Raw genomic sequence first — 56955 nt, 5'->3', positions numbered from 1 at the left:
GATGTTCTCGTTTTCCATGGTTACTCATCCTCTCCGATGAAGGCGTCTGCGGAAGCGTGGGCGGCGAGCTCGGTGTCCCTCTCGGCACGCTGGTAGAACGCAATCGCGAGGGCAACGCCGACGATGGCGGCGCCGATGATGGGCACGTTCAGGAAGGCCGAGAGGAAGAAGCCGGCGAGCAGGTACTGGAAGTACTTGGCGGTTGGCATGTAGCGGAGCAGCATGGCGATACCGACGGCCGGGAGCATCTTGCCGGCGAGGGTGAGGCCGGAGAGGAACCACTGGGGCATGACCTCGAGGAGCCAGTTGACGGCGGGCTGGCCGAGCGTCACGGAGACAAAGACGGGCAGGGCGGCGCACAGGCCGAAGAGCGCGGGGCAGACCCACAGGATGGCGTTCATCTGATTGAACTTACCCTCGTTGCAGAACTTCTGGGACTTCTCGACGACAAAGCCGTTGAGGATCTTGGCGACGACGTCGAGCTGGATGCCGAGCATGCCGACCGGCAGGCCGATGGCGAGGCCCGTGTCGGAGCCCAGGGTCACGCCGTAGGCGGTGGCTATGATGGCCATCGTGCCGTAGTCGGGAATGGAGGAGCCGCCGAAGCCCGCGACGCCGAGCTGCATGAGCTGAATGGTGCCGCCGATGACAAGGCCGGTCTTCCAGTCGCCCATGACGACTCCGGTGATGAGGCCCCAGAAAACGGCGTAATTGACGAAGATCATCGGGATGCCGTAGTAGTCCACGTGCTTGATGAAGGCCAGCAGGGTCAAAAGGACGACCTGCAGGATAGTGAAGTTGACCATATTTCCCCCTTAGATGAGGTCTGCGACGGAGACGGGCTTGTCGGCGGGCACGAACTGGGCCGTCACCTTGACGCCACGGGCGATGAGCGCCTTGTAGCTCTGGACGTTCTCGGCGGAGGCGTAGGCGCGCTGGGTGAGCTGGATGCCGTCCTCCTTGACGAGCGAGCCGCCGACGACCAGCGACGGGAGCTCGACGCCCGACTCGACCAGGCGAAGCATCGTCTCGGGCTCCTTGGCGATGACGAAGACCTTCTCGCGGTCGTACTTGCCCGCGGCGAAGTTCTTGAGCGCGGTCTGCTCGGAGATGATCGAAACGGCCATGCCCGCGGGGCGCGCCATCCTCATGGTGGACTTCAGGACCTCGTCGCCGGCGACCTTGTCGTCGATGACCATGACTCGGGTCGCGCCCGACACCGGGGCCCACTGCGTCACGATGATGCCGTGAAGCAGGCGATTGTCGATTCGTGCCATAACAACACTCATGTTTGCTCCTATCAAATGAAGTTTTGCGTTCGGTACTGCCTCGGCGCTATCCGGATTCGCGCCGGGCAAGGGGTTATCGGATTATTGAGGACGCGCGGTCAGCTTGCGGCGGCGCGGGGAAGGTCACTCGTCGAGCAGGAGGTCCGAGGAGCCGAGGCGCTCTTCTCGCGCCGGGGCGGCGCTCACGCTTATGTAGTCGAAGACATATGCGATCTCGCTTACGGGAACCTCTACGCGATAGCGCGTCGAGATGCTCGAGAAGCTCTGCCTGAAGGACTCGATGAAATCGGCGCGTTCCTCCTCGAAGCGGTCCTGGCCAACGTAGGTCTCAATGGGGTTTCTGGTAACAAGGCGCTCGACGAGACAGCAGAGGTGAACGTAGAGCCCAATGATGGCGTTGCTGCCGATCTTCTCGCCTGTCCTGCGCTGAAGCTCGTGCACGGCGCTCTCGATCTCATGGAATAGCCGCTCCGGGTCGAGGATGGTGATGGAGCGGATGACGTTCTGCAGCGTCATGTTCGAGAGCAGCTTCTCGTGGAAAGAAGAGAGCTCGGAAGCGTCAAGCCACCTGCCGAACACGGCATCAACCTTAGAGGCGGACGCCGTCGACATGATGTCCTCGAGGGCGACGAAGGGGACGGAGGCGACCCCGGGGTCTCCCGTGCCGATGACGGCGCAGACGCGGTGCTCGGAGAAAACGGCGTCGTTCGACCCGTTCGCGACGAGCTGCTTGAAGGGCCTCGTGAGCAGGCGCGCGCCTATGGTGCGCGGGAGGCTCTGCGAGACGAGCTGGCGTATCCTCTCCGCGGCGTCGACCCCGGACTCGGAGCAGAAGACGATGGCGTCCTCACGGTTGACGCGCTCGATCACCTTGCAGTGCGTCACGCACGCGGCGGTCGCATCGCCAAGAACCTCGGCGATGGACTTGCCGCCGAGCAGCCCGACCCCGATCTCGAGCGCAAGACCGGTAGAGACGTTGTTCACCACGCCGATAGTGGAGTCGGTAACGTTCTCGAGGGCCTTATAGGCCTCCTCCAAGGAGCCCATGTCGACGAGGAACACGACCCCGGTGCAGTAGGAATGGCGGTCGACGAGGCGCTGGAGCGGACCGACGATGTCCTTCAGCTGCTGGTCGTAGGGCATGTCGACAGCCTCGTACACATGCATGCCGAGCATACGGTTCGCCGCGTCGGCGATGCTCGTCGCCGTTGAGTAGCCGTGGGACAAGATGACGCAGAGCGTCCGAAGGGCCTTCGCATCGCGAGACTCCGATGCGACGCACAGCGTCAGAAGCGTCTTCGTGAAGTGATCGAGCGAGATTCCCAGCGCCCCTTCCACGTCTGCGGCGACCTGATCGGAGACACTCGAGGCAAACGGCAATTCGGAGGTCACGGCACCGAGGAGATGGGAGATTTGCTCCGCACAGGCAGACTTTCGCTTAGCCAGGCCGATACCCGGCCACAACTGCAGGCAAATCTCCTGGGCCAGTAGAAAAGCGACCTTCCTCGAAAGCTCGATGCCATAAGAAGAGCCTGCGTCGGCAAGGACCGCGCCCACGACGCGCTCGAAGGCGCGCGACCTCGAGGAGGCGACGCCGTGGTCGAAGATCAAGTGATCCTCAACGCCGCGCACAGCGGAGACAGCTTGCGAGACAAGCTCGGAGACAGAGAGCTCCCCGGCGCAGAATCGCTCATCGAGGGAGCACAGGGCATCGAGCGCCTGCTCGACCGGCCCTGTGCTCTCGGCGGCATCCAGAGACGCGTCGATCAGAACGCCATCGTCGGGCTGTTGATCGATCTGCGCGGAGGAGAGGAGCCCGCTGGGAAGAAGATACGGGCGAACGACGACGTAGTCGCCCTCGCGATTGAGGAACGCTTTGGCGCAGCAGTTCGTCACGCAGGCGCGCAAGCCGGCGATGTTATCGGAAAAGTCCGCGTTCACGAGGCAACGGTATGCGCCGCGGCTGATCTTCACATCAGAACCGATTCGGCACCCCTCGCTGCGCAGGAAGCTCAAGATGAGATCCTCGCGCTCCTCGGGGGTCCGCTCCTTGAGTGAGGGGACGCGGGCACAGATGGGCATTTTGCTGTAGGCCGAGGAAACCTTCAGGTCATCGGCGGAAAGCGTCGTCGAAAGAACGAGGCGAGCGCGCGGCGCATCCTGGGAGGCATCGAGCCCGAGGGCCGTCGCAAGGCAGTGCTCCATCGCAGAGGGAGAGAGTGCCTCGATGCCGTTGACAAAGACCACACCCCCGCGCGCTTTCGCGATCGACTCGTCAAGAAGCCCGTTGAACGAGGCGGCGTCCGGGACCCCGGCGCAGTCGATGCGCACATAGGAGGAGTCGCGGGACAGCAAGCCCTGGTTCTTGCCGTACTCGTACACAAGGCGAGAAAGGAAAGACTTACCGACACCCACGCCGCCGCTCAAGAGGATGGGCAGGCCAAACGGAGGGTACTGAACCGCAGCCTTGCACTGCTCGACAACGGAGCTGAGGCTCATGTCGAAGCCCACGGCACGCGCGAAGTCGCGGTGATCGGCGATTCCCGTCGCCTGGATGAGGTCGGCGAGCGAGGCGTACTCGCTTGCAGAGAGCTTTACCTGAAAACGCTTCTGGAACGCGCGGCGATGAAAATAACGGACAGGCCTGCCCGCCACCTTAACCACAAGACCGGCGCGAACAAGGTCGTTGAGGTACTGGCTCGCCAGGCTCCTGGAGATGATGAGTGTCTCGGCGATGTCGGAGGTGGACAGACGGGCAAGGTCGTCGAGCGAGACGGCAGAGGTGAGGGCCTCGAGATGCTCGAGAATCCTGTCCCTCATGTCGACGGGTTTCTTTGCCAAGCTGTCCTGTGTGGTCTTGTCCATGACTTCTTACCTCCTCGTACAAGGAGTATAAGGGGAGAACAGAGAACGGAAGGGGGCGCGTGGGGGAATCAACAGCTCCGAGGAAAAGTCCACCACTTGAGGGGCAGAAAACAACGGCCATTGAACATTCAGGGCCGACGCTCAACACTTCGGCTCGACACTTCGCTTTGGAAAGGGCCCCGGCGCGCCGGGGTCCCAACATAAAGAAGGGCCCCGGCGCGCAGGGCCTAAAGCTTAACCATGCGCGCGGCGATGCGGGCGCAGTCGCAGGCGGCCTTCTTCTCGAAAGAGTTGTAGTCACGACCCGGCCCTCGGCGCAGGGCTTGTCGCTGATGGCGCGCACGACGACGAGGGGCACGCCGTTGAGATAAGCGGCCTGCGCGATGGTGCAGCCCTCCATCTCGCAGCACAGGTCGCCGAAGGTCGCGAGGATTCGCTCCTTCTGTTCCGCGGGCGAGACGAACTGGTCGCCGGAGACGACGCGGCCCTTGAGGACCTTAATGTCGGGGGCGACGGCGGCCGCGGCGGCGCACGCCGCCAGCAAGGGCCGGAACGGATCGCGCAAGATCAAGGCGTCGCCCGGGAGGTCGGGCGTTACCGTCAGCCGGCGCCGCGTCTGCCGCATCATGAGGGAGAACGGCCTGGCCGGCGCATACGGCAGGAAGAGGTTCAAGGTGCACCCCGGGGCGGTCAACGAGGCCGACGTGTCGAACGTCGTCGCGCGCGGCTTCGGCGGCAGGGCGCCGTGCACCCATATATGCAGCGACTTGGTCTGCGTGCGCGTCGGGGCGTCGTGGAACTACGTCTGCCTGCTCGTCGACCTCTGCAACGGGGAGATCGTCGGCCACTCCGAAGGACCGAGGAGGGACGCGCGAGCTCCGAGCCAAGCTCTTGGATTACGTGCACTGGTACAACAACTTCAGGATCCACTCGACGCTGGGCTACATGTCGCCGGTCGAGTTCAGGGAGGCGGGGCCGTCCCTCCCGGAATCGTCCAAATAAGTGTTGCCAATCCATAGCCAATCCAGCCATCATCTTCGCGAAGGCGGACGTCAGGAAAAGCTCGGCTTGAGCTCGGTCGGACGCGGTCTGTGGGGCATCATTCAGGCTCAGGGGGTCTCCTTGTCTTCTTCGGTCGCAACCTGAATGATAGGGACGGCCCCTTCTCTCTTTCCCCTTCGTTTTCGACGCGTCACCCTCTCGGCGGGCTTAAGGCCCGCGCTCGCGGGTGCAGGGGCTACGCCCAAACCCCAAAAACGTAACGCCGTGCTCGAAGCGTTTCCGGACGTCAGCGTAATCTCAAATCCCGTTCGTCAACTCATGGGCAAGCCACCTGAGACTACTCATTTCTCCTACTGGCAATGAAGACCTGCGACCTGCAGTTTTGCAAACTGCTTGAAAGCCACCTGCGTTGATTCACTTCCTATTGCAGCTGGCGGCTTGCACGCGAAAAGGCATTTAAGTTTCAAAACGGGCGTTTTCGGCGCTATCGAGCCTCCAAAGGCATCCCGCCGCGCCCTTTGGGACAAAAACAAAAACTCAAAGCCCTGAGTTCGAAAATAGTTTTTGGAGTTGTCCCGACTTTTGTCCCCGAAGCCGACGAAACGCGACAGGGTGTCACCTGGCGGCACTCGATTCGAGACGGCACCGAAAACTGGATGCAACCGGAATGACAGGACGGCAGAACCGAAGCCATCGAGTAGGGATAGAAAAAGGCCCGGGTGCCATGGCATCCGGGCCTTTGCTAGCAACTTGATGTTGCGGGCAGCTTAGAACTTGTGGCCGCACTTCTTGCAGACGCGCAGCTTGTTCTTGCCGTCCTTCTCGTGACCGACGCGGGTAACCTTACCGCACTCGGGGCAAACGAGATTGACGTTGGAGGCGTCGATGGGAGCCTCCTGCGAAACGATGCCGCCCTGCTGGTTGGCAGCGTTGGGCTTGACGGCCTTCTTGACGACCGAAACGCCCTCGACAACGACCTTGTTCTCGGCGGGGAGAGCACGCAGGACAACGCCCTGCTTGCCGCGATCCTTACCAGAGAGAACCTGGACCTTATCGCCCTTCTTGATATACATATATCTCCCCTAACTACAGGGTCTCGGGAGCGAGCGAGACGATCTTCATGTACTTCTTGTCACGAAGCTCGCGAGCGACGGGCCCGAAGATACGGGTGCCGACGGGCGAACCATCGTTGTTGATGACAACGCAGGCGTTCTCATCAAAGCGAATGTAGGAGCCATCCTTGCGGCGGATCTCCTTAACGGTGCGAACGACGACGCAACGGACAACGTCCTTCTTCTTGACGTTGGCGCCAGGGGTAGCCTCCTGGACAGCACCGATGAACACATCGCCGATGCCTGCATAACGACGCTTGGAACCGCCAAGCACCTTGATGCAGCGAATCTTGCGAGCGCCGGAGTTGTCGGCGACGTTCAGCATGGTTTGCATCTGAATCATGGTAGATGTTCCTCCGAACTAAGAACCGAAGAGAGGTGCGCAGCCTTTATACGGCCCGTGGTATGCAAGCCAGACATACGCACATCTTCGGAAACGTACAAGTCGTAAGAGCGACTGCTTATTTAGCGCGCTCGACGACCTCGATGAGGCGCCAACGCTTCATCTTGGACATAGGACGGGTCTCCATAACGCGGACGGTGTCGCCCACGCCAGCCGTGCACTCCTCGTCGTGAGCGTGCAGCTTCTTGGAGCTGGTCATCATCTTGCCGTACTTAGGGTGACGCTTGCGCTCGGTGATGGTGACAACGATGGTCTTGGCACCGGAGACGGAGGTAACGACACCCGTACGGACCTTACGCGAGTTACGCGAATCAGTCATGTTCTCTCCTTAGGTCCTACTCGGCGACAGCGGACTTCTCCGCTGCGATCTCGCGGGCGCGCTGCTCCGTGAGGACGCGAGCGATGTCCTTCTTCACGGTGTTGACGCGAGCGGTGTTGTCCAGCTGGCTGGTGGCCATCTGGAAACGAAGGTTAAAGAGCTCGGCGCGCATTTCCTTCAGCTTCTCAACGAGCTGAGCGTCCGAGAGCTCACGAATCTCTGCGGGCTTCATTAGTTCTCCTCCTTGGCGGCGGCGGCGTCCTCAGCAGCCCACTTGGCCTCGAGAGCGGCCTCCTCAGCCATCTCCTTCTCGATGCGCTGCTCAGCGTTCTTGGCAGCAACAATCTTGGTCTTGATGGGAAGCTTGTGCTGTGCAAGACGCAGAGCCTCGCGAGCGACCTCCTCGGGCACGCCCTTGACCTCGAACATGATGCGGCCGGGCTTGACGACGGCCACCCACTCCTCGGGGTTACCCTTACCAGAACCCATGCGAGTCTCGGCAGGCTTCTTGGTGATGGGCTTATCGGGGAAGATCGTGATGTAGACACGACCGCCACGCTTCATGTAGCGGGTCATGGCAATACGAGCGGCCTCGATCTGACGGTTGGTGATCCAATGGGCCTCGAGAGCCTGGATACCAAACTCGCCGAAATGCAGCTCGGTATTACCCTTGGCCTGGCCCTTCATGGAGCCACGCTGCACCTTGCGGTGAAGAATACGCTTAGGGGCAAGCACTACTGACCCCTCCTCTCGGAGTTACGACGACGAGGACGGGAAGAGCCCTCGAGTGCAGGGTTGGGAACAGGCTGGCCCGGGAGCTTCTCGCCCAGGTAGATCCAGACCTTCACGCCGCAAGCGCCCATGGTGGTGCTGGCGACAGCCGTGCCGTAGTCGATCTTGGCACGGAGGGTGTGCAGAGGCACGCGACCCTCACGGTACCACTCACGACGGCCCATCTCGGCACCGCCGAGACGACCGGAGCACTGGATACGGATGCCCTTAGCGCCGGCCTTGCGGGCGGACTGGACAGCCTTGCGCATAGCGCGACGGAAGGCAACGCGGCCCTCGAGCTGCTCGGCGATAGACTGAGCAACGAGGTTGGCGTCGAGCTCGGGGCGCTTGATCTCGACAACGTCGACGGAGAGCTGGCCCTTGGAGACGCCAGCGACCTTCTCGAGCTCGGTGCGGAGGGTATCGATCTCGGCACCCTTCTTACCGATGACAACGCCGGGGCGAGCGGTGAGGATGATGACCTTCACCTTGTCGCCAGCGCGCTCGATCTCGACGCGGGAGACAGCTGCGCGGGAAAGACGCTTCTCGAGGTACTTGCGGATCTCGAGATCGTTACCGAGGGTCTTAGCGTAATCCTTCTCTGCGAACCAGCGGGAGCGCCAGTTCTCGGTGATGCCAAGACGGAAGCCGGTGGGGTAGACTTTCTGACCCATACAGCTTTACGCCTCCTTTCGAGGAGCAACGACGACGGTGATGTGGGAAGTACGCTTCAGAATGCGAGAAGCGGAACCCTTGGCGCGGGGACGGATGCGCTTAAGCGTCGGACCCTCGTCAACATAGGCAGCGGCGACAACCAGGTTGTCGGCACGCAGACCGTTGTTGTTCTCGGCGTTCGCAACGGCGGAACGGAGAACCTTCTCGACATCCACGGCGACGGCGCGGTCGCAGAAGTGGAGGATGTCGAAGGCCTGAGCGACAGGCTTGCGGCGGATCAGATCGACCACCAGGCGGGCCTTGCTGGGGGAAACACGCACGTACTTAGCGACGGCGCGAACCTCGGTGGCCTCAGTTTCAATAGACTTAGTTGCCATTTACGGTTAACCCCCTATTTGGCCTTGTGGCCACGGAACGTACGAGTCGGCGCGAACTCGCCGAGCTTGTGACCAACCATGGACTCGGTAACATACACGGGCACATGCTTGCGGCCGTCGTGGACGGCGATGGTGTGACCAACCATCTCGGGGAAGATGGTGGACGCGCGGGACCAGGTCTTCACGACGTCCTTCTTGCCAGCCTCGTTCATCGCGGTGATACGCGAGAGAAGGCGAGTCTCCACGAACGGGCCCTTTTTGAGACTTCTGCTCATAAGTGCTTTCTCCTAAAACTCGGTATCCGAAATTACTTCTTACGGCGACGAATGATGTGCTGGTTCGAGACCTTCTTCTTCTTGCGCGTACGAAGGCCCTTCGTCGGCTTACCCCAGGGGGTAACAGAGGGACGACCAGAGGTGTGGTTCTTGCCCTCGCCACCGCCGTGCGGGTGGTCGACAGGGTTCATGACGGTACCGCGGACGGTCGGGCGCACGTTCATGTGACGCTTACGGCCGGCCTTGCCGATGACGATGTTGGCGTGATCGGCGTTGCCGACCTCACCGACGGTGGCGCGGCAGGTAACGAGGATGCGGCGCATCTCGGAGGAAGGCATACGGACGATAGCGTACTTGCCTTCCTTACCCATCAGCTGGCAGGAGTTACCGGCGGAACGGGCGATAGCAGCGCCCTTGCCCGGCTGGAACTCGACGGCGTGGATGAGCGTACCGACGGGGATGTCGGCGAGGGGCAGAGCGTTGCCCGGCTTGATGTCGGCGTCAGAACCGGACATGATGGTCTGACCGACCTCGAGGCCCTTGGGGGCCAGGATGTAGCGCTTCTCACCGTCAGCGTAGTGCAGCAGAGCGATGCGAGCGGAACGGTTCGGATCGTACTCGATCGTGGCAACCTTGGCGGGCACGCCGTCCTTGTTGCGCTTGAAGTCGATCACGCGGTAACGACGCTTCACGCCGCCGCCCTGGTGGCGGGTGGTGATGCGGCCGTTGTTGTTACGACCGGCCTTCTTGGGCAGGGGCTCGAGAAGGGACTTCTCGGGCTTGGTGCAGGTGATCTCGGAGAAGTCGGAGATCGTCTGCCAACGCCTACCAGCGGAGGTCGGCTTAAGGTGCTTTACAGCCATTACAATCCCTTTCAATAGGAATCCGTTAGCCATCGCAGACAGGGATTCGAGGTTCTGCCTCGGGTGCGATGACACCGGACGTATACACGGTTCCGGGCGTGTCCATTTTATACGCCCGAAACCTTGAGCTCTCGCCTCCCCTATTTGGGAGGCATGAGCTCACTCAACAGCAGCGAGTCTTAGGCCTGGTTGCCAAAGACCTCGATGGTGTCGCCCTCGGCCAGCGTGACGATGGCCTTCTTCCAAGAACGGGTCTTGCCGGCGACATAGCGCACGCGCTTGATCTTGGGCTTGACCGTCAAGGTGTTCACGCGAACGACCTTGACGCCGAAGATCTCCTCGACAGCGTCCTTGATCTGATACTTGTTAGCATCCTTGGCGACCTCGAACGTGTACTTGTTCAGCTCCATGCCGGAGAAGGAACGCTCGGACACGATCGGACGGATGATGATCTCGTGGGCGGTCATTTATGCAAGCACCTCCCCGAAGTGAGCGGCGATGTCGGCGGGCATCAGCACAGCGTTGTTGTTGACGAGATCGTAGGTGTTGGCCTCGTCGGCAGTGATGATGAACGTCTTGGGAATGTTGCGGAACGACAGGTAGGCGTTGACGTCCTCATCGCGAACGATGATGGTCAGACGCTTGCCCTCAAGGCCGAGAGCCTTGAGCATGGCGACGGCAGCCTTGGTGGAAGGCTTCTCGAAGCCGTAGTCGTCGACGAGCACGAGCTCGCCATCGGCCAGCTTGGCGGACAGCGCGGAGCGCATAGCCAGCTTGACCTCCTTGTTGTTCATACGCTTAGCGTAGGAACGGGGCTTGGGGGCGAAGACAACGCCACCGTGACGCCACTGGGCAGCACGGATGGAACCCTGGCGGGCACGGCCGGTGCCCTTCTGACGCCAAGGCTTCTTGCCGCCACCGGAAACCTCAGAGCGACCCTTAGCAGACTGGGTGCCCTGACGCCAAGAGGCCATCTGGCACTTGACGATGTGGTGCATAACGTGGATGTTCGGCTCGATGCCGTACACCTCAGCGGCGAGCTCGGCCTCGGCGACCTTCTTGCCCTCGCTGTTCTTTACTTCAAACTTTGCCATTTAAGTGTTCTCCTTGGTATGACGCTGGGCTAAATGGGCTGGGCCCTTAGGCCATACGGATGGCGACGAGACCATTCTTGGCACCCGGGACAGCGCCCTTGACCAAGATGAGGTTCTGCTCGGCATCGATGCGGACAACGGAAAGGTTCTTGACGGTAACGCGCTCGTTACCCATGTGACCGGCCATCTTGACGCCCTTGAGGACGCGCGCAGGATAGGCGCACTGACCGATAGAACCGGGGTGACGCTGGAAGTGAGAACCATGCGTCATAGGACCGCGGCGCTGACCCCAGCGCTTGATGCGACCCTGGAAGCCCTTACCCTTGGAGGTACCGATGACGTCGACCTTCTCGACATCAGCGAAATCAGCGACGGTGACGACCTCGCCGACCTTGTGCTCCTCGCCGTTCTCGACGCGGACCTCACGAAGGAAGCGGACAGGCTCGACGCCAGCCTTGGCGAAGTGACCAGCCATGGGCTTGTTCACGTTCTTGGCCTTGATGTCGCCGAAACCGATCTGGACGGCGTCATAGCCGTCGGTTGCCTGAGTTTTAACCTGCGAGACAGCGCAGGGGCCAGCCTGGATGACCGTGACGGGAACGACGTTGTCGTCCTCGTCCCAAACCTGGGTCATGCCAATCTTGCGGCCGAGAATCATGCTGATCAAGATATGATCCCAACTCTCGCGTGGTCTTGGGACAATGCGTACACCACCGAGCGTACGCCCCTAGAGGACCACTACTTACACGACGTGCTCCCCAGCCTTGTATTTCGCCCGGACTACCTGACAACCCTATTAAGCAGGCATTTTGTCCAGCCAGAATACTCCCCTGGTTTCACACAGCTGTTTAGTATACACGGCTGCGGGCGTATCCATCGAGATTCATATTTCACTCACATTGTTTACGCAGGTAAAGTGCGTGGCACGTTCCCAGTGTGCGGCGGAGGGGGCGGGCCTGAGACATATTAAGGTTGCTGCTCTACAGTCCTGCTCACGACGGAGAGCACATTAAGTGCTCTCCTTTGCGTGCGGAACTCGCGATGACCTTAATATATTTCTCCGGCCCTCCGCCGTGCTCGGGAGACGACACGTTGATGTCTGCTTAACTCTGCTCGCTCAGGCTAATGACTTTGTTGGGGGTCCACTATTTGCTGGAGGGTGAACTTGCATTGCATTGGCTCGCCCTCTACTTGTGGCTCCGCCTCATCAAAATCGAAAATCATAATGGCGCAGTTGGGGAGTTTTGTTGGGAGCTCGAAGCCCTCTGGGGCTGCAGCCTTGATGAATTGGCGGCTGGCGCTGCCGTGGCTTACTGCTAGGAGGGTTTCGATGCCCTCGGCGCCCATGAGATTGGTGAGGGTGCCCACCATGCGCTCCTGCAGGGCATGGCTTCCTTCTCCGCCAAATGGGATCAGGTCCTCGCCGGGGTCCCAGACGTCGGTGGGTAGGGCGTCGTGGGGGCCTTCTTCGAAGGTGCCGTAGCTGCGCTCGATGATGCCTTCGCAGGGCTCGACTGCTGTGTCCGGGCCGAGGAGCTCGCATGCGACGAGCTGAGCCGTGTCCATGGCTCGGCCTAAGGGCGAAGAGACCACTTTGTCGGGGACGACGCCGTGGGCTTTGAGCCATGCGGCTGCCATTCCCGCTTGCTTGCGGCCCAGATCGGTCAACGGAGAATCGCAGCGGCCCTGGACGAGCTTTTTAACGTTGAATTCTGTCTGACCGTGGCGGAGTAGATATAGACGCTTCATGCTCTCCCCTTCTGTATAACTTGCTTTGCTGGCACAGCCCTACTCGTGGGTATGGCCTACGTAGTCTTCGTCGATCGTGATCTTGGCGACCGACTTGGGATATTCCGATTCGACCCGTTTCGCCAGCGCGCGCTTCAGGTCCTCGGCGCTCATCGCCAAATCCGAGGGACGTACGCAGTCAAAGATCACGTTGGTATGCGTGGGGCCCGGAACACAGCGTAGGTCGTGGATCGAGAGGCGGCTATCAATCTCTTGAGCCATAGCGTTGATGCGCAGACGCATGCTCGCCACCTTTGGATCGTCGGTCACGATGGGATCGTAATGGAGCGTGACGATCATGCCGTCTTCGACCCTAAACGACTGCTCGATGTTATCGAGCGTGTCGTGACTTTCCAGCGGGCTGGCCTCGGCTGCCATCTCGGCGTGAGCGCTTGCGAACTTCCTGCCCGGGCCGTAGTCGTGAACCATCAAATCGTGAACGCCCAAAACGCCGGGGTAGCTCATGATCTTGTCTCGAATGTGCTTGACCAGCTTTGGATCGGGTGCCTGGCCCAAAAGCGGGCTCACCGTATCCTGGATGAGCTCAAAGCCGCTCCAGCCGATATAGGCGCCAACGGCAAGGCCGACCCATGCGTCAAGATTGATGTGCGTCACCTGCGAAACAATTGCGCACGCCAGCACGGCACCCGTAGCTAGGACATCGTTCTTTGAGTCCTGAGCGGTCGCATGCAACGTCTCGGACTCAATGCGATCGCCGAGCTTTTGGTTGAGGGCCGCCATCCAGAGCTTAACAATCATCGAAAGCACCAAGACTGCCACCAGGGCAAGCGAGAACTCGACAGGTTCGGGGTGGATGATGCGCTCAACCGAGGACTTCACCAGCTCAACGCCAATCAGCAGCACGAGCGCCGCCACGACCAGACCCGAGAGATACTCGTAGCGGCCATGTCCGTAAGGATGCTCGGGGTCGGCCGGCTTGCCCGCCAGCTTAAAGCCAAGCACGCTCACGATGTTCGAGCTGGCATCGGACAGGTTGTTCATGGCGTCCGCCACAATCGAAACCGATCCCGACAGCACGCCAATTGCACCCTTCGCAGCGCAAAGCGCAACATTGGCGAGAATACACACTATGCCCGTCAACGTTCCCACGCGCGCACGGTCGCCCTGCGCACGACGAACAATCCACTCGACCATCCTCATCAGTCCCCACGGTACTACCTATATATCTATTGCTCAAACGGATTGTAGTGTAGCCACTTTGTCCTCCAGATACAAAAAGGCCGCAGCCCACACGGGCCGCAGCCTTGGAATATGACAAAGGAATCGTCCTTTTGTCGCACAGATTTATGCGCTTGCTTCAGCAGCGCTCGCCACTGTTTCGAGCGAATCAGCTGCGTCTTCTGCCGCCTGCATCTTTGTCGGCACCACGCCAAAACAGCAGCTCAGCGCCGCAGACACCGCAAATGCTGCGCCGCCGGCAGCGCAGCACCACAGCAGATTCGAGATGCCGCCCGTGGCAAAGCCAATGACCATGAGGACATTCGTCATACCGATGGTATAAGCCGTAACGTGGCCCACGGCCGCAACAAGGCCTCCGACGGCGCCGCCAACGGCCATGCACGTCAGACACCTGCCATATTTAAAGCCGCATCCGTACAGCGCTGGCTCGCTTACGCCGCCAAGAATCCCCGAGATTGAATAGCCCAGCATGAGCGCCTTCTCGTCCTTATCCGCAACGCGGAGCGACGCGCCAAAGGGCATACCCCAAACGGCGAACGTTGCCATCGTCGCGGCGATCAGGATGCACGAATCCGTTCCCACACTCATAAACTGCGCATAGGCGAGCGATAGGACAACGTTGCTGACACCCGCGATCTTAAGAAACTCCCAGCCCGCGGCAAGCCCCATGAGCGTGAGCAGCGACACGATGCCACCGGAATTGCCAAGCATAAACATAAGCTGTCCCAACAGCATGCCCAGATAGCTGCCTGCCGGCGCCGTAACACACAGCGACACCGGAACCATGACAAGCATGGTTGCAAACGGTACAAAAGAAAACGCCACAGCCTGAGGGATAGTGCGCTTAAAGAAACGCTCCACCTGCCATAGCACGGGCACCGAGATGAGAACCGGAATAACAGTCGTCGTGTAATCGTTGACCGGCGCGGGAAGTAGATCATACACGAAAGTCATCGATGTCCCCGTCGTCGATGCGGCATCAACGAGCTTAAGCAGATCGGGCACAATCAATACGCCGCCCAGCATCATGCCCAGCTGCTCCGAGCAACCGAGCTGGCGGGCAGCGGCCCAACCAAGATAGATGGGCAAAAAGTAATAGCCAGCGTTATACAGCCAGCTGTAAAACAGGCGATAGATTTCGGAATCGGCAGGCCATAGACCAAGCATGCCTTCGCCCATAATGACGGCAACGGTGCGGAACAGCGCCGCGCAGACAATAAACGGCAACGCCGACATCATGCTTTTGGACAGATAGTCCACCACGGCCATGGCGTTTGATGAAACCGTCGTTGTAAACGAGGTGTTAGAAACTTGTGACATGGAACGCCTTTCCCAATGTGACATGCGGACTGTCCCTTTGTCACATCGTGCGGTACTGACCGATTGCGCGGTACTTTTCGTAGCGGAGGTTTGTGAGGGTCGCGTCGTCGAGCTGCCCAAGCGTATCGAAGGCATCAAATGCCGAGGACATGACGACACCGGCGATCTCCTCATGCGACAGGCCCCTATCGTCAACAATGCCGTCGATGATGCCGAGCGCCAACAGATCGGGGGCCGTGAGCTTAAGCGCCTCAGCGGCCTCATTCGCGCGCTCGGTATCCTTCCACAGGATCGACGCACAGGCCTCGGGGCTCACGACCGAATAGGCCGAGCTCGAGAGCATCAGGATGCGGTCGGCCACGGACAGCGCCAGCGCGCCACCAGAGCCGCCCTCGCCTGTCACCACCGAGACAATCGGCGTCTTAAGGCCGCTCATCTCCATGAGATTCTGGGCAATCGCCTCGCCCTGGCCGCGCTCCTCGGCACCGATGCCGCAAAACGCGCCCGAAGTATCAACCAGGCACAGAACCGGCCGACCAAATTTCTCGGCTTGGTGCATCAGGCGACGTGCCTTGCGGTAGCCCTCGGGATGTGCCATACCAAAGTTGCGACGCATGCGCTCTTTGGTCGTGGTACCGCGCTCGATGGCGATAACCGTCACGGGTCGCCCGTCTTTCCAGCCGATGCCGCCCACCACGGCAGCATCGTCGCCAAAGTAGCGGTCGCCGTGCAGCTCTACGAATCCGTCGAGACCCAACGAGATCATCTCGCCTGCCGTGGCGCGGTTCGCCGAGCGAGTCTGTTTGACGATTTCGAGCGCGCTTTTTGGTGCGGCCGAGCGCTTAAACAAGTGTCCCAGCTTTTTGTCGCGACGACCCGTATGCACGATCTCATGCGGAGCCCCCAGACCAGGCGCGTGCCCTTCGTGCAGCGCCAGCAGCTCGCCTACCGTGAGCGCAATCTCACCACGCGGAACAACGGCATCGCAAAAGCCGTGCTCCAGCAAAAACTCGGAACGCTGGAATCCCTTGGGCAGACGCTTGTGCATGTTCTGCTCGATCACGCGCGGGCCGGCAAATGCCGTCAGGGCATCGGGCTCGGCCAGGATAATGTCGCCCTCCATGGCAAAGCTCGCGGTTACACCTCCGGTCGTGGGATCGGTGAGCACCGTGATATACAGGCCGCCCGCCTCGCTGTGGCGCCTAACCGCCGCAGAAATCTTGGCCATCTGCATGAGCGAGGTCACGCCCTCCTGCATGCGGGCGCCGCCCGATACGGTAAAGCCAACGACCGGCAGCCCCAACTCGGCCGCGCGCTCAAAGACATGACAGATCTTCTCGCCCACCACGGAGCCCATTGAGCCCATCATAAAGTTGGCATCCATAAAGAAGAGCGCGGTATCGCAGCCGCAGATTTTGCCCCTGCCGCACACAACGGCATCGCGCTCGCCCGAACGCTCGCTCACGCTCTTAAGCTTGTTGGCATAACCGGGAAACGAGAGGAAGTCCTTCGACGCCAGATTGGCATCCCATTCCTCAAAGGTACCCGCGTCGACCGTCATGCGCATGCGCGCGCGACCGCTCACGCGAAAGTGTTTGCCGCAACGAGGGCAGACCTCGAGGTTGTCGTGCAGGCGCGCCTCATCGATCACACGGCGGCACTCCGGGCATTTGACAAACACGTGGCGCGCGGGGAACTCGGCGCACGACTCGGTTATCGGCCCCTCAAGGACATTGACCGTCTTCGCTTTTCTATTCATCAGCATAGAGATGCCCCATCAGATCGGTGTGATACATGCCCGACAAAAACTCGTCGTTTGCCAGCACGTCGAGCTGAAGCTCGCTATTTTCGCTCACGCCCTCAATCACGAGCTCGCCCAGGGCCGAGCGCATCTTGCGAATGGCACCGTCACGCGTGGGCGCGCACACGATGAGCTTGCCGAGCATGGAGTCGTAGTACGGCGGAACTTTCGCTCCGGTAAACATGGCGGAATCCCAGCGCACGCGCGGACCACCCGGCACACGCAACGCGGTGACCGTTCCACATGACGGTAGAAAGTCCGGCGTTTCGGCATTGATGCGGCACTCCATGGCGTGGTTGCGGACCGGTACGTCCTCCTGCTCAAAGGGCAGAGGCTGGCCGGCAGCCACGCGCAGCTGCCACTTAACCAGGTCGGTATCGGTCACAAACTCCGTAACCGGATGCTCCACCTGCAAGCGCGTGTTCATTTCCATAAAGTAGAAATTGCCGTCATCTGAGTACAAAAACTCGATGGTGCCAGCGCCCTCATAGCCAACGGCACGAGCCAGGTCGCGCGCGGCCTTGTGCATACGGGCACGAATATCATCGCGTCCGTCGAGGCACGGCGCGGGGCTCTCCTCGATCAGCTTTTGGTTGCGGCGCTGCACCGAGCACTCGCGCTCGCCGAGCGAAAACACATGGCCCTGCTTATCGGCCATAATCTGTACCTCAACGTGATGCGCCGGCGCAACGAACTTCTCCATGTAGCACTCGCCGTCGCCAAAAACGGCCTCACCCTCGGCACGCGCCTCGATGAACGCCTTTGCCGCATCTTCCACGCGCTCGACCTTGCGAATACCGCGACCGCCGCCGCCCGCGCGCGCCTTAATAAGCACGGGGCAGCCGATGCGCTCGGCCTCGGCCGTTGCTTCCTCGGGGCTTTTGAGCAAATCGCAGCCCGGCACGATGGGCACGCCCGCAGCAGCGGCCGTTCGGCGTGCGGCGTCCTTGTCGCCCATGCTGTCGATCACCTCGGCCGAAGGACCGACAAACGCCAGACCGAACTTGTCGCAGTCGCGCACGAAGCTCGCCTTCTCGGAAAAGAAGCCATAGCCGGGATGAATTGCCTTAGCTCCCGACTTTACGGCACAGGTGAGCACGGCATCGTCGTTGAGGTAGCTCTCGGCAAGACGCGGGCCGCCGATGCAATACGCCTCGTCGGCAAGTTGCACGTGTAGCGCGTCCGCATCGGCCGTGGAATAAACGGCGACGGTCTTGATGCCCATATCGCGGCACGCGCGGATAACACGGACCGCGACTTCGCCGCGGTTGGCGATGAGCACTTTGTCGAACATGGAGCCTTCCTTAACTTTCGTGCATGAGTGCAAAAGACATATCGGCGCGGCAGCAAACCTCACCGTTGACGCTCGCAGTACCCGTCGCAAAGCGGAACGGCCCGCGCGCACGCGTGATGGAGCACACTAGATCCACCGTGTCGCCCGGGCGCACCGGACGCTTAAAGCGCACCTTGTCCAGACTCGTGTAGAACGGCGTCGCGCCGCGCGCCTCCTCATCGCCCATCAGCAGCACGCAGCAGTTCTGGGCGAGCATCTCGCACTGAATCACGCCGGGAACGACCGGGTTTCCCGGAAAATGTCCCTGCAAAAAGTACTCGTCGCCTGTAATCGTGATCTTGCCGTGGGCCTCGTCGCCCACCAGCTCGGCTTCGTCGAGCAAAAGCATCGGCTCGCGATGCGGCAACAGCTTCTTGAGCTCTTCTTTGTTCATGGATATCACCTATCCGATCCTCATGAGGCAGCTGCCAAACTCCACGAGGTCGCCGTCGGCCACGCAGATCTCGAGCACCTCACCGTCTGCCTCGGCCGTCACCTCGTTGAGAACCTTCATGGCCTCGATGATGCAGAGGGTCTCGCCGGCCTTGACCTTGGAGCCCACGCGCACAAACGGCTCGTCGCCCGGCGCAGGGGCAGCATAGAAGACGCCCACCATGGGAGCAGTCACCTCGGTGCCCTTGGGCTCCGGCGCGGCGGCAGGTGTCTGCGTGGCGGGCTCCGGTGCGGCAGGCGCGACTGTGGGAGCTGCAACTTGAGCGGCCATGGCGCTCGGCATAGGCATGGGCACGGCAACCGGCTGCGCGGCACTCGCGCGCTCGAGTTCGACCGCGGTGCCATCGGGCTCCTCAACACGTACGCGCGTAAGGCCGCGGTCCTCCATCACATCGGCTATCTCGGCAAGTCTTTTGGAATCCATGCTCTAGCTCCTCGTATATCTACGCAGCGCGATGGCGGCGTTGTGCCCGCCAAAGCCCAGGTTGGTCGAAAGCGCCCAGGTAAGGTCGGCGCGAACCGCGCGATTGGGCGTGTAATCAAGATCGCAGGCGGAATCGGGCGTGTGGTAGTTAATGGTCGGCGGCACCACGCCCTGCTCGAGTGCCATGGCGCAGGCCATGACCTCAATGGCCCCCGTGGCACCGATCATGTGCCCCGTCATCGACTTGGTCGACGAGACATGTGCGGCGCGCGCCGCGTCCTCGCCGAGCGCTCGCTTAATGCCCGCCGTCTCGGACGAATCATTAAGCTTGGTCGAGGTGCCGTGGGCATTGATGTAGAGGCCCTCGGAAGGCTTGACGTCGCCCTCGGCCACCGCCAGCGATATCGCGCGGGCAATGCCGGCAGCCTCGGGATCGGGACTCGTGATGTGATAAGCATCATCGGTGTTACCGTAGCCCACGACCTCGGCATAAATGTGCGCACCGCGCGCCTGCGCATGTTCCATGCTCTCGAGTACCAGCACGCAAGCGCCCTCGCCCATCACAAAGCCGTCGCGGTCTGCATCGAACGGGCGGCAAGCCGTCGCAGGATCGGGGTTGGTGGTCAATGCGCGGCAGGACGTAAAGCCTGCAACGGCATCGGGGATAATGGCCGCCTCGGCGCCGCCCGCGAGGATCGCGTCGGCATAGCCGTGCTTGATGGCGCGGAACGCCTCGCCCACCGCATGGGCCGAGGTCGCGCAAGCAGTCACGACTGGCAGGGTCGGTCCCTTTGCCTTGTGGCGGATCGCGATATTGCCCGAAGCCATGTTGGGAATCATCATCGCAATCATATAGGGCGATGCGCGGCGAGGTCCACGATCGGCGATCATGTGGACGTTGTCGACGAGCGTCGTCATGCCGCCCACGCCCGAGCCCACGTAGACGCCCAGACGCTCACGATCGATGGCGCCTTCGACATCAAAGCCCGCATCGTGCATTGCCTCGTCCGAAGCCGCCATCGCAAACTGAACGCAGGGGTCGAGATGCTTGGCGTCACGCTTGCCAAAGTACTCGTTGCCGTCAAAGCCCTTGACTTCGGCCGCCACCTTGACGGTAAACGCATCGGTATCGAAGTGCGTGATCGGGCCGATGCCACAGGTCCCGGCGCACATGGCCGCCCAGGTGGCAAGCGCGGTGTTGCCGAGCGGCGATACGGCACCGATGCCGGTGATTGCAACTCTCTGTTCCATCATGGTCTCCTCATCCAAGCCGTTCTTCGGCCCTGGTTTCTACATCGCCATTCCGCCGTCGACGCGCACGACCTCGCCCGTAATGTAAGCAGCCGCATCGCTCGCTAAAAAGCGCACCACGCCGGCCACTTCCTCGGGACGCGCCATGCGCTTAAGGGGAATCTGTTCCTCGGTTGCCGTACGCACCTTCTCCGAGAGCTTTGCCGTCATATCTGTCTCGACAAACCCGGGGGCGACCGCGTTCGCTCGTACGCCACGAGGCGCAAGCTCGCGCGCCACCGCCTTGGTAAGCCCTATCACGCCCGCCTTGGAAGCAGCGTAGTTGGCTTGCCCGGCATTGCCCATCAGGCCCACGACCGAGCTCATGTTGACGACGCAACCGCCGCGCTGGCGCATAAAGGTCTTGGTGAGCGCGCGCGTCATATTGAATGTTCCCTTGAGATTGACATCGAGCACGCGATCGAATGCGTCATCGCCCATGCGCATGAGCAGGCCATCGCGGGTGATGCCGGCGTTGTTGACGAGCGCCCAAATGGAACCAAAGTCGTTGAGGACCGCTTCCACGCACGCGTTGACGGCAGCGGGATCGGCCACGTCGCATTGATATGCGCGTGCCGTGGCGCCAACCGCCTCACAGGCTTCGCACGTCTTGCGCGCCGCATCGACGCTGCCGGCATAGACGACGGCGATATCAAAGCCGTCCTCCGCCAGACCGACAGCGCAGGCGCGGCCGATACCCCGCGAGCCGCCCGTGACCAGTGCCACGCGACGTGAGTCGTTGCGCTCGAGCGCGCCGTTGTTCAAGTTGCCCATGTCATTCCTTTCGGGTTACAGCCCTGTGGACTATGCGAGCTCGTCGGCAATAGCTGCGACCTGCTCGGCCGTTTCGCACGAATACACGCGAACGTCGCTCAGCGTACGCTTGGCCAGGCCCGACAGCGTTTTGCCAGGGCCGACCTCAATAAACGTGTCGATGCCCTGATTCTGCAGAGCATGCAGCGTGTCGACCCAACGAACGGCATGACTCACCTGATTGGCCAAGACATCCGATGCCGCTCGCGGGTCCGCCGGATAGGGCGCCGCCGTCATGTTTGCCATGACCGGAATCAGCAGCGGTGACGGCGCGTGGCCGGCTTGGATATACGTCGCCAGCCCCTCAGTCGCCTCGGCCATATAGGGGCTATGAAATGCGCCCGACACCGCGACTTTCATAGCGCGGCCGCCAGCCTCTTTTACTAGGACGTCGAGCTCCTGCAGCGCCTCGGGCGGTCCGGCAACAACCGTCTGCTGCGGACTGTTGTAGTTGACCGGCCAGCAGTCCTCGCCGGCCTGTTTTGCCAGGTTCTCGACTTGCGCCGCATCGAGCTTGATGACGGCGCGCATGCCGCCCGGATGGCGCTCGGCAGCCGCGGCCATCAGCGCCGCGCGCTCGCACACGAGCTCAAAGCCCGCTCGCGTATCGAACGCCCCCGCAAAGGTGAGCGCGGCGACCTCGCCAAGCGAAAAACCCGCACAGGCGGCAGGTACCACGCCGCGCTCACGCAGGGCGGCAGCCGCTGCCAGATCGTGAACGAACACGCACGGCTGCGTGTTCTCGGTCTGCGAGAGCTCCTCCTTGGAGGCGCTTCGGCACTGCTCACTGGTCCCCGGGCGCACCTCGTCGGCAATGGCGAACACCTCGGCGGCCGCCGGCGATGCCTCGATCAGGTCGACGCCCATCGCGGGGTGCTGGGCGCCCTGGCCGGCAAACAGAAACGCTACGCCACCCATGCGCACGCACCCTTCAGGACGTGCTCGGCGCCATCGACCAGGTCGTCAACGATTTCACGTGCGCTTTGGCGCTCGTTGACCATGCCGGCAATCTGTCCACACAAAAACGAGCCCTCTTCGTAATTGCCGTCCTTGGCGGCCTTGCGAAGGGCGCCCGTGCCCATGGCCCCGAGCTCCTCGACGCTTACGCCCGCCGCCTCGCTCTTGGCGTAGGCGTTGGTGAAGGGGCTCTTGAGGGCACGCACCGGGTGTCCCGTCGAGCGGCCGGTCGCACGCGTCGAGGTGTCGTTGGCCTTCAGGACCATCTCCTTGTACTGCTCCGATACGGTGCACTCATCTGCGATCAGAAAGCGCGTACCCACCTGCACGCCGGCGGCGCCCAGCATAAAGGCGGCCGCCACGCCGCGGCCATCAGCGATACCGCCAGCCGCAACCACGGGAATATCGACCGCATCGACAACCTGCGGCACCAGTGCCATCGTCGAGGTCTCGCCAATATGGCCGCCTGATTCGGTACCCTCGGCAACCACGGCAGTGGCTCCACGACGCGCCACGAGGCGCGCCAGCGCCACCGAGGCAACGACCGGGATGACCTTGATGCCCGCCTCGTTCCACGCCTTCATGTACTTGGTGGGATTGCCGGCACCCGTCACGACGACCGGCACCCGCTCGTCAATCACGACCCGCGCGACCTCGTCGGCAAACGGGCTCATGAGCATGACGTTGACGCCAAAGGGCTTATCCGTCCTGGCGCGCAGCTCATGAATCTGGTCGCGCAGCCAGTTGGCGTCGGCGTTCATGGCCGCGATAATCCCTAAGCCGCCCGCCTCGGACACTGCGGACGCCAGCGAGGCGTCGGCGATCCAGGCCATACCGCCCTGGAACACGGGCTTTTCGATGCCGAGCAGATCGCAGAGAGGAGTCTTGAGCATCTCTACTTCTCCAATGCCGCCTCGACCGTATCGGCGAACTCGCCGACCGTCTTGGGGTTCTCCTCGGTATCGAGCTGGATGCCAAACTCGTCCTCAACGGCGACGAGGATCTCGACGGTGCCCAGACTGTCGAGACCAATCTCCTCGAGCGTGGACTCGGGCTTCATCTCGACGTCGTCAAGACCGGCGGTCTCGCGGATAACATCGCAAACGCGCTCGAAGGTCTTCTGATCTGCCATGGTAGTTCTCCTTTGTTTGTGCCCTAGGGGCGTTTTATTTCCTATGTGCGACTACTTCCAACGAAGTAGATAGCCACCTATATCCAGACCGGCGCCAAATCCAACGAGGGCGATGGTGTCGCCCGCATTCAGTGCGTTGGTGCGCGCCAGCCGATCAAGCGCAAAGGGAATACAGGCGCTCGAAATATTGCCGGTCTCGCGCAGCGTTCGAACCACGCGCTCGCCTGGCACGCCGAGGCGCTTGACTGCCTGGCTCAGGATTCGTTCGTTAGCCTGATGGAATACAAAATGGTCGATGTCTTCGACCGAAATGCCCGCATCGCTCGCAAGCTTATGAACCGTGTCACAGATGGCGTTGACGCCGAACTTGAACACACGGCGGCCATTCATGGACAGCACGCTCTCGCTATCTACGGAGGCCTTAAACGGCGAGGTGCCGACCAGTCCGGGAACGCGCAACGTCTCGACGTCGGACGCCGTCGAAAGCTCAACGGCAAGGGGGCTGTCTCCCCCGGCCTCAATCACCGCGGCGCCTGCCCCATCGCCAAAGAGCACGCAGGTGGCGCGGTCGGTCCAGTCGAGCGCGCGCGTCATCTGCTCGGCGGCAACGACAAGCACATGCTTGGCTCGTCCTCGGGCGATATAGCCCTCGGCAACATCGAGCGCAAATACGAAGCCGGCGCAGGCCGCCGAGACATCGAAGGCAGGGCACGTCGCGCCTAGTCGCTCAGCAACGGCACACGCCTCAGCGGGAACAAGATGGTCACCCGTCGTCGTCGAGCAGACGATCAAATCCAACTGGCTCGCGTCGATTCCGGACACCTGGAGTGCCCGCTCGCTCGCCGCTACGGCAAGGTCATCAAGTGACTCGGTGGTGCAGACGTGGCGGCTCTTGATACCTGTGCGGGTAAAAATCCACTCATCCGAGGTATCGAGGAACTCGGACAGCTCGTCATTGGAAACACTGCGCTTAGGAAGCGCCGAGCCCGTTCCAAGAATCGTGAAACCCATCACTAACCTCCTTTGAGTTGTTGACGTGTTTACATCGACCATGAGAGGATAGCGCATTTCAGTCGTTGTTGACGTGTTAACATTAAATTGCCCAAATGCGACACAGGCTTCACATTGTGTCTATCTCTCGACACCATTGCGTTATTCACTTATTCATTAAGGAGGTAGCAGCCGTTATGGATGCCAAATTAACGATAGTCGACGTAACCGGATCGACCAACGATGACCTGCTCGAAGCAGGAAAACAGGGAGCGCCGCACGGCACAGGACTTGCCGCCCGGACTCAGACAGCAGGACGCGGCCGACGCGGCCACAAGTGGGATTCAACCGCCGGCAATCTGTTACTCTCGATTGTCCTACGTCCTCGTGTTGATCCCGCCAAGTACTCTGGCCTTGCCGCCGTCAGCGGCCTAGCGGTGCTCGAGGCGCTCGAAAAGCAGGGTCTTGCAAACGAGATTGGCCTCAAATGGCCCAACGACCTGGTCGCGCGAGGACGCAAGCTCGGCGGCATTCTGGTCGAAGCCGCACGCGATAACGAAGGCAACCCCTTTGCGGTCTGTGGCATCGGCGTCAACGTGAACTATGTGCCCACGGAGGTGCCCGATGGCGGCCTGCCGGCAATCGGTCTCTCGGACCTTAACGAGAACGTTCCTGCTGTCGACATGCTCCTCGATGAGGTCTATCACGCAGTTATAGACGCTGTAGATGCCTGGGCAGAACGCCTCAACGCCATGGAAGAAAACACCGGATCGCTCGCGCCCGTCCACGGCGAATATGTCGCTCACCTCAATTGGATTGGAAAGCACGTTATCGCCCGCTCCCCTGCCGGTGACGAGCAGGCGCGAGGCATCTTTAAAACCGTCGATACCTTTGGACGCGCGTGCATCGAAACAGAAGACGGCTTGCGATCCTTCCATTTTGAGGAGGCGTCGCTGCGCCCCTTGGGCGAATAGGGCGCCGCAGCCACCTACTCAGCAGCATTACCAGGCGGTCAAAACCCATCATGCAAAACAAAAGAGCCCCGCTACCGTAATGGCAGCGGGGCTCTGTAAGCTATGAGCGATATCGCTTAGAGCTTGATGTCGATGTCGACGCCAGCGGGGAGGTCGAGACGCATGAGCGAATCAACGGTGCCCGAGGTGGGGTCAAGGATGTCGATGAGGCGCTTGTGGGTGCGCATCTCGAACTGCTCACGGGAGTCCTTGTTCACGTGCGGCGAGCGGATAACCGTGTACAGGTTGCGCTCGGTGGGCAGGGGGACAGGACCGGAAACGCGAGCACCGGTCTTCTGAGCGGTCTCGACGATGAGCTTCGCGGACTGATCGACGACCTCGTGATCATAGCCCTTGAGGCGAATGCGGATCTTCTGGGTAGCCAACTTAAACCTCCAAAGAGTGCGAGAGATGTTCTCGCGGATTACGTAACAGGGAGCTCGAACTTAGGCGTTCTTGCTCATGACCTCGTCCACGATGGACTTGGGCGCGGGCTCATAAGAGTCGAACTGCATCGTGTAGGATGCACGGCCCTGGGTCTGGGAGCGAAGGTCGGTAGCGTAACCGAACATCTCGCCCAGCGGCACCTTGGCACGGATGAGCTTGCTGTTCTTGCGATCCTCCATGCCCTCGATCTTGCCGCGGCGACCGGAGAGGTTGCCCATAACGTCGCCCATGTACTGCTCGGGGGTCTCGACCTCGACAGCCATGATCGGCTCGAGCAGCTGCGGATCGGACTTCTTGAGAGCGTCCTTGATAGCCATGGAACCGGCGATCTTGAAGGCGGCCTCGGAGGAGTCGACCTCGTGGTAAGAACCGTCGAACAGGGTGACCTTAACGTCGAGGACCGGGAAGCCGGCGATAACACCGGTGTTCAGGGCCTCCTGGATGCCCTTGTCGATGGACGGGATGTACTCCTTGGGCACGACGCCGCCGACGATAGCGTTGACGAACTCGTAGCCGAAGCCCTCCTCCATCTTCTCGAGCTTGATGACGGCGTGGCCGTACTGACCGCGACCGCCGGACTGACGGACGAACTTGCCCTCAGCCTTCTCGACGTCGTGACCGGCGGTCTCGCGGTAGGCAACCTGGGGCTTACCGACGTTAGCGTCAACCTTGAACTCGCGGAGCAGACGGTCGACGATGATCTCGAGGTGCAGCTCGCCCATGCCGGCGATGATGGTCTGGCCGGTCTCGTGGTTGGTGGACACCTGGAAGGTCGGGTCCTCCTCGGCGAGCTTGGTCAGAGCCAGGGACATCTTGTCCTGCTCGGCCTTGGTCTTGGGCTCGATGGCAACGTCGATAACGGGCTTAGCGAACTCGATCTTCTCGAGGACGATCTCCTTGCCCTCGGCGCACAGGGTGTCACCGGTGGTGGAGTTCTTGAAGCCGACGCAAGCGACGATGTCGCCGGCGGCAGCGTCGTCACGGTCGATACGCTCGGCGGCGTTCATCTCGAGGATGCGGCCGAGACGCTCGCGCTGACCGTTGGAAGCGTTGACCACGTAGGAGCCGGACTCGGCGCGGCCGGAGTAAACGCGGACGTAGGTGAGCTTACCGACGAACGGGTCGGTCATGATCTTGAAGACCAGGCCGGAGAAAGGCTCGTCGAAGGAAGGATGACGCTGGATCTCCTCGCCGGTGTCCGGATCGGTACCGGTGACGGCCTCAACGTCGAGCGGGCTGGGCAGGTAGTCGACGACAGCGTCGAGCAGCTCCTGAACGCCCTTGTTCTTGTAGGCGGAGCCCACGAAGACGAGGTTGAGCTCGTTGGCCAGAACGCCCTTGCGCAGAGCAGCCTTGAGCTCCTCGACGGTGAAGTCCTCCTCCATGAGGATCTTCTCCATGAGCTCGTCGTCAAAGCTGGCAGCAGCGTCGAGGAGCTCCTCGCGCTTGGTGGCAGCGATGTCGGCAAACTCAGCCGGGATCTCGTCCATCGGCTCGGGGTAGGTCATGCCCTTCTCGTCGGCCTTGAAGTCCCATGCAGTCATGGTAACGAGGTCGATGACGCCCCAGAAGTTGTCCTCGGCGCCCATCGGGACCTGAGCGGCCACGGCGTTGGCGTCGAGACGATCCTTCATGGTCTCGATAGCGTTGAAGAAGTCAGCGCCCACGCGGTCATACTTGTTGATGAAGGCGATGCGGGGGACGTTGAAGGTAGAAGCCTGACGCCAAACGGTCTCAGACTGGGGCTGAACGCCGGCAACGGCGTCGAAGACGGCGACAGCGCCATCGAGGACGCGCAGGCAGCGCTCGACCTCGGCGGTGAAGTCAACGTGGCCCGGGGTGTCGATGATCTGGATGCGGTAGTCCTTACCGTCCTTGTTCCAGAAGCACGTGGTAGCAGCGGAGGTAATGGTTACGCCGCGCTCCTGCTCCTGAACCATCCAGTCCATGGTGGCAGCGCCCTCATGGACCTCACCGATCTTGTGGGTCTTACCGGTGTAGTAAAGAATACGCTCGGTCGTGGTGGTCTTACCGGCATCGATGTGGGCCATGATGCCGATGTTACGGGTATCGGAAAGCTTGTACTTAGGCTTAGCCATGTTAGTTCCTTACCTTAACTTACCAACGATAGTGAGAGAACGCGCGGTTGGCCTCGGCCATCTTGAAGACGTCCTCACGCTTCTTGACGGAAGCGCCAAGACCGTTGGAGGCGTCGAGGATCTCGTTAGCGAGACGCTCGGCCATGGTCTTCTCCTTGCGAGCGCGGGAGAAGTTGACGATCCAGCGGATGCCCAGAGCGGTGGAACGACGGGAGTTGACCTCCATCGGGACCTGATAGGTAGCGCCACCGACACGCTTGGGCTTAACCTCGAGCGTGGGCTTGACGTTGTCCATAGCCTTCTTGAAGGTAGCGAGAGCGTCGCCACCCTCGGACTTCTCGGCAACGATCTCGAAAGCGGTGTAAACGATGCGCTCAGCGGTGGCCTTCTTGCCGTCAAGAAGGACCTTGTTGATGAGCTGAGTCACCAGGCGGTTGTTGTAAACGGCGTCAGGCTGAACCTCACGACGATTAGCTGCTGCACGACGCGGCATGTGAAATCTCCTTAAGTGTCTACCGTGCGGCGCTTAGGCGGCGCACGGCGAAAGTATCAAAACGTTATCTGGCTTATTTAGCCTTGGGGCGCTTAGCACCGTACTTGGAACGGGCCTGCATACGGTTCTGGACCGGAGCAGCGTCGTAGGCGCCACGGATGACGTGATAACGGACACCAGGGAGGTCACGGACACGACCGCCGCGGACGAGCACGATGGAGTGCTCCTGCAGGTTGTGGCCCTCACCCGGGATGTAAGCAGTAACTTCGATGCCGTTGACGAGGCGAACACGGGCAACCTTACGAAGAGCCGAGTTCGGCTTCTTGGGGCTCGTGGTGAAGACGCGGGTGCACACGCCGCGCTTCTGGGAGTTGTGCTGCAGAGCAGCGTTCTTGGACTTCTTGGGCACGGAACGACGGCCCTGGCGAACCAGCTGGTTAATAGTAGGCAAAGCGTACTCCTTCTCGAATGATTCCAGCTTTCTGTAAAGTGCAACGGCTTGAATCGAGGGGTCAGCATCCCCCTACGAAACACGCAGTTCGATAGGATACGTGCCGTTAGCTGTGCCGTCAACAGACCACGCCGCCGGGCGTATCCCAAAATAGCCATATTTCCGCAAAGCCTCCATAAAAGGAATCCCCGCCTGTGCGCAAGTGCCCATTCCAGCCGTCCATGTAACGCAAAAATGGCCGCTTCCTCTAGCAGGAAGCGGCCTAGACCTTACGAATAGACGATGGTAAAGGGTACTTCTGTTTCGGTCTCTCCTGTTGATGTGCATCTCGTGCCCTCGAGGGTCACCGAGACCACTTGATCGACATTGATCAGTTTTGTCGGAACCCAGATGTTCTCTCCGCTATTGCGCGCCATCGAAACATAGAAATTGTACGCCCCTGCGTCGTCATCTTCGATAATCTGCTCCGATCCATCCTTGTAGCTGACGGTCAGTTTATGATCAACTGCTTCATAGCCCAGATCATCGATGTGCGTCTGGATGGAAAACGGGCTGATCTCGAGAGGCGAGTCGTCGGAGCGGAGCTCCTTTGTATCGACGTGCGCTCCGACGTTAAACTCTGGCGTCGATACCTCGATCACCTTCGCATCCTCACCTTTGCCCTCCGTCCAACTGATATTCCAGGTGACCGCATGTCGTAAATCTCGATCGCGATTCCAAGATGCAAAGTACATCGTGCCGTTAGTGACCGTGTCGCTTGATGTGTCTTTATCAATGGTGCAGCGTGTATCAGCCCATTCCTCGCCGAAGTTCATGCTGGGTGTACTGACGCCCCCTTCTTCTTCACCATAGAGAACAAGTTCGCCAAGCTCTGCCGCCGGCTTGTAGTAGTTAACGCCATTCGGATTGGACAATGTAAACGTCACAGCACCGCAACCGTTCTCGTCGATTGCCATCTCATGAATGTCGAGCGTATAGCCGTTGCCCTCGACGGACAGATTGACCTTCTGGACTGCACCCTCCAGGCTTTGGGGCGCGATACCATCACCAAACTCTCTGGTGTAGGTATATTTCGTCCCCGACGAGCCGCCATTTGTCCAGGTAACGGACTCTCCGTTGCCATGGTTTCCCCAGGCAGAGGCAAAATAACTGGAATTGACAACAGCGTAGGCGACCCCTCCGGTCGCCAGCACTCCGGCAAGACATCCGATTACGGCAACATACAGAGGCTTCGCGTGACCCTTTCGGCGAAGCGGCTCGCCAGCAGCGGCATAAAGAACACGGTCAGCAAGATCGCTATCGGCTTGGACGGACTCGAAGGCCTGCTTGATCTGGTTGGATTTCACGGTCGCCCTCCTCTAGGATGAACTTGAGCTTCGATCTGCCGCGAGCTAAACGCGTTCGAACGGTCGCGGCTGGCACATGCAGTAACTCGGCAATTTCTGAAGTCGAGAAGCCCAGATAGTAATAGAGCACGATAGGAATACGGAATCGCTCCGGAAGTCGCATAACGTCTGACAGGACCGCCTTGGTCTCCTCCTGCGCCGTCGAAAGCGAATCGGCCAGATTCTCAATATCCTCCACGCGCCTCCACGGCTTTCGAAAGAGAGATTTACATTCATTGATCGTGACCCGGATAAGCCATCGACGAAGATGCTCCCAGTTTTCAAATTGCGCGTCGCTTTTGAGCAACTTAAGAAAGACGTCTTGAGCGACATCGTCGGCGTCAGCGCGATCACGCAGATACGTCAATGCGATCCGAAACACGACATCCCGGTGGTCTTCGACCGCCTGTCTAAAAGCTTGTTCTTCCATAATCACCTCCCGGTGACACTGATGGTTCTTGATGGGGCCCTCACCATAGATACGCTTTGACCAAACGGAATGTTTCAAATTCAAGCAGGAAAAACTACCAAAATAAACCTGTCCTTTTTTGCAAGTGACCAACGGAACGCAACAAGTTGAGCATACGCAAGCGAGCGGCCCCCAGAGCGTACAAGGTGGCATGAAAAAGGCAGGGCATTGACCTTTTGGTCATGCCCTGCCTTTTGAATGACAGATTGTAGCTCTGGGGGCCGCGCAGCGACGGAAATCTCCGCCGTTCGTTAGAACGGCGGAACTAGTTACTCCTCGTCGTTATCCTTGGCCTCTTCGGCGTCGTCGGTGTCCACGAGCTGGTTGAGCAGCTCGTCGAGGGAAGCCATGTCCTCGTTGATGGCACCGTTGGCGGGAGCCTTCTTGTCGTCGATCGGAGCGCCCAGGAGCTCCTCGTCGGCGTCGGCGTGATGCGTCGGCGCGGCAGAGGTGCCCAGCAGGATGTCGTCCGGACCGTCGGGGCTAAAGACCATCTGCAGCAGCTGCGAGAGGTCTTCCTCGTCGGCAACGTCGTCGTTGTTCTCGAGGATGTAGAGCAGGTCGTGGGCCTCAAGGCCGTCACGGAGCTCCTCGATCGCCTTGGCACCGATGCCATCGATGCGCAGCAGATCCTCCTCGGACTTACCAACCAGGTCGCCGACCGTCTCGATGCCGACCTCGCTGAACTTGTTGGTCCAGCGCTGCGACACGCCCAGGTCGTCGAACAGGTACAGGCGAGCCTTCTCGGCAGAGATGGTGTGACCGTTGCGGGTGAACGAACCGTCAGCACCGCCAAACTCGTCGTAGCCGGCCCAGTCGAGCTGCTGCGGAAGCTGCTCGTCCAGGTCCTTGAGCTCCACAGGAGCCCACTCGGGCAGCGACTTGGCGTTGGGCGAAGCCGGGCCGTCGATGTCCACGTAGCCGTCGGCCGTACGATACGTCAGCTTGGCGTTGGCGTACGGCTTGAGGCCGGTACCGGCCGGGATCTTCTTACCGACGATGACGTTGGACTTAAGGTCGAGCAGGTGGTCGACCTTGCCCTCGATGGCAGCCTCGGTAAGGACGCCGGCGGTACGGATGAACGAAGCGCTCGACAGCCAGGAGTCGATGTTGGACGCGACCTTGAGCGTACCCAGGATGACGGGCTCGGCCACAGGAGCCTGACCGCCCAGACGGGCAACGCGCTCGACCTCGTCGGCGAACTCGTAGCGGTCGACGTACTGACCAAGCAGGTACTTGGAGTCACCGGGGTTGGTGATCTGAACGCGACGCAGCATCTGACGTGCGAGCACCTCGATGTGCTTGTCGTTCAGGTCGACGCCCTGGCTGGTGTAGACGTCCTTGACGCTCTCGACGAAGGTGTGCATCGTCGACTCGATGTCGGTCAGCTTGCGCAGGTTGCGGAAGTTGACGAAGCCCTTGGTGATCTGGTCGCCGGCGCGAACCTCGCAGCCGTCCTCGATCTCGGGCATAAAGCGAACCGAAGCGGGGACGCGACGCTCGTCGAGGACACGGGTGTGGTCCTCGGAGTCGGTGAGCGTCAGCACGTACTCGGACTTCTCGGGCTTAATCGAGAGGTGGCCGGAGTACGGAGCCAGCTCGGCCTCGCGACCCAGAATCTTCTCGTTGACGTTGCCGACGATATCGAACATACGGCTGACCGTAGGCAGACCCTGCGTAATATCGTCGACGCCAGCGACGCCGCCGGAGTGAATGGTACGCATCGTAAGCTGCGTACCGGGCTCGCCGATGGACTGGGCGGCAATAATGCCGACCGCGGTACCGATGGCGACCGGACGACGGGTGGAAAGATCCCAGCCGTAGCACTTCTGGCACACGCCGTACTTGGAGCGGCAAGTGAGCAGCGCGCGGAGCTTGACCTTCTTAAGGCCGGCATCGACCATCTTCTGAATGTCGGCAACCTTCTCGATGTAGCCGTCCTGCTCAAAGAGCACGGTGCCATCGGGAGCCACGACGTCCTCGATGAAGCAACGGCCGACGAGGTCGGTGTTGAGGTCGGTGGTGCCGGGGATGATGAGGTTGTAGGTGACGCCCTCGTGCGTGCCGCAGTCCTCCTCGCGGACGATGACGTCCTGGGCCACGTCGACCAGACGACGGGTCAGGTAACCAGAGTCCGAGGTGTGGGATGCGGTATCGACCAGGCCCTTACGGGCGCCGTAGGTCGAAATGAAGTACTCGAGCGGCAGCAGGCCCTCGCGGAAGTTCGCCTTAATGGGAAGGTCGATCGTCTCGCCGGACATGTCTGCCATCAGGCCACGCATGCCGCCGAGCTGACGCAGCTGGGTCTTAGAACCACGGGCGCCGGAGTCGGCCATCATGTACAGCGGGTTCTCCTCGTCGAACATGTCGAGCATGAGCGCTGCGACCTTGTCGGTACAAGCGGTCCACTCGTTAACGACTTCGATGTGGCGCTCCGTCTCGTTGATGAAGCCCTCCTCGAAGTACTCGTTGATCTGGTCGACGTTGGCCTGGGCGCGGTCGAGCAGCTCCTGCTTCTCGGCAGGGATGAGAGCGTCCCACACCGAGATGGTGAGGCCGGCGCGGGTAGCGTAGTGGAAGCCGGAGTACTTGATGGCGTCGAGGATCGGGCCGACCTTGGCCTCGGGGTAACGATCACAGCAGTCCGCAACCAGCTTGGCCACATCGCCCTTGACCATCTTGTAGTTCATGAACTCGTAGTCTTCGGGCAGGCACTGGCGGTTGAAGATGATGCGGCCGATAGAGGTCTCGAAGCGCGCGGTCTTATTGCCGGTGACATCGTAGTCGACAAACTCGTTCTTGCCGTTCTTGACGCGGAAGATACGGGTGCCGTCCTCATTGATGACGTTGGCATCGGCAGCGGACACGCGGACCTGGATCTTGGCCTGCATGTCGACCTCGGAGCGGCAGTCATAGGCGTGCAGCGCGTCGTCGAAGCTCGAGAACACGTGGTTCTCGCCCGGCAGACCCTCGCGGACCTGGGTCAGGTAGTACACACCGATGATCATGTCCTGCGAAGGGATGTTGACCGGCTTGCCGGATGCCGGCGAGCGCAGGTTGTTCGCAGAGAGCATGAGCACGCGGGCCTCGGCCTGAGCCTGGCTGGACAGCGGCACGTGGACAGACATCTGGTCGCCGTCGAAGTCGGCGTTGAAGGGCGAGCAGACCAGCGGGTGCAGGTGGATAGCCTTGCCCTCGACCAGCACCGGCTCAAAGGCCTGGATGGACAGACGGTGCAGGGTCGGTGCACGGTTGAGCAGCACGACGCGGCCGTCGATGACCTCTTCGAGGATATCCCACACAAAGGTGGCACCGCGGTCGATAGCGCGCTTGGCGCCCTTGATGTTCTCGACCTTACCGAGCTCGACCAGGCGCTTCATAACGAAGGGCTTGAAGAGCTCCAGCGCCATGGTCTTGGGCAGACCGCACTGGTGCAGCAGCAGCTTGGGGTCGGTAACGATAACCGAACGGCCGGAGTAGTCGACACGCTTACCCAGCAGGTTCTGACGGAAACGGCCCTGCTTGCCCTTGAGGGCCTCGGCGAGCGACTTGAGCGGGCGACCGCCACGGCCAGAGACCGGGCGACCACGACGGCCGTTGTCGAACAGGGCGTCCACGGACTCCTGGAGCATGCGCTTCTCGTTGTTCACGATGATCGCAGGGGCGTCCAGGTCGAGCAGGCGCTTGAGTCGGTTGTTACGGTTGATCACGCGGCGATACAGGTCGTTGAGGTCGGACGCGGCGAAGCGGCCGCCGTCGAGCTGAACCATCGGGCGCAGATCGGGCGGAATGACCGGGATGACGTCCAGGATCATGTTCGCGGGGCTGTTGCCGCCCTTCAGGAAGGCGTCAACGACCTCAAGGCGCTTGACGGCCTTCTCGCGCTTCTGCTTCTGGGAGTCCTCGTCAGCGATGATGGCCTTGAGCTTCTCGGCCTCGGAGGGGAGGTCGATGGCAGCGAGCAGGTCGCGGACGGCCTCGGCACCCATACCACCCTTGAAGTACATGGAGTAGTAGCGGGTCATCTCGCGGAACAGCGGCTCATCGGAGATGAGGTCGCGCTCGGTGAGCTTCATGAAGGCATTGAAGGCGTCCGTGCGGAGCTGCTTCTCGTCCTTGCACTCTTCCTCGATGTCGACGATGCCGGAGGCGATCTCCTCGGGGGTCAGCGGCTCCTCGTCGGAGAACTCATCAAAGTTCTCGGGGTTGCCCTGCTCCTTGAGGGACTCGATCTGGCGGGCGCACTCGGCATCGATCTCTTCCAGATCGGCGGCGAGCTCCTCGCGCAGGTCGTCAGCGTCGGCCTCGCGAGCCTCGTAGTCGACCTCGGTGATGATGTAGCTGGCAAAGTACAGAACCTTCTCGAGGTCCTTGGACTTGATGTCGAGCATACGGCTCATCGGGAAGCTCGTGGGGCTCTTGAAGTACCAGATGTGGGACACGGGAGCGGCGAGCTCGATGTGGCCCATGCGGTCGCGACGCACCTTGGCCGAGGTGACCTCGACGCCGCAGCGCTCGCAGACGATACCCTTAAAGCGGATGCCCTTGTACTTGCCGCAGGAGCACTCCCAGTCCTTGGCGGGACCGAAGATCTTCTCGCAGAACAGGCCGTCCTTCTCGGGCTTGAGGGTACGGTAATTGATGGTCTCCGGCTTCTTGACCTCACCGTGCGACCAGGAACGGATCTGGTCGGCGGAGGCAAGGGAGATCTTTACCGAGTCAAAATCAGTAGCTTCGAAATCTGCCACAGTCAACTACTCCTTATCAGTGGTCGTGGCGGCGACAGCCTCGGGCGCCTCGGCGGTCTCGGCATCCTGGGCCTCGACGTCGGCGTCAACGCCGGCGAGCGCAGCCAGGTCGTCGAGAGCGGAGGTCTCCTCGGCGGTCACAGGGGCGGAGGCGTCCTCGTCGGCATCGTGCATGGGCTCGATGTCCAGTGCGAGGGAGCGAATCTCCTTGACGAGAACCTTGAAGGACTCGGGGATACCCGGGACAGGAACGTTCTCGCCCTTGACGATGGACTCGTAGGTCTTGACGCGGCCCACGGTATCGTCGGACTTGACGGTCAGGATCTCCTGCAGGACGTTGGAAGCACCGTAAGCGTACAGTGCCCAAACTTCCATCTCGCCGAAGCGCTGGCCGCCGAACTGGGCCTTGCCGCCCAGAGGCTGCTGGGTAACCAGGCTGTAAGGGCCGGTCGAACGGGCGTGGATCTTGTCGTCGACCATGTGGCCGAGCTTGAGGATGTAGGACGTACCCACGGTAATGGGCTCGCGGAACTCCTCGCCGGTGCGGCCGTCGAACAGACGGGTCTTGCCGCGCTCGTCAAGCTGGGTGACGAACTCGGGACGCATGTGATCGCCAAAGGCAGCGGTGGCCTTGTTGAGCATGTTCTTGTTGGCACGACGAATGACCTCGGCGATCTCGTCCTCCTTGGCGCCGTCGAAGACGGGCGTGGCGGTGAAGAACGGACCGGGGACGTACTTGTCGGAGTCGGCCTGCTCGGTATCCCAACCGCAGGCAGCAGCCCAGCCAAGGTGGCACTCGAGCAGCTGGCCGACGTTCATACGCGAAGGAACGCCCAGCGGGTTGAGGATAACGTCGATCGGGGTACCGTCAGCCATGTAGGGCATGTCCTCGACCGGCAGAACGTTACAGATAACACCCTTGTTGCCGTGGCGGCCGGCGATCTTATCGCCCTGCTGGATCTTACGACGCTGGGCGACGTAGACGCGCACCTGCTCGTTGACGCCGGGGGCCAGGTCGTCGCCGTTCTCGCGGCTAAAGCGGACGACATCGATGACGCGGCCGTAAGCGCCGTGAGGCATCTTAAGGGAGGTATCGCGGACGTCGTGGGCCTTGGCACCGAAGATGGCGCGCAGCAGGCGCTCCTCGGCGGTCAGAGCGCTCTCGCCCTTAGGTGTGACCTTGCCGACCAGGATGTCGCCAGGGCCGACCTCGGCGCCGATGCGGATGATGCCGTCCTCGTCGAGGTTGGCAAGCATGTCCTCGGAGAGGTTCGGGATCTCGCGGGTGATCTCCTCGGGACCGAGCTTGGTGTCGCGGGCGTCGATCTCGTGACGGGTGATGTTGATGGTCGTCAGCAGGTCCTCGGCCACCAGGCGCTCGGACACGACGATACCGTCCTCGTAGTTAAAGCCTTCCCACGGCATGTATGCCACGGTGAGGTTCTGACCCAGTGCAAGCTCGCCATGATCGGTCGAAGGACCGTCGGCCAGGGGCTCGCCCTGCTCAACGGTGTCACCGACGCGCACGAGCGGACGGTGGTTGATGCAGGTGGACTGGTTGGAGCGCTGGTACTTGGCCAGGTGATACTCGTCCATGCCGCCGGCATGCTTGACGATGATCTTGGCGGCGTCGGCAAAGATGACCTCGCCGGCATTCTTGGCCAGGGTGACCTCGCCGGAGTCCAGAGCGGCGCGACGCTCCATGCCGGTACCGACATAGGGAGCGGCGGGGTGAACCAGCGGCACGGCCTGACGCTGCATGTTAGCGCCCATCAGCGTACGCTTGGCGTCGTCGTGCTCAAGGAACGGAATCAGCGTGGCTGCGACGGAGAGCATCTGACGCGGCGAGACGTCCATGTAGTCGACGTCCTCGACGGGCACGTCGGCGGGAGCGCCGAAGGAGCCGTCGAAGTCGCGGGTACGGGCGATCACGGTGTGCGGGCGGACAAGCTTGCCCTCGGCATCGGTCGTGATGAACTCGTTGGTCTTGGGATCGAGCGGCGTGTTGGCCGGCGCGATGACGTGCTTCTCTTCCTCGTCAGCGGTCATCCAGTCGATCTGGTCGGTGGCAACGCCGTTCTCGACGCGACGGAACGGGGCCTCGATGAAGCCGTACTCGTTGACGCGGGCGTAGAGGGCGAGCGAGCCGATCAGGCCGATGTTGGGGCCTTCGGGGGTCTCGATCGGGCACATGCGGCTGTAGTGCGAGTTGTGAACGTCGCGGACGGCCGTCGGCACGTTGGTGCGGCGGCTGGAGCCGGACTTGTGGCCGGCAAGACCACCAGGGCCGAGTGCGGACAGACGGCGCTTGTGGGTCAGACCGGTCAGGGGGTTCGCCTGGTCCATGAACTGCGAGAGCTGCGAGGAACCGAAGAACTCCTTGATGGAGGCCACGATCGGGCGGATGTTGATGAGCGACTGCGGGGTGATCTCGTCGATGTCCTGGGAGCTCATGCGCTCACGGACGACGCGCTCCATACGGCTCATGCCGATACGGAACTGGTTGGCGACGAGCTCGCCGACGGTACGGATACGGCGGTTGCCAAAGTGGTCGATGTCGTCGACCTTGAAGCCCTGCTCGCCGGCAGCGAGGGACAGGAGGTAGCGCAGCGTCGCAACGATATCCTCGTCGGTGAGCACCGTGACCTCTTCCTCGGTGGTGAGGTTGAGCTTCTTGTTGACCTTGTAACGACCGACGCGGGCCAGGTCGTAGCGCTGCGGGTTGAAGAGCAGGCCCTCGAGCAGGCTGCGGGAAGCGTCCACGGTGGGAGGCTCGCCCGGGCGCAGACGACGGTAGATCTCGATGAGGGCGTCCTCGCGAGTGAGAGCGGTGTCGCGCTCCAGGGTGCGCTTGATCACATCGGAGTTGCCGAGCAGCTCGATGATGTCGTCGTTGGTGACGGCGATGCCAAGGGCGCGCAGGAACATCGTGGCGCTCTGCTTGCGCTTACGGTCGATGGAGACCATGAGCTGGTCGCGCTTGTCGACCTCGAACTCAAGCCAGGCACCGCGGGACGGGATGATCTGGGCCTTGTAGATCTGCTTGCCCGAATCCATCTCGGAGCTGTAGTACACGCCCGGGGAGCGGACGAGCTGCGAGACGACGATACGCTCGGTACCGTTGATGATGAAGGTGCCCTGATCGGTCATCATGGGGAAGTCGCCCATAAAGACGAGCTGCTCCTTGATCTCGCCGGTCTCCTTGTTGGTGAGACGGACGTCGGTCAGAAGCGGAGCCTGATAGGTCATATCCTTCTCGCGGCACTCCTCGACGGTGTGCGCGGGGTCGCCGAACTGATGCTCGCCGAAGGTAACCTCGAGAACATGGTTCTGACTCTGGATGGGGCTGGATTCCTTGAACGCCTCACGAAGGCCCTCATCCTTAAAACGCTCAAAGGATTCCCTTTGAACAGAGATAAGGTTGGGGAGCTCCATGGCCTCCGGGATTTTCCCGAAGCTGACGCGCTTGCGCTCAGTGGCAGTGTATGCGTAGGTCACCAGGTTTTTCCTCCTTCACGGAAATGCTCGGTGGGTTGGCGAGGCATAGCTTCGCCAGTTATCGCAACCTAATAGTTTATCAGGTACCGACCGTTGGGCAAGAAAAGCCTTGACGCGATTGAGTTTTTGGAGTAGCAAAGTTTTTCGACAGAAAACACGCAGGTAGATATATGTGTATCGAACATCTGTTCATATATTTTCTGTGAACAGAGAGCCGGCAATCGCAGCTCTTATAAAAAACGCGCGCGAACCGAAGTCCGCGCCCGTAAATGTCGATGCCCGAAGGCTTACTTGCGCATCAATCCGCCGCGCTCGTCGATAGCGTCCCAGAAGGCATCGGCAAAGCGGGGGTCGCTTGCAGCCATGAGGGCGTTGGTGGCCATCCAGCCAGAGGGAGTGCCGGTGTCGTAGCCCGACAGCGGGTCGATGACGACGGCATACATGGCCTCGCGGTCGAGCGAACGGGCCATGGCGTCGGTGAGCTGGATCTCGCCGCCCTTGCCGGCCTGCTGATCTGCCAGCAGGTCCATGACCAGCGGGCTCAGCAGGTAGCGACCGACGATGTACAGGTTGGACGGAGCAGCCTCGGGAGCGGGCTTCTCAACCAGACCGCCGATACGCCAAACAGCGCCCGGCTCGGCATCGGCAACGTCCTCGGCGCCCTCGAGCGAACCGACGCGCTCGCCGGCGATAACACCGTAGCGGCTGACTTCCTCGGGCGAGCAAGCAGCGACGGCGATAACCGAAGCGCCACCGTGCTCCTTGGAAACGGCGAGCATCTTGTCGCAGATATCGCGGTTAGGCACAACGTAGTCGCCCAGAAGAACCAGGAAGTTCTCCCCTGCCACGGCGTCGGCAGCAGAGCGAATAGCATGGCCGAGGCCCTTGGGCTCGTACTGATAACGGAAGTCGACCGGCATACCGCCAGCGTGGGCGACAGCATCGGCATAGGCGTTCTTGCCGCGCTCGCGCAGCAGGTTCTCGAGCGAACGGTCGGGCTGGAAGTAGTTCAGTAGCTCGGGCTTACCGGGAGAAGTAACGATGATGGCATCGTCGACCTCCTCGGGCTCGAGCGCCTCCTCGACGACGTACTGAATGACGGGCTTGTCGAGCACCGGCAGCATCTCTTTGGGCGTGCACTTGGTGCCAGGCAGAAAACGCGTGCCAAGACCGGCGGCGGGGATGATTGCCTTCATGTTATTCAAAGATCCTTTCGCAGGCGCAAAAGCGCCCCATGCGTGCGGCACACAGCCGCAGACCAAATTGCGATACCCAAGCATCTTACCGCTGGAACTATATGTCGCTACAAGGCAGAGACAATTCTTCAGCAGGTCAACGCAAATTATTGCTCGAATGGTGCAATTTTATTGCCCAACGGCAGGGCACCCGATACGACGCAAATCACAGAACATGGCAGTTTGAGCAACCGATGCCGAGGGACCGAAAAACAAAAAAGACGGGGCTCGCAATGCGAACCCCGTCTGCAAAGAAATCTGGCGAGAAAGCCTGATTACTTGAGGGTGACAGCAGCGCCAGCAGCCTCGAGCTTCTCCTTGGCAGCCTCGGCGTCCTCCTTCTTGGCACCCTCGAGAACAGCCTTGGGAGCGCCCTCGACGACCTCCTTGGCCTCCTTCAGGCCAAGGTTGGTGAGCTCACGGACGGCCTTGATGACCTGGATCTTGTTGTCGCCGAAGCCCTCGAGCACGACGTCAAACTCGGTCTTCTCCTCGGCCTCAGCAGCGCCAGCAGCGGGAGCGGCGACAACAGCGGCAGGAGCAGCGGCGGAAACGCCGAAGGTGTCCTCGATAGCCTTAACGAGCTCGGAAGCCTCGAGAAGGGTCATTTCCTTAAGAGCATCGATGATCTCATCGGTGGTAAGCTTAGCCATTTCTAAGTCCTTTCGGTTTCCGTGCGGATGCACGGAGATCAGTTAAAACACGGCGCGAATGCGCCAGGGGTGCGGCGTTGCCGCCGCGGGTGAAAACAGCAACTAGGCTGCCTTCTGCTCGGAGACCTGCTGGATCGAACGAGCGAGACCAGAGGAAACGCCGTTGACGCAGACAGCGATGTCGCGAGCGAAACCGGAGATGAGGCCGGCGATCTGGCCGAGAAGCTGATCCTTGGTGGGCAGCTCGGCGATAGCCTTAACATCATCAGCGGAAACGGCCTTGCCGTCGGAGATACCGCCCTTGATCTCAAGGACGCCCTTGGACTTAGCGGAGAAGTCCTTAAGGGCCTTAGCGGCCTCGACCGGCTCGGTCTCGTAGAACACATAAGCGACGGGGCCCGCGAGGATCTCGTCGATCTCGGGCTGCTCCTGGTTCTTGAGAGCGATCTTGACCAGGTTGTTCTTGTAGACCTTCATCTCGGCGCCGCACTCGCGAAGCTGATGACGCAGCTCCTGAGCCTGCTTAACCGTCAGACCGTTGTAGTTGACGACGAACAGACCGGCGTTCTCGGCGATACGGGACTCGATCTCTGCAACCTTGTCGATTTTGTACTGCTGGGGCATGAATTACACCTCCTCGAATTCTTTCCGGGCACGGTCCGCCACAAGGACGTGACGGGGGCATGTCCAAAAAGAAAGCCCCCGCGCTGCATGAGCGACGGGGGCGAGAAGACATATCTACTCGACCACCTCGGCTGGCGGGAAGTCCCATTAAGCTCGCGGGCGATGCCCGTTTGCACCGGCTGTCTCTGGCAGCGGATTCGTGCGTGAACCGAAAGTATTATGGCGGGGACCCCGGCGTCGGTCAACGGGCACGAGGATTCGCACACAAACCCTGCATACGCTCCGGTCGGGAGGGGCAGGGCGAGTTTTCCGCTCGGTCAAGTCCTGGGCTCGCACGAAGGCCACATTAAGTGGCCTTCGGCTCGTGCGGAATCTACGGAAAACTCGCCCTGCCCCTCCCGACCGGAGCTACGTTGCCTTTGTTGCGAATCCTCGTGCCCGTTGGCCGGCGCGCCCCACGCATAACCCTTAGGTCGGTGGGCTGATGGGTTGGGTCCCGTTGGGCTACAGGGTTGAAAGGAAGGTGGACAGGCGGCGGAGGCCTTCGTCCAGGTCTTTATCGGAAACGCAATAGCTGAGGCGGACGTGGCCTTCGGTGCCGAAGCAGTCGCCCGGGACTAGGGCTACGTTGGCCTCTTTGATGGCTTTGATGCAGAAGTCTTCGCTTGTCAGGCCGAATTGTTTGATGCTCGGGAAGGTATAGAAGGCTCCTGCGGGCTCTACTACGTCGAGGCCCATGGCGTATAAGGCTGCGAGTACGCGTTCGCGGCGGGCTCGGTAGACTTTGAGCATGGGGGTTGGGTCGACGGTCAGGGCTCGAGCTGCGGCGTCCATCTCGAAGGAGACGGCGCTCGATACTAGGTATTGGTGAGCTTTTGCGATCTCGGCGATGACGGGTGCCGCTGCTGCGAGCCAGCCCAGGCGCCAGCCGGTCATGGCCCAGGGCTTGGAGAAGCTCTCGATGATCACCGTCTGCTCGCGCAGCTCCGGGTGTCGCTGGGCAAAGCGCTCGTAACCATCCACATAGACCAAACGGTTGTACACGTCGTCGCAGACCACGTAGATGCCCGACTGCTCCGCTACGCGCGCCACGGCGTTGAGCGATGCCGCGTTGAGAATGCAGCCCGTGGGATTGTTGGGCGAGCAGATAACGATGGCCTTGGTCGCCGGGGTCACACAGGCGCGAAGCGCATCCTCGTCAATCTGAAATTGCGCAGGCCCCGTATCCAAAAAGACCGCTTTGGCGTGATTGGCCACAACGATGCTTTCGTACAGGCCAAAGGCCGGCGTGGGAATAATGACCTCGTCGCCGGGGTTGAGCATAGCCATAAATGTTGCCGACAGGGCCTCGGTCGCGCCGTCGGTCAGGATGACCTCGTCGGCCGAAAACATAAGGCCCGCGTCCCCCATGTAGGCAGATAACGCCTCACGCAGGGCGGGGCGACCGTTGTTGGGCGGATAGTGCGTGTCGCCGCGGTCCAACGAAGCAGTCACCTCGGCGCTAATCACATCGGGCGTGGGAAAATCGGGCTCACCTAGCGCGAGCGCGATGCACCCCGGATGCTGGGCGGCGAGCGCGTTGATCCGGCGGATACCGGAGGGCTTAAGCGTGGCAAGCGAGGTGTTCATGGGCAGACGCATGACGTTCCTTTCGTAAGGGTTGCACTAGGATAGCGCGGCGGGACGCCGCCGGACGGTGTAACCTAAACGGAAACCAACCGGAAAGAAGGCGGCATGGAGACGACCGCACGCGGCGATGTACCAAAAACGCTGCAAACCATTGCGTATATCAGTATTCCCAAGAGCGCCGATCTTGAGTTTTTGCTCTGGGACCTGCAGGATGCCATCGCCGCCTATGCACAGATTTCCGGCACCGCACTCCCCCATCCAGTCGACTTGGAGGCGGATGATGCCGGCAGCGTTGCCGGTACCGCCGATGGCATTGTGTTCGCCGTTGAAGATGCACCCAATGATGAAGCGATGGCGCCCATTGAGCAGGTGCTCGACCGCTTTGGCGGCGCAGGGACGCGTGCCTACGTTGTTGTCCAGGCCGACATCGGCGGCCTGGAGCGAGCACACGGGCTCGTCGTGCGTCTGCGAGCGGCGTGCGACCTTCGTGGGCTGTCATGGTGCGGCGGCGTTGTCGCCTGTACCGGCAGCGGCTTCGCGGCGCTTCGTCACTCACCGCGCATGGGACTCTTGCGGCGACCGTTTTCGGAAGCGATGGACAAGCTCGTAGGCGCCGTTCGTATGGGCTGTTCGGTTGAGCATGCGCAGCGACTTGGTGGTGGTAATGCCGAGGACGTCGACGCCGACGGCATGGCTTGCGCCGAGCCAGCCGTGCCCGTGCCGATCTGGCGAGGCGTTCTGAAACACCTCGGCGCCCGCACTCAATCAATAATCTAAATTAATGAGCTGCCCAGTCAACGGCTTCACTCCAACGCTCGACAAGCCGCTCCAAACGCCACGCCGCGTTGGCAGGACTCGTCGACGGCAGCACGATGGCGGGTAGCCCCGTCCGCTCTTGTAGATAGCGTTTGTAGAGCCGTCCGGCCGTGCCGCCGTTGCAGACAACGATCTCGATCGGCGTGGCATCCACAATGCGTTCAATATGTGCCGGCACAACGTTTTTGATGCTAGCGTCACTCGAGCCCTTAATGTCGCAGCTCTCGATCACATCCCACAGGGCTACGCCACCGTTAAGCAGCATGGATCGCTTGGCAGCAACCGAGGCGTCGAGCGTCGCGGGCTCGCCGCTCGACAAAGAGTCTCCCTCGTTGGGCGGCACGGGCGCACCGAGGCACACGGCCATCACACGCCAAAAGCGATTCTGAGGGTTGCCGTAATAAAAGGCGTTGGCGCGCGAAAGCACCGAGGGAAACGATCCGAGCACCAAAACGCGCGAGCGCTCGTCAAACACGGGTTCAAACCCATGCTCAATATGTTGATAGCCCTCGTCGGACACAGGCATGGGCTAGGCCCTCAGTAGATAGCGCACCTCATAGGGTGCAAGCTCGAGGGTACCCGTAAGCTCGACCGTGGGCGCATCGTCGGCAAGTAGGTCGGCAAAGGAGCCGTTGAGCTCGCCGGCTCCAAAGGTATAGGGCTCGTTCACGGCATTGACCGCCACGAGCACCGTCGCGTCGTCGCAGGCGCGCTCGAACAGCAGCTGCTTGTTCTGAATCACCACGTTGCGATAGGCACCATAGTTGAGGGCACGGGCCGCCGCGTCGTCTGCCGAGCGCAGGTGCGCGAGCTGCTTGATGAAGGCCGTCAGCTCGTTGGGCGCAGGCTCATCGAGCGCAGGTCGCAGCGCCCAGTCACCATCGGGGCCGCCCTTTTCGCCAGGAATCCCCCACTCGCTGCCATAGTAGACGCACGGAATGCCCGGCATGCCAAAGAGCATGCCATAAGCGGGGCGCAGACAGGACTTGTCGGTAAGGATGCTCGCCAGGCGCGGCACATCGTGGTTGTCGACAAACGACAGCAGATGCTTGCCGCGATAAATGCACCACGGGTCACCGCCAAACTGGCGGTGCAGCGAGTGCGCGATCTCGAACATATTGACCGAGTTAAAGCTGGAGTACAGGCCCTTGTAGCACTCGTAGTTGGTGCAGGAGTCGAGCATCTCGTCGTTGACGATCTGGTTGTAGTCGCCGTGGAGCGTCTCGCCGATCAGCACAAAGTCGGGCTTGAGCTCACGGGCAAAGGCGTGCAGGCGGCGCATAAAGTCGCGGTCGAGCATATAGGCAACGTCCAGGCGCAGGCCGTCGACGCCAAAGACGTCGGCCCAACGGCGCACGGACTCGAGCAGGTAATCGACCACGGCGGGGTTTTGCAGGTTGAGCTTCACGAGCTCAAAATGGCCTTCCCAGCCCTCGTACCAAAAGCCATCGCCATAGCAGGAGTCGCCGTCAAAGCTGATGTGGAACCAATCCTTGTAGGGCGAGTCCCACTTGCGCTCCTGCACATCGCGGAAGGCCCAAAAGCCACGGCCCACATGGTTGAAGACCGCATCGAGCACCACGCGGATGCCATGGGCGTGCAGCGTCTCGCATACAGCGGCAAAATCGGCATCCCCACCCAGGCGACGGTCGATATGGCGCAGGCTGCGCGTGTCGTAGCCATGGCCGTCGGATTCGAGCGGCGGGTTAATGAGCACAGCACCGATGCCGAGCTCTTGCAGGTAGTCGGCCCATTGGGCGATCTTCATGATGGGCGCATCGGGGTTGGGCGCTGCGTTGGCAGCCTGGGCGAGCTCATCTTCGGCAACGGGCGCGGCGTTTTCGCGCGGAGCTCCGCAAAAGCCCAGCGGATAGATCTGATAGAACGTCGTCTCGTATGCCCACATAGCAACCTCCCGGTAAGCTCAACACAACGACATCCATTGTATGCCCGCCGCGTATCCCCTCCCCCAAAATAAGTTGCGGTGAAATAATTCCTGCTTGGGCCTTCAGAGGCCTTAAACAGGAGCTATTCCACCGCAGCTGATGAGGGGACGTGATTAGGCGACGGGCTTTGCGCGGCGTATGGCCGGGAACAGCACCGTGATGGCGAGGATGACGCCCACGACGGTAATCGCCCCGCCCGCGAAGCCAATCCAAGCGATACCGGGACCCGAAACCACGGCGCCACCGATTGCGGTGCCCGTGCCGATACCCAGATTGAACAGGCCCGAGAAGATCGACATGGCGACGGCCGACGAATCCGCCGGTGTGTACTTGATGAGCTCGGCCTGAAACGCCACGTTAAAGGCCGTGGCGCAGCAGCCCCATAGCGCGCAAACAGCGAGAACGGCGACGAGCGACGGTGCAACCGGACCCATGAGCAGCAGAGCCACCGGCACGCCGGAGAGCGTGATAGCCAAGAACGGGAAGCGATGCCCATCGAACAGACGGCCGAACAGCCAGCTTCCGAGCAGACCAGAGCAGCCGAACGCCGTCAGCGTCATGGTAATAGCGCTTGCGTCGACGTGCGCGACCTGCGCCAGGAACGGCTCGATATAGCTGTAACCCGCATAATAGCCGGTTGCCATAAAGACCGTGACCGCGTAGAGCGCGATCAGGAACGGGTTCTTGAGCAGCACGGGCAGCTGTTTGACGGTAAAGCGCTCACCCGCCGGCATAGCCGGAAACACCGCGGCTTGGTACACCACCGCGGCGGCAGAGAAGGCACCGACCACGGCGAATGTCATGCGCCAGCCCACGGCCAGCCCGATGGCGCGGCCGATCGGCAGGCCAAAAATCTGCGCGATGGACGAGCCCGTGGCGATTATGCTGATGGCGAGCGCCCCATGGCGGGTGTCGACCAGGCGCGAAGCCATGATCGAGGCGACCGACCAGAACACGGCATGCGCGCAGGCGACCACCAGACGCGCGCAAACCAAAATAGGATAGGTGGGCGCCAAGGCGGACAAGAACTGGCCGAGCGAAAACACGGCCAAAACGCCCAGCAGCATCCGCTTGAACTCAAAGCGCGAGGCAAACACCATGAGTGGCAGCGACAGCAGCATGACACCCCAGGCGTAGACCGAAATCATGATGCCTGCCTGGGCCTCGGTGAGCGAGAACGATGCGGCAATATCAGTCAGAAGGCCAATGGGCATGAACTCTGATGTGTTGAACACGAACGAACAGCAGGCAAGCCCGATAAGCGGGAGCCACTGCTTGAGCGAGATGCCATCTTGTCTTGCCTGAGTCATGTAGGAACCCCCTCCGATTGTCTTGAGCGATGGGCGATTATATAGCAACGGCCCCGCATCCGTCAGCAACAGATGCGGGGCCGTAATCAACTCAATACACAGAGGTTGCGCCATCAATAAATAACTAAGCCAGCCCCAGCAATATGCCCGCCGAATGCACGACAAACGCCACGATCCAGGCGACCGTCACCTGAAACGCGAACACGGCCACGGCATAGCGCGCGCCCAACTCGCTCTTGACGGCGCCGATTGCCGCTACGCAGGGCGGGTACAGCAGCGTAAAGACCAGGAACACGTAGGCGGTAAACGGCGAAAACATGGTCGACAGCGCCGCGGGCGACGTTGCGCCCAAAAGCACCGTGAGCGTCGAGATGACGCTCTCCTTGGCAATGAGTCCGGTGACGAGCGCCGTCGACGCACGCCAGTCGCCAAAACCGAGTGGGGCCAACACCGGCGCGATGATGCTACCCAGACCGGCAAGCAGACTCTGCGACTGATCGGCGACCACATTAAAGCGGATATCGAACGTCTGGAGGAACCAGATGACCACGGTGGCGGCAAAGATAATGGTAAAGGCCTTGGTAATAAAGTCCTTGGCCTTATCCCATGCCAGCATCACCGTCGTCTTGACGCTCGGCAGGCGGTAATTGGGAAGCTCCATGATAAACGGCACCGGGTCGCCCTTAAATGCCGTGCGGTTGAGCACCAGGGCGGCAATGCAGCCGACCACGATACCAATCAGATAGAGCGAGACCATGGCGGGAACTGTCGCCTGCGGGAAGAATGCCCCGCACAGCAGACCGTAGACCGGCAACTTGGCCGAACAGCTCATGAACGGCGTGAGCATGACCGTCATCTTGCGGTCGTGCTCGGATGGGAGCGTACGGGTCGACATGATAGCCGGCACGGTGCAGCCAAAACCGACGAGCATAGGCACGAAGCTGCGGCCCGACAGGCCAAAGCGACGCAGCACTTTATCCATGACAAAGGCCACACGCGCCATGTAGCCGGAGTCTTCCAGAATGGAGAGGAACAAAAAGAGCACGACGATAATCGGCAGGAAGGTCAGCACGCTGCCCACGCCCGTAAGCACGCCGTCGACAGCCAGCGAGCGCACCACGTCGTTGGTGCCGAACGCCTTGAGGCCCGCATCGGCCGAGGCGATGATGGCAGCGATGCCGTCCTCCATAAGTCCCTGCAACGCCGCGCCGATCACGCCAAACGTCAGCCAAAAGACGAGACCCATGATCACCAGGAACGCTGGAATGGCCGTGTAGCGACCCGTCAGGATGCGGTCGATCTTGACGGAACGCACGTGCTCGCGGCTCTCGTGCGGCTTGACGACGCAGCGCCCACACACGTCGCCGATAAAGCCGAAGCGCATGTCAGCCAGTGCAGATAGACGGTCGGTACCGGCCTCACCCTCCATCTGGGTAATGATGTGCTCGATGGCGTCAAGTTCGTTACGGTCCAGATGAAGCGCCTCGGTCACCAGCTCGTCGCCTTCAACCAGCTTGGTCGCCGCAAAACGCACCGGAATGTGCGCCGTCACGGCATGGTCCTCGATCAGGTTGGCAATACCGTGGATGCAGCGATGCAGTGCACCGCCGTCCGAGCCATCGGGCGCACAGAAGTCCAGGCGACCGGGGCGCTCGCGGAACCGTGCCACGTGCAAGGCATGATCCACCAGCTCGCCGATACCCTCGTTGCGGGCAGCGCTAATGGGGACAACAGGCACGCCCAACAGGCTCTCGAGCAGGTTGACGTCCACGGCGCCGCCGTTGGCCGTCACCTCGTCCATCATGTTGAGCGCGATGACCATGGGGCGGTCGAGCTCCATAAGCTGCAGCGTCAGGTACAGGTTGCGTTCGATATTAGTAGCGTCGATGATGTCGATGATGGCGTCGGGGTTTTCGTCCAGGATAAATTGGCGACTGACGATCTCTTCGCCCGTGTACGGAGACAGCGAATAGATGCCGGGCAGGTCGGTAACGCTTGCCTCGGGATGGTTACGGATGGTGCCGTCCTTGCGGTCGACCGTCACGCCGGGAAAGTTACCGACATGTTGGTTGGAGCCCGTAAGCTGGTTGAACAGCGTGGTCTTACCGCAGTTTTGGTTGCCGGCGAGGGCAAAATGCAGCGGTGCGCCCTCGGGCACGGCCGTCTTGGCAGCACGAGGCGAATACGTCCCTTCGCCCAGGGCCGGGTGATCCGTCGTGCCGATTGCGGCGTTAACGCGCGGGCCGGTATCGGTGTCGTGCACATCCACGAGCTCAATGCGTGCGGCATCGTCCTTGCGCAGCGTCAACTCGTAGCCGCGCAGGCGAATCTCGAGCGGATCACCCATGGGGGCATACTTCATCATGGTAACTTCGGTGCCCGGAGTTAGGCCCATGTCCAAAATATGCTGTCGGAGTGCCTGATCGTCCGATGCCACCGATGCGACAACGGCGTCCTTTCCAATCTCGAGTGTATCGAGCTTCACGCGCTCATCCTTTCGTTAGACGCGGTTAACCGTTTACCGGGGCTAACCAACTCGTAACGACAAATGATAGCGCTCTGAACTATTATATAAAGTCAAATACCGATGTTTACCTGCGCAAACTTTATGCGGTGCGCCCCGAAAGCTCTTTGCGCATACCGCTCAGCGAGATCGAAATGGAACCCGACCGCGCGGTAGCAGTGAGTCGATCACCCTCAACCGACCCCGTGCATGTAAAGGGCGCCTTGCCCATCAAGACGTGGGAGATAGTACCCGAGAGCTCAAAGAAATCGCACTCAGCGCGGGCACCCGAGAGAGCGATATTGAGACCCCTGACGTTTAGTACTGCCCTGAGCGCGCCGTTCACCCCATGTGAAAACGTCACCTCGCCGCGCTTGCTCCCCACCGGCGTCTGGGCCAAAACCACATACGTACCCTCAAGCATGGCTCCTCCTCTAAGCAGACTTTTTGAAACGGGCAAGTAGTCTACTTTTACATATGGCGTTCCAGGAAGCGGAAGGCCAGGCGGATCCAGGGGCGGACGGAAACCTGCTTGTCCTCGTTGTCGACCGCGGTATTGGCGTTGCCGAGCGAAAGGCCGTGGCCACCCTGGTCAAAGACGTGCATCTCGCATGCAACACCCTCCTCGGCCATGCGCTGCGCAAACGGGTAGACCTGCGCGACCGGCGCCGTCTTGTCGTCCGAAACGCCCCACACAAAGGTCGGGGGCATCTGGCGCGAAACGTGCGTGGTAGGGCAAATGTCGGCCAGGTGCTCATCGGTCGCCTCGCCGCCCGTCACCATCGACAGATAGTCGTTGAGCAAATCGCGCCCTGTCTTGCCACCCGTCTTGGGCACGCGCAGGTCGATGCGCGGGTCACGCGTCTGCATATCGCGCACATAGGCAAGGTCGAGCAACGGATAGCCCAGCACCACGGCGTCGGGACGAATATCCTCCGGACGAGCCCCGGCAAGGCCCGCGAAAGGTCCGGTCTTCCACTGCGTTGCCAACGAGGCGCAGATCATGCCGCCCGCCGAGAAACCCACGATGCACACGCGCTTGGGATCGACATGCCACTCGTCGGCGTTGGCGCGCACGGTAGCGACCATCTTGGCGAGGTCCGCCTGCGGGTGCGGAAAGCTCACGTCGCCCGTGGCGCTCGTCACATAGTTGAGCACAAAGGCCTGGTAGCCGCGGTCCAAAAACGCAAACGCCACCGGGTCCTGCTCGTGCGGAGCGATATGCGTAAACCCGCCTCCGCCGCAGATGATTACCGCGGGGCGGCGGCCATTGGGCTTGTCGGGCAGCGGCTCGGCACCCAGATACGTAAACGTCGCTGGATAATCCTCGGTCGGCTCCTCGCCCCACAGCGCATGGTTCTCAATAATCATAGGTGCTCCCTCCGTGCGATTCGTGCGCACTCGTTTTTCGCACCTTAGCGTACCCCACTTGAGCCCGCGGCGCAGAAACACCCCCGCAATAAGTTGGCCTTCAACTGATATATCACAAAATCGCTGTTCAGAGGCATCGTTAAGCAGCGTAAAATAGGAGCGCTGACCATGCTGGGAAACACGTACGAAACGTTTCCGGCAAACCACACGCGTGCAACATGCACGCCTGATACGTTGGAGGCATCTATGGGTCTGCTCGATTCGCTCAAGTCCACGTTCACTTCGTCGGGCGAGGCGTCCGTTCCGCCCGCAGCAAGCTTCGCCACCCGCGAAGGCGTCATCTACGCTCCCGTCAACGGCGTGCTCGTCAATCTGAGTGAGGTTCCCGACGAGACCATCGCCTCGGGCATGCTCGGCCAGGGCTACGGCATCGAGCCCATTACCGGCACCATTTACGCCCCCGCTAACGGCCGTATCGGCGCCACCACCGTCACCAACCACTCCATCGGCATGATCACCGAGGACGGTCTTCGCGTGTTCATCCATGTTGGCCTGGGCACCGTGGAAATGAACGGCAAGGGTTTTGCCCGCTTTGTCGAGATGGGTGACACGGTCAAGGCCGGCCAGCCGCTCATCAGCTTCGATCGCGAGGCCATCAAGGCCGCCGGCCACGAGGACATCGTGACCGTCATCATCTCCGAGCTCGATCGTCTTAAGAGCATCGACCATGTCGGCGAGTCCGGAACGCTTATCGGCGGCAACCCGCTCGTCAAGCTGGGCGACCCGCTGCTGGTAGCCAAGACCAAGTAGCCAGGCCCCGCGCCACACAGCCAAAAGGCAACACGAAAAGCGCCCACGAGCATTTGCCGTGGGCGCTTTTCGTTTGAAAAACCATCCCGCCAATGCCTTATCTGTATAGCCCAAATGAGCCGAGCTGCTAGAATATCGAACTGTATGGATAACTATCATTCAACCGTTATGGGAGGATACGTGAACCGCACCAAAATCGCGCAGCTTTACGCCGATGCCGAGTCGCTTGGCGGCCAGACCGTCACCGTCGCCGGCTGGGTCAAGTCCATCCGCGACATGAAGAACTTTGGCTTTGTTACGCTCAACGACGGCAGCTGCTTCCGCGACCTGCAGGTCGTCATGAACCGCGAGGCACTCGACAACTACGACGAGATCGCCCATCAAAACGTCTCGGCCGCACTCATTTGCACCGGCACCGTCAAGCTGACCCCCGATGCGCCCCAGCCCTTCGAGCTTTCTGCCACCTCCATCGAGGTCGAGGGCGTCAGCGCCCCGGATTACCCGCTGCAGAAGAAGCGCGCAACCGTCGAGTTCCTGCGCACCCAGCAGCACCTGCGCCCGCGCACCAACCTGTTCCGCGCCGTGTTCCGCATCCGTTCTGTCGCGGCTGCCGCCATCCACCGCTTCTTCCAGGAGCAGGGCTTTGTCTACGTCAACACCCCCATCATCACCACGAGTGACTGCGAGGGCGCCGGCGAGATGTTCCGCGTGACCACGCTCGACCCCAAAAATCCGCCCCTCACCGAGTCCGGCGAGGTCGACTGGAGCCAGGACTTCTTTGGCAAGCACGCGAGCCTTACCGTGTCCGGCCAGCTCAATGCCGAGAACTTTGCCATGGCCTTTGGCGACGTGTACACCTTTGGCCCCACCTTCCGCGCCGAAAACTCCAACACCACGCGCCACGCCGCCGAGTTTTGGATGATCGAGCCCGAGATGGCCTTTGCCGACCTGAACGACTACATGGATAACGCCGAGGCCATGCTCAAGTACGTCCTTAAGGACGTTATGGCTACCTGCCCCGACGAGCTCAATATGCTCAACAAGTTTGTGGACAAGGGCCTGATCGAGCGCCTGGACCATGTGGCAAACTCCGACTTTGCCCGCGTTACCTACACCGAGGCTGTCGAAATCCTGGAGCAGGCAGTCGCTGCTGGCCACCAGTTTGATTACCCCGTCAGCTGGGGCATCGACCTGCAGACCGAGCACGAGCGTTTCCTGACCGAGGAGCACTTTAAGCGACCGACCTTCGTAACCGACTACCCGGCCGAGATCAAGGCGTTCTACATGCGCATGAACGAGGACGGCAAGACCGTCGCCGCCGCCGACTGCCTGGTTCCCGGTATCGGCGAGATTATCGGCGGCTCCCAGCGCGAGGAGCGCCTGGATCTGCTCGAGGCCCGCATCAAGGACCTGGGCATGAATCCCGAGCAGTACAAGTACTACCTTGACCTGCGCCGCTACGGTTCCTGCAAGCACGCCGGCTACGGCTTGGGCTTCGAGCGCTTGGTCATGTATCTGACCGGCGTGGGCAACATCCGCGACGTCCTGCCGCACCCGCGCACCGTGGGCAACGCCGACTTCTAATCGCCACAGCGCCACCGAACGCGTTCCAGCGCATCACGCCAGCGCCTCTCGGCAAGCCGAGGGGCGCTTTTTTCAACAGTATCCGTCAAGCTTTTGGCAAGATTTTGGTCAGTTGAGCAGGGCTGTTGAAAACTCGACCCGCCGCTTGCCGACGACTACCGACCGCCCGGAGTGTCCTGCACCCCTGGGAAAGCCCCGCGCCCTAGGCTCCATACCGTCGCCACCCAAAACGGAAAGGACGTGGACGCCATGACCGAAACCGCTGTTGAAACTTACGAGACCACGACGAGGGGCGCCGCCTCGATGGCAGCCTATCGCGCCGTTCGCATCCTGCAATTATTAAGCGAAAACACCGGCGAGGACAAGGCCATGCTTTCCGATGAGTTGATCCGGCGTCTCGCCCATCCCGACGACCCCGCCCGCATGCCCATCTCGGCGGCGCGGCGCAGCATCTACACCGCCATCTCCGCACTTCGCCATGCCGGATACGAAATTGAATACAAGCGCGGCGTGGGGTATCGGCTCTTGACCCGTCCGCTCACCGACGAAGAGATCATCCGGCTCCACGGCATGGTCATGCGCAACCGCTCTACGCCCATCGCCATTCGAAAAAGCATGGCGCAGCACCTGGTCGCCATGGCGAGTGCCGACGTTCGCGGCTACCTCGATGCACCCGAGCCTGCTCCAAGCGCAGGCGACAAATCCACCAAGGCCATACGCAAGCCCGTCAAGCGCATCGATGCCTGCGAGCTCATCGAGCAGGCCATCGACCACGGAACCACGGTGAGTTTTGATATTTCGAGTGTCACGGCACGCGGAGAGGTCGAAGTGGCGCGGATGACACTCCGGCCCTTTGCCATCAAGCAACGAGACGGCATCTCGTATTTGCTGGGAACGGTCTATGACGCGCGAGGCGCCGACGACACGCTGCGTACCGTTGAGATCGGCCGCATGAGAAACGTCACCACACGTCTCCTCGACGGCAAGAAGCTCTTCGCCGTCCTGGACGAGGACGATGCCTCCTCCGCCGCATAAGACCCTCCGCCGCCCATTCGACTACCCGTACCGCCCATCCGATTCTGTATTAAAAAACCCGCCAGGCTGTTGTAAAAATGGACATCAGCGCTACTATAGTTCCACTTGCACTTTGTCCCAGTGCAGTGTTTCCAGCCATTTTTATACTGGGGGTAATGATATGAAGGACATCACCATCAGCCGCAGGAGCCTTCTGGTCTCCGCCGGTCTGCTCGCGCTCGCCCCGCTCGCCGGATGCGGCGGCAACTCTGGTTCCGGCTCTGCTGCCGCCGGTTCCGACTACACCATCGGCGTTCTGCAACTCACCGAGCACTCCGCACTCGATGCCGCCAACGACGGCTTTGTCAAGGCCATCAAGGAGAGCGGCCTTAAGGTCAAGATCGACCAGAAGAACGCCCAGAACGACCAGTCCACGTGTAAGTCCATTGCCGACAAGTTTGTGGGCGACAACGTCAACCTGATTTATGCCATCGCCACGCCCGCCGCGCAGGCTGCCGCCGGCGCCACGGCCGATATCCCCATCGTGGGCTGTGCCATCACCGACTACGCCGCCTCCGGCCTGGTCCAGGACAACGACAAGCCCAGCACCAACGTCACGGGCGCTTCCGACCTCACCCCAGTCGCCGAGCAGCTCGAGATGATGCAGAAGGTCCTGCCCGACGTTAAAAAGGTCGGCCTGCTCTACTGCACCGCCGAGTCCAACTCCGACGTCCAGATCAAAGCCGCCAAGAAGGAGCTCAACAAGCTGGGCCTCGAGTACACCGATTTCACCGTCTCGAGCTCCAACGAGATTCAGTCCGTCGTCGAGTCTGCCGTGGGCAAGGTCGACGCGCTGTACTCCCCCACTGACAACACCATCGCCGCGGGCGCTTCGCAGGTCGGCCAGATCTGCAAGGAGAATAAGCTCCCCTTCGTGACCGGCGAGGAGGGTATGTGCATGGCCGGCGGCCTGTTCACCCTCTCCATCAACTATAAGGACCTGGGCTACGCCGCGGGCGAGATGGCCGTTAAGATCCTGAAGGGCGAGGCCAAGCCCGAGGATATGCCGATCAAGCACCTCTCGAGCAAGGACCTGGTCGTCGTCAAGAACGACGAGATGGCCGAGGCTCTGGGTATCGACCTTTCCGCTCTGGACGAGTAGCGCCGTGCGCGGTAACGCGTCTAGGGCCCGCACGCGCGCCACAGCCGCGTTATTCAATATCTGAGTCCTTGGGGCGAACGCTAAAGACCGGCGTTCGCCCTGCTTGTTTCGGATGAGACAAAACATCCGTCCGCAGCTCTTTTATGCATTGGTACCGCTATTATGGAAAATCACGTGTCCACCCTATCCTAGGAGGTATGAAGCATGCTCATTGCATTGCAGGGCGCCGTTTCGCAGGGCGTCCTCTGGGGCATTATGGTGCTTGGCGTGTTTATCACGTTCCGCCTGCTCGACATCCCCGATATGACCTGCGACGGCAGCTTTGCCCTCGGCGGCTGTGTCTGCGCCGTACTCATCGTCAACAATAACGTCGACCCCTTGCTCGCCGTGCTGGCCGGCATGTGCGCCGGCGCCATCGCGGGCGCCGTCACGGGCATCTTGACCACCGTCTTTGAGATTCCCGCAATCCTCGCCGGAATCCTTACGCAGATCAGTCTGTGGTCCATCAACCTGCGCATCATGGGCAAGTCCAACACGCCCATCCTTGCCAAGGGCACTATCTTCTCATCCGTCAGCAACATGACGGGCCTGCCGCAGTCCACTGTTGCCATTATCCTAGGCATTGTGCTGGCCGTGGCCATCGTCGCCATCCTGTACTGGTTCTTTGGCACCGAGATCGGCTCGGCGCTGCGTGCCACCGGCAACAACGAGTACATGATCCGCGCCCTAGGCGTCAACACCAACTCCACCAAAATGATCGCCCTCGTGCTCTCCAACGCCCTCATTGGCCTTTCGGGTGCGCTCATCTGCCAGAGCCAGAAGTATGCCGACATTGGCATGGGTACCGGCGCCATCGTTATCGGTCTTGCCGCCATCGTCATCGGCGAGGTGCTCGGCCGCCTGCTGCCCGGCGGTCTCACGCAGTTCTCCGTCCGTCTGGCCTCCGCCGTCTTTGGCTCCGTGGTGTACTTCCTCATCCGCGCCATCGTGCTGCAACTGGGCATGGACGCCAACGACATGAAGCTGCTCTCCGCCGTGATCGTCGCCGTGGCCCTGTGCGTGCCCGTGGTTTGGGAGCGCTATAAGCTCCGCAGCTCCTACACGAAGGGAGATGAGGCAGATGCTTAAGCTCTCGCACGTCAAGAAGAC

55 protein-coding genes and 3 pseudogenes (2 of these 58 only partly in view) are annotated in these 56955 nt (G+C 61.1%); 10 read left to right on the top strand and 48 right to left on the bottom strand.

The annotated features are described in order from the left end of the window. The 5 genes and pseudogenes from PMW67_RS02060 to PMW67_RS09755 all read right to left on the bottom strand — a co-directional run. Positions 1-18, bottom strand: partial view of a PTS system mannose/fructose/sorbose family transporter subunit IID gene (locus PMW67_RS02060; protein ID WP_117773430.1) — the beginning only. Its footprint begins 816 nt before the window's first position; 18 of the gene's 834 nt are visible here — the first part of the coding sequence; its start codon is at positions 16-18; its stop codon lies off the left edge, out of view. 2 nt (positions 19-20) lie between these two features. Further along, positions 21-806 (bottom strand): PTS mannose/fructose/sorbose/N-acetylgalactosamine transporter subunit IIC, encoded by a 786-nt coding sequence (locus tag PMW67_RS02055; RefSeq protein WP_089572477.1) that lies wholly within the window; start codon positions 804-806, stop codon positions 21-23. A 9-nt stretch (positions 807-815) separates the two neighbouring features. Continuing rightward, entirely contained in the window at positions 816-1289 is a 474-nt protein-coding gene (locus PMW67_RS02050; protein WP_089572478.1) for a PTS sugar transporter subunit IIB, read from the bottom strand. A 123-nt stretch (positions 1290-1412) separates the two neighbouring features. Next, complete coding sequence (locus PMW67_RS02045; RefSeq protein WP_117736585.1) at positions 1413-4154, bottom strand: PRD domain-containing protein; 2742 nt, start codon at positions 4152-4154, stop codon at positions 1413-1415. A 373-nt stretch (positions 4155-4527) separates the two neighbouring features. Continuing rightward, positions 4528-4698 (bottom strand): annotated as a pseudogene (locus PMW67_RS09755) (phosphorylase family protein); the annotation flags it as partial. Between PMW67_RS09755 and PMW67_RS09750 the strand changes: the two are divergent. Together PMW67_RS09750 and PMW67_RS02035 are read left to right on the top strand one after the other, a co-directional pair. Continuing rightward, positions 4655-4762, top strand: a pseudogene (locus PMW67_RS09750) (hypothetical protein); the annotation flags it as partial. The pseudogenes PMW67_RS09755 and PMW67_RS09750 sit on opposite strands and share 44 nt — an antisense overlap. A 292-nt stretch (positions 4763-5054) precedes the next feature. Next, positions 5055-5156, top strand: coding sequence for an IS3 family transposase (locus PMW67_RS02035; protein ID WP_231501554.1), 102 nt, complete (start codon positions 5055-5057; stop codon positions 5154-5156). Between the two features lie 767 nt (positions 5157-5923). Here PMW67_RS02035 and rplX read toward each other — a convergent pair. The 25 genes and pseudogenes from rplX to PMW67_RS01910 form a co-directional block, all read right to left on the bottom strand. Next, complete coding sequence (rplX, locus tag PMW67_RS02030; RefSeq protein ID WP_006235043.1) at positions 5924-6229, bottom strand: 50S ribosomal protein L24; 306 nt, start codon at positions 6227-6229, stop codon at positions 5924-5926. Positions 6230-6242: 13 nt separating this feature from the next. Beyond that, positions 6243-6611: a 50S ribosomal protein L14 gene (gene rplN / locus PMW67_RS02025; protein WP_006235041.1), complete on the bottom strand. Its 369-nt coding sequence runs from the start codon at positions 6609-6611 to the stop codon at positions 6243-6245. Between the two features lie 118 nt (positions 6612-6729). Further along, entirely contained in the window at positions 6730-6990 is a 261-nt protein-coding gene (gene rpsQ / locus PMW67_RS02020; protein ID WP_006235040.1) for a 30S ribosomal protein S17, read from the bottom strand. Positions 6991-7006: 16 nt separating this feature from the next. Continuing rightward, positions 7007-7222, bottom strand: coding sequence for a 50S ribosomal protein L29 (rpmC, locus tag PMW67_RS02015; protein ID WP_006235039.1), 216 nt, complete (start codon positions 7220-7222; stop codon positions 7007-7009). Positions 7223-7308: 86 nt separating this feature from the next. Beyond that, a pseudogene (rplP, locus tag PMW67_RS02010) lies at positions 7309-7725 on the bottom strand (50S ribosomal protein L16); the annotation flags it as partial. Next, positions 7725-8435, bottom strand: a complete 711-nt coding sequence (rpsC, locus tag PMW67_RS02005) for a 30S ribosomal protein S3 (protein WP_006235037.1) — start codon at positions 8433-8435, stop codon at positions 7725-7727. The gene rpsC and the pseudogene rplP, both read right to left, overlap by 1 nt. A 6-nt stretch (positions 8436-8441) precedes the next feature. Further along, positions 8442-8813 carry a 50S ribosomal protein L22 gene (rplV, locus tag PMW67_RS02000; protein ID WP_006235036.1) on the bottom strand — a complete coding sequence of 124 codons (372 nt, stop codon included), beginning with the start codon at positions 8811-8813 and terminating at the stop codon, positions 8442-8444. A 14-nt stretch (positions 8814-8827) separates the two neighbouring features. After that, entirely contained in the window at positions 8828-9088 is a 261-nt protein-coding gene (rpsS, locus tag PMW67_RS01995; RefSeq protein WP_006235035.1) for a 30S ribosomal protein S19, read from the bottom strand. Between the two features lie 32 nt (positions 9089-9120). Then, positions 9121-9951 (bottom strand): 50S ribosomal protein L2, encoded by an 831-nt coding sequence (rplB, locus tag PMW67_RS01990; protein WP_055250219.1) that lies wholly within the window; start codon positions 9949-9951, stop codon positions 9121-9123. Between the two features lie 179 nt (positions 9952-10130). After that, complete coding sequence (rplW, locus tag PMW67_RS01985; RefSeq protein WP_117647573.1) at positions 10131-10418, bottom strand: 50S ribosomal protein L23; 288 nt, start codon at positions 10416-10418, stop codon at positions 10131-10133. Next, complete coding sequence (gene rplD / locus PMW67_RS01980) at positions 10419-11045, bottom strand: 50S ribosomal protein L4 (protein ID WP_006235032.1); 627 nt, start codon at positions 11043-11045, stop codon at positions 10419-10421. Between the two features lie 46 nt (positions 11046-11091). Further along, a complete protein-coding gene (rplC, locus tag PMW67_RS01975) occupies positions 11092-11712 on the bottom strand; it encodes a 50S ribosomal protein L3 (RefSeq protein WP_035137484.1) in 621 nt (206 codons plus the stop codon). A 455-nt stretch (positions 11713-12167) separates the two neighbouring features. Then, positions 12168-12794: a histidine phosphatase family protein gene (locus PMW67_RS01970; RefSeq protein WP_117843487.1), complete on the bottom strand. Its 627-nt coding sequence runs from the start codon at positions 12792-12794 to the stop codon at positions 12168-12170. A 39-nt stretch (positions 12795-12833) separates the two neighbouring features. Beyond that, the gene (locus PMW67_RS01965; RefSeq protein WP_271729395.1) at positions 12834-13988 is read right to left on the bottom strand and encodes a cation diffusion facilitator family transporter; all 1155 of its coding nucleotides are present in this window, start codon (positions 13986-13988) and stop codon (positions 12834-12836) included. A 150-nt stretch (positions 13989-14138) separates the two neighbouring features. Beyond that, on the bottom strand, positions 14139-15353 hold the full coding sequence (locus PMW67_RS01960) for a PTS sugar transporter subunit IIC (RefSeq protein WP_271738612.1): 1215 nt from the start codon (positions 15351-15353) through the stop codon (positions 14139-14141). Between the two features lie 40 nt (positions 15354-15393). Beyond that, entirely contained in the window at positions 15394-17118 is a 1725-nt protein-coding gene (accD, locus tag PMW67_RS01955) for an acetyl-CoA carboxylase, carboxyltransferase subunit beta (protein WP_117839650.1), read from the bottom strand. Continuing rightward, positions 17105-18448, bottom strand: a complete 1344-nt coding sequence (locus tag PMW67_RS01950; protein WP_117647602.1) for an acetyl-CoA carboxylase biotin carboxylase subunit — start codon at positions 18446-18448, stop codon at positions 17105-17107. The genes accD and PMW67_RS01950 overlap by 14 nt, the downstream gene beginning before the upstream one ends. Positions 18449-18458: 10 nt before the next feature. Then, complete coding sequence (fabZ, locus tag PMW67_RS01945; protein WP_099432064.1) at positions 18459-18881, bottom strand: 3-hydroxyacyl-ACP dehydratase FabZ; 423 nt, start codon at positions 18879-18881, stop codon at positions 18459-18461. Positions 18882-18890: 9 nt separating this feature from the next. Then, positions 18891-19364 (bottom strand): acetyl-CoA carboxylase biotin carboxyl carrier protein, encoded by a 474-nt coding sequence (gene accB, locus PMW67_RS01940; protein ID WP_117839649.1) that lies wholly within the window; start codon positions 19362-19364, stop codon positions 18891-18893. Positions 19365-19367: 3 nt separating this feature from the next. Further along, complete coding sequence (fabF, locus tag PMW67_RS01935) at positions 19368-20615, bottom strand: beta-ketoacyl-ACP synthase II (RefSeq protein ID WP_271738611.1); 1248 nt, start codon at positions 20613-20615, stop codon at positions 19368-19370. A gap of 39 nt (positions 20616-20654) precedes the next feature. Continuing rightward, the gene (gene fabG / locus PMW67_RS01930) at positions 20655-21428 is read right to left on the bottom strand and encodes a 3-oxoacyl-[acyl-carrier-protein] reductase (RefSeq protein WP_089572490.1); all 774 of its coding nucleotides are present in this window, start codon (positions 21426-21428) and stop codon (positions 20655-20657) included. A gap of 30 nt (positions 21429-21458) precedes the next feature. Then, complete coding sequence (locus tag PMW67_RS01925) at positions 21459-22385, bottom strand: ACP S-malonyltransferase (RefSeq protein ID WP_117765066.1); 927 nt, start codon at positions 22383-22385, stop codon at positions 21459-21461. Next, complete coding sequence (gene fabK / locus PMW67_RS01920; protein WP_117563768.1) at positions 22373-23317, bottom strand: enoyl-[acyl-carrier-protein] reductase FabK; 945 nt, start codon at positions 23315-23317, stop codon at positions 22373-22375. Before fabK ends, PMW67_RS01925 begins: the two co-directional genes overlap by 13 nt. A 2-nt stretch (positions 23318-23319) precedes the next feature. Next, positions 23320-23556: an acyl carrier protein gene (locus tag PMW67_RS01915; RefSeq protein WP_006235019.1), complete on the bottom strand. Its 237-nt coding sequence runs from the start codon at positions 23554-23556 to the stop codon at positions 23320-23322. 51 nt (positions 23557-23607) lie between these two features. After that, positions 23608-24567, bottom strand: a complete 960-nt coding sequence (locus tag PMW67_RS01910) for a 3-oxoacyl-ACP synthase III family protein (RefSeq protein ID WP_271738610.1) — start codon at positions 24565-24567, stop codon at positions 23608-23610. A gap of 176 nt (positions 24568-24743) precedes the next feature. Between PMW67_RS01910 and PMW67_RS01905 the strand changes: the two genes are divergently transcribed. Beyond that, complete coding sequence (locus PMW67_RS01905) at positions 24744-25520, top strand: biotin--[acetyl-CoA-carboxylase] ligase (protein ID WP_271738609.1); 777 nt, start codon at positions 24744-24746, stop codon at positions 25518-25520. A gap of 116 nt (positions 25521-25636) precedes the next feature. Here the strand turns inward: PMW67_RS01905 and rpsJ are convergent, their stop codons facing one another. The 12 genes from rpsJ to PMW67_RS01845 form a co-directional block, all read right to left on the bottom strand. Then, positions 25637-25945 (bottom strand): 30S ribosomal protein S10, encoded by a 309-nt coding sequence (gene rpsJ / locus PMW67_RS01900; RefSeq protein ID WP_022094184.1) that lies wholly within the window; start codon positions 25943-25945, stop codon positions 25637-25639. 60 nt (positions 25946-26005) lie between these two features. Continuing rightward, positions 26006-28105 (bottom strand): elongation factor G, encoded by a 2100-nt coding sequence (fusA, locus tag PMW67_RS01895; protein ID WP_022094183.1) that lies wholly within the window; start codon positions 28103-28105, stop codon positions 26006-26008. 19 nt (positions 28106-28124) lie between these two features. Then, positions 28125-28598, bottom strand: a complete 474-nt coding sequence (gene rpsG / locus PMW67_RS01890) for a 30S ribosomal protein S7 (RefSeq protein ID WP_006235013.1) — start codon at positions 28596-28598, stop codon at positions 28125-28127. 73 nt (positions 28599-28671) lie between these two features. After that, positions 28672-29049 carry a 30S ribosomal protein S12 gene (rpsL, locus tag PMW67_RS01885; protein WP_006235012.1) on the bottom strand — a complete coding sequence of 126 codons (378 nt, stop codon included), beginning with the start codon at positions 29047-29049 and terminating at the stop codon, positions 28672-28674. 269 nt (positions 29050-29318) lie between these two features. Beyond that, positions 29319-30395, bottom strand: coding sequence for a DUF4179 domain-containing protein (locus tag PMW67_RS01880; protein WP_271738608.1), 1077 nt, complete (start codon positions 30393-30395; stop codon positions 29319-29321). Continuing rightward, positions 30346-30864, bottom strand: coding sequence for an RNA polymerase sigma factor (locus PMW67_RS01875; protein ID WP_187364957.1), 519 nt, complete (start codon positions 30862-30864; stop codon positions 30346-30348). Before PMW67_RS01875 ends, PMW67_RS01880 begins: the two co-directional genes overlap by 50 nt. Before the next feature lie 308 nt (positions 30865-31172). Beyond that, positions 31173-35651 carry a DNA-directed RNA polymerase subunit beta' gene (locus PMW67_RS01870; RefSeq protein ID WP_195503394.1) on the bottom strand — a complete coding sequence of 1493 codons (4479 nt, stop codon included), beginning with the start codon at positions 35649-35651 and terminating at the stop codon, positions 31173-31175. 6 nt (positions 35652-35657) lie between these two features. Next, positions 35658-39149, bottom strand: coding sequence for a DNA-directed RNA polymerase subunit beta (gene rpoB, locus PMW67_RS01865; RefSeq protein WP_271738607.1), 3492 nt, complete (start codon positions 39147-39149; stop codon positions 35658-35660). Positions 39150-39436: 287 nt separating this feature from the next. Beyond that, complete coding sequence (locus tag PMW67_RS01860; protein WP_117757105.1) at positions 39437-40345, bottom strand: UTP--glucose-1-phosphate uridylyltransferase; 909 nt, start codon at positions 40343-40345, stop codon at positions 39437-39439. A 314-nt stretch (positions 40346-40659) separates the two neighbouring features. Further along, complete coding sequence (gene rplL, locus PMW67_RS01855) at positions 40660-41037, bottom strand: 50S ribosomal protein L7/L12 (protein WP_006235005.1); 378 nt, start codon at positions 41035-41037, stop codon at positions 40660-40662. A gap of 102 nt (positions 41038-41139) precedes the next feature. Beyond that, positions 41140-41661 carry a 50S ribosomal protein L10 gene (gene rplJ, locus PMW67_RS01850; protein ID WP_055250258.1) on the bottom strand — a complete coding sequence of 174 codons (522 nt, stop codon included), beginning with the start codon at positions 41659-41661 and terminating at the stop codon, positions 41140-41142. 504 nt (positions 41662-42165) lie between these two features. Next, positions 42166-43302, bottom strand: coding sequence for a pyridoxal phosphate-dependent aminotransferase (locus PMW67_RS01845; protein ID WP_124785986.1), 1137 nt, complete (start codon positions 43300-43302; stop codon positions 42166-42168). A 93-nt stretch (positions 43303-43395) separates the two neighbouring features. Here PMW67_RS01845 and PMW67_RS01840 point away from each other — a divergent pair, with 93 nt between their 5' ends. Beyond that, positions 43396-44067: a hypothetical protein gene (locus PMW67_RS01840; protein ID WP_124785985.1), complete on the top strand. Its 672-nt coding sequence runs from the start codon at positions 43396-43398 to the stop codon at positions 44065-44067. Between the two features lies 1 nt (position 44068). Here the strand turns inward: PMW67_RS01840 and PMW67_RS01835 are convergent, their stop codons facing one another. The 6 genes from PMW67_RS01835 to PMW67_RS01810 form a co-directional block, all read right to left on the bottom strand. Further along, positions 44069-44632: a DNA-deoxyinosine glycosylase gene (locus PMW67_RS01835; protein WP_271738606.1), complete on the bottom strand. Its 564-nt coding sequence runs from the start codon at positions 44630-44632 to the stop codon at positions 44069-44071. A 3-nt stretch (positions 44633-44635) separates the two neighbouring features. Further along, on the bottom strand, positions 44636-46012 hold the full coding sequence (locus PMW67_RS01830) for an alpha-amylase family glycosyl hydrolase (RefSeq protein WP_271738605.1): 1377 nt from the start codon (positions 46010-46012) through the stop codon (positions 44636-44638). Between the two features lie 153 nt (positions 46013-46165). Continuing rightward, positions 46166-47362: an MFS transporter gene (locus tag PMW67_RS01825; RefSeq protein WP_124785982.1), complete on the bottom strand. Its 1197-nt coding sequence runs from the start codon at positions 47360-47362 to the stop codon at positions 46166-46168. Between the two features lie 124 nt (positions 47363-47486). After that, complete coding sequence (gene feoB, locus PMW67_RS01820) at positions 47487-49847, bottom strand: ferrous iron transport protein B (protein ID WP_271738604.1); 2361 nt, start codon at positions 49845-49847, stop codon at positions 47487-47489. A 121-nt stretch (positions 49848-49968) separates the two neighbouring features. Beyond that, positions 49969-50289, bottom strand: a complete 321-nt coding sequence (locus PMW67_RS01815; protein ID WP_117786142.1) for a hypothetical protein — start codon at positions 50287-50289, stop codon at positions 49969-49971. A gap of 47 nt (positions 50290-50336) precedes the next feature. Further along, positions 50337-51236 (bottom strand): alpha/beta hydrolase, encoded by a 900-nt coding sequence (locus PMW67_RS01810; protein WP_124785980.1) that lies wholly within the window; start codon positions 51234-51236, stop codon positions 50337-50339. Positions 51237-51482: 246 nt separating this feature from the next. On the opposite strand from PMW67_RS01810, the gene PMW67_RS01805 reads away from it, so the two are divergent. The 6 genes from PMW67_RS01805 to PMW67_RS01780 all read left to right on the top strand — a co-directional run. Next, positions 51483-52046: a PTS sugar transporter subunit IIA gene (locus PMW67_RS01805; protein ID WP_089572509.1), complete on the top strand. Its 564-nt coding sequence runs from the start codon at positions 51483-51485 to the stop codon at positions 52044-52046. Between the two features lie 180 nt (positions 52047-52226). Continuing rightward, positions 52227-53630, top strand: coding sequence for an asparagine--tRNA ligase (gene asnS / locus PMW67_RS01800; RefSeq protein WP_117563868.1), 1404 nt, complete (start codon positions 52227-52229; stop codon positions 53628-53630). A gap of 249 nt (positions 53631-53879) precedes the next feature. Next, positions 53880-54665: a hypothetical protein gene (locus PMW67_RS01795; RefSeq protein ID WP_124785979.1), complete on the top strand. Its 786-nt coding sequence runs from the start codon at positions 53880-53882 to the stop codon at positions 54663-54665. Positions 54666-54825: 160 nt separating this feature from the next. Continuing rightward, positions 54826-55806, top strand: a complete 981-nt coding sequence (locus PMW67_RS01790; protein WP_117848292.1) for an ABC transporter substrate-binding protein — start codon at positions 54826-54828, stop codon at positions 55804-55806. Positions 55807-56010: 204 nt separating this feature from the next. Next, complete coding sequence (locus PMW67_RS01785; RefSeq protein WP_117655043.1) at positions 56011-56934, top strand: ABC transporter permease; 924 nt, start codon at positions 56011-56013, stop codon at positions 56932-56934. Further along, positions 56927-56955, top strand: the beginning of a protein-coding gene (locus PMW67_RS01780) for an ABC transporter ATP-binding protein (protein ID WP_117655044.1). 766 nt of this gene lie beyond the right edge of the window; the window shows 29 of its 795 coding nt (coding positions 1-29); its start codon is at positions 56927-56929; its stop codon lies beyond the right edge, outside the window. Before PMW67_RS01785 ends, PMW67_RS01780 begins: the two co-directional genes overlap by 8 nt.

Origin of the sequence: Collinsella aerofaciens (genome assembly GCF_028209395.1) — a bacterium.
Lineage (GTDB): Bacteria > Actinomycetota > Coriobacteriia > Coriobacteriales > Coriobacteriaceae > Collinsella > Collinsella aerofaciens_AZ.
Note: the sequence above shows the minus strand (reverse complement) of the source record. Positions and strands in the feature narration are given on the sequence as shown.

Bases quoted from the DNA above. Each gene is read 5' to 3' on its own strand.
- PMW67_RS02055 (WP_089572477.1), bottom strand. From the start codon at position 806: ATGGTCAACTTCACTATCCTGCAGGTCGTCCTTTTGACCCTGCTGGCC.
- PMW67_RS02050 (WP_089572478.1), bottom strand. From the start codon at position 1,289: ATGAGTGTTGTTATGGCACGAATCGACAATCGCCTGCTTCACGGCATC.
- PMW67_RS02045 (WP_117736585.1), bottom strand. From the start codon at position 4,154: ATGGACAAGACCACACAGGACAGCTTGGCAAAGAAACCCGTCGACATG.
- rplX (WP_006235043.1), bottom strand. From the start codon at position 6,229: ATGTATATCAAGAAGGGCGATAAGGTCCAGGTTCTCTCTGGTAAGGAT.
- rplN (WP_006235041.1), bottom strand. From the start codon at position 6,611: ATGATTCAGATGCAAACCATGCTGAACGTCGCCGACAACTCCGGCGCT.
- rpsQ (WP_006235040.1), bottom strand. From the start codon at position 6,990: ATGACTGATTCGCGTAACTCGCGTAAGGTCCGTACGGGTGTCGTTACC.
- rpmC (WP_006235039.1), bottom strand. From the start codon at position 7,222: ATGAAGCCCGCAGAGATTCGTGAGCTCTCGGACGCTCAGCTCGTTGAG.
- rpsC (WP_006235037.1), bottom strand. From the start codon at position 8,435: ATGGGTCAGAAAGTCTACCCCACCGGCTTCCGTCTTGGCATCACCGAG.
- rplV (WP_006235036.1), bottom strand. From the start codon at position 8,813: ATGGCAACTAAGTCTATTGAAACTGAGGCCACCGAGGTTCGCGCCGTC.
- rpsS (WP_006235035.1), bottom strand. From the start codon at position 9,088: ATGAGCAGAAGTCTCAAAAAGGGCCCGTTCGTGGAGACTCGCCTTCTC.
- rplB (WP_055250219.1), bottom strand. From the start codon at position 9,951: ATGGCTGTAAAGCACCTTAAGCCGACCTCCGCTGGTAGGCGTTGGCAG.
- rplW (WP_117647573.1), bottom strand. From the start codon at position 10,418: ATGACCGCCCACGAGATCATCATCCGTCCGATCGTGTCCGAGCGTTCC.
- rplD (WP_006235032.1), bottom strand. From the start codon at position 11,045: ATGGCAAAGTTTGAAGTAAAGAACAGCGAGGGCAAGAAGGTCGCCGAG.
- PMW67_RS01970 (WP_117843487.1), bottom strand. From the start codon at position 12,794: ATGAAGCGTCTATATCTACTCCGCCACGGTCAGACAGAATTCAACGTT.
- PMW67_RS01965 (WP_271729395.1), bottom strand. From the start codon at position 13,988: ATGGTCGAGTGGATTGTTCGTCGTGCGCAGGGCGACCGTGCGCGCGTG.
- PMW67_RS01960 (WP_271738612.1), bottom strand. From the start codon at position 15,353: ATGTCACAAGTTTCTAACACCTCGTTTACAACGACGGTTTCATCAAAC.
- accD (WP_117839650.1), bottom strand. From the start codon at position 17,118: ATGCTGATGAATAGAAAAGCGAAGACGGTCAATGTCCTTGAGGGGCCG.
- PMW67_RS01950 (WP_117647602.1), bottom strand. From the start codon at position 18,448: ATGTTCGACAAAGTGCTCATCGCCAACCGCGGCGAAGTCGCGGTCCGT.
- fabZ (WP_099432064.1), bottom strand. From the start codon at position 18,881: ATGAACAAAGAAGAGCTCAAGAAGCTGTTGCCGCATCGCGAGCCGATG.
- accB (WP_117839649.1), bottom strand. From the start codon at position 19,364: ATGGATTCCAAAAGACTTGCCGAGATAGCCGATGTGATGGAGGACCGC.
- fabF (WP_271738611.1), bottom strand. From the start codon at position 20,615: ATGGAACAGAGAGTTGCAATCACCGGCATCGGTGCCGTATCGCCGCTC.
- fabG (WP_089572490.1), bottom strand. From the start codon at position 21,428: ATGGGCAACTTGAACAACGGCGCGCTCGAGCGCAACGACTCACGTCGC.
- PMW67_RS01925 (WP_117765066.1), bottom strand. From the start codon at position 22,385: ATGGGTGGCGTAGCGTTTCTGTTTGCCGGCCAGGGCGCCCAGCACCCC.
- fabK (WP_117563768.1), bottom strand. From the start codon at position 23,317: ATGCTCAAGACTCCTCTCTGCGATCTGCTCGGCATCGAAAAGCCCGTG.
- PMW67_RS01915 (WP_006235019.1), bottom strand. From the start codon at position 23,556: ATGGCAGATCAGAAGACCTTCGAGCGCGTTTGCGATGTTATCCGCGAG.
- PMW67_RS01910 (WP_271738610.1), bottom strand. From the start codon at position 24,567: ATGGGTTTCACGATTCTTGGAACGGGCTCGGCGCTTCCTAAGCGCAGT.
- PMW67_RS01905 (WP_271738609.1), top strand. From the start codon at position 24,744: ATGGATGCCAAATTAACGATAGTCGACGTAACCGGATCGACCAACGAT.
- fusA (WP_022094183.1), bottom strand. From the start codon at position 28,105: ATGGCTAAGCCTAAGTACAAGCTTTCCGATACCCGTAACATCGGCATC.
- rpsG (WP_006235013.1), bottom strand. From the start codon at position 28,598: ATGCCGCGTCGTGCAGCAGCTAATCGTCGTGAGGTTCAGCCTGACGCC.
- PMW67_RS01875 (WP_187364957.1), bottom strand. From the start codon at position 30,864: ATGGAAGAACAAGCTTTTAGACAGGCGGTCGAAGACCACCGGGATGTC.
- PMW67_RS01860 (WP_117757105.1), bottom strand. From the start codon at position 40,345: ATGAAGGCAATCATCCCCGCCGCCGGTCTTGGCACGCGTTTTCTGCCT.
- rplL (WP_006235005.1), bottom strand. From the start codon at position 41,037: ATGGCTAAGCTTACCACCGATGAGATCATCGATGCTCTTAAGGAAATG.
- rplJ (WP_055250258.1), bottom strand. From the start codon at position 41,661: ATGCCCCAGCAGTACAAAATCGACAAGGTTGCAGAGATCGAGTCCCGT.
- PMW67_RS01845 (WP_124785986.1), bottom strand. From the start codon at position 43,302: ATGCGTCTGCCCATGAACACCTCGCTTGCCACGCTTAAGCCCTCCGGT.
- PMW67_RS01840 (WP_124785985.1), top strand. From the start codon at position 43,396: ATGGAGACGACCGCACGCGGCGATGTACCAAAAACGCTGCAAACCATT.
- PMW67_RS01835 (WP_271738606.1), bottom strand. From the start codon at position 44,632: ATGCCTGTGTCCGACGAGGGCTATCAACATATTGAGCATGGGTTTGAA.
- PMW67_RS01830 (WP_271738605.1), bottom strand. From the start codon at position 46,012: ATGTGGGCATACGAGACGACGTTCTATCAGATCTATCCGCTGGGCTTT.
- PMW67_RS01825 (WP_124785982.1), bottom strand. From the start codon at position 47,362: ATGACTCAGGCAAGACAAGATGGCATCTCGCTCAAGCAGTGGCTCCCG.
- PMW67_RS01815 (WP_117786142.1), bottom strand. From the start codon at position 50,289: ATGCTTGAGGGTACGTATGTGGTTTTGGCCCAGACGCCGGTGGGGAGC.
- PMW67_RS01810 (WP_124785980.1), bottom strand. From the start codon at position 51,236: ATGATTATTGAGAACCATGCGCTGTGGGGCGAGGAGCCGACCGAGGAT.
- PMW67_RS01805 (WP_089572509.1), top strand. From the start codon at position 51,483: ATGGGTCTGCTCGATTCGCTCAAGTCCACGTTCACTTCGTCGGGCGAG.
- PMW67_RS01795 (WP_124785979.1), top strand. From the start codon at position 53,880: ATGACCGAAACCGCTGTTGAAACTTACGAGACCACGACGAGGGGCGCC.
- PMW67_RS01790 (WP_117848292.1), top strand. From the start codon at position 54,826: ATGAAGGACATCACCATCAGCCGCAGGAGCCTTCTGGTCTCCGCCGGT.
- PMW67_RS01785 (WP_117655043.1), top strand. From the start codon at position 56,011: ATGCTCATTGCATTGCAGGGCGCCGTTTCGCAGGGCGTCCTCTGGGGC.